Annotated in this window: 52 protein-coding genes, 1 tRNA gene, 6 rRNA genes and 1 riboswitch (2 of these 60 running past the window's edge); of the genes, 14 read left to right on the top strand and 45 right to left on the bottom strand. The window is 34.3% G+C overall.

What is annotated here, in order from left to right; all coding sequences use genetic code 11:
- Nucleotides 1-905 carry the beginning of an anaerobic ribonucleoside-triphosphate reductase gene (gene nrdD, locus ACSVC9_RS15255; protein ID WP_446898254.1) on the bottom strand. The gene continues 1201 nt to the left of window position 1, outside the view, so 905 of the gene's 2106 nt are visible here — the first part of the coding sequence; its start codon is at nucleotides 903-905; its stop codon lies beyond the left edge, outside the window.
- A gap of 278 nt (nucleotides 906-1183) precedes the next feature.
- On the opposite strand from nrdD, the gene ACSVC9_RS15250 reads away from it, so the two are divergent.
- On the top strand, nucleotides 1184-1375 hold the full coding sequence (locus tag ACSVC9_RS15250; protein ID WP_446898253.1) for a hypothetical protein: 192 nt from the start codon (nucleotides 1184-1186) through the stop codon (nucleotides 1373-1375).
- 27 nt (nucleotides 1376-1402) lie between these two features.
- A riboswitch (TPP riboswitch) is annotated at nucleotides 1403-1500 on the top strand.
- An 82-nt stretch (nucleotides 1501-1582) separates the two neighbouring features.
- On the top strand, nucleotides 1583-2227 hold the full coding sequence (gene thiT / locus ACSVC9_RS15245) for an energy-coupled thiamine transporter ThiT (RefSeq protein ID WP_446898252.1): 645 nt from the start codon (nucleotides 1583-1585) through the stop codon (nucleotides 2225-2227).
- 52 nt (nucleotides 2228-2279) lie between these two features.
- Here the strand turns inward: thiT and ACSVC9_RS15240 are convergent, their stop codons facing one another.
- The 8 genes from ACSVC9_RS15240 to ACSVC9_RS15205 all read right to left on the bottom strand — a co-directional run bounded on the left by ACSVC9_RS15240 (nucleotide 2280) and on the right by ACSVC9_RS15205 (nucleotide 9039).
- Nucleotides 2280-2471: a ferredoxin gene (locus ACSVC9_RS15240; protein ID WP_446898251.1), complete on the bottom strand. Its 192-nt coding sequence runs from the start codon at nucleotides 2469-2471 to the stop codon at nucleotides 2280-2282.
- 86 nt (nucleotides 2472-2557) lie between these two features.
- A complete protein-coding gene (locus tag ACSVC9_RS15235) occupies nucleotides 2558-3409 on the bottom strand; it encodes an Mrp/NBP35 family ATP-binding protein (protein WP_446898250.1) in 852 nt (283 codons plus the stop codon).
- A gap of 117 nt (nucleotides 3410-3526) precedes the next feature.
- Nucleotides 3527-4111, bottom strand: coding sequence for a PsbP-related protein (locus ACSVC9_RS15230; RefSeq protein WP_446898249.1), 585 nt, complete (start codon nucleotides 4109-4111; stop codon nucleotides 3527-3529).
- Nucleotides 4102-5421, bottom strand: coding sequence for a DUF7922 domain-containing protein (locus ACSVC9_RS15225; RefSeq protein WP_446899878.1), 1320 nt, complete (start codon nucleotides 5419-5421; stop codon nucleotides 4102-4104). The genes ACSVC9_RS15230 and ACSVC9_RS15225 overlap by 10 nt, the downstream gene beginning before the upstream one ends.
- Before the next feature lie 89 nt (nucleotides 5422-5510).
- Entirely contained in the window at nucleotides 5511-6347 is an 837-nt protein-coding gene (gene rsmA / locus ACSVC9_RS15220) for a 16S rRNA (adenine(1518)-N(6)/adenine(1519)-N(6))-dimethyltransferase RsmA (RefSeq protein WP_446898248.1), read from the bottom strand.
- A 1-nt stretch (nucleotide 6348) separates the two neighbouring features.
- Nucleotides 6349-6897 carry a ribonuclease M5 gene (gene rnmV, locus ACSVC9_RS15215; protein ID WP_446898247.1) on the bottom strand — a complete coding sequence of 183 codons (549 nt, stop codon included), beginning with the start codon at nucleotides 6895-6897 and terminating at the stop codon, nucleotides 6349-6351.
- A gap of 54 nt (nucleotides 6898-6951) precedes the next feature.
- Nucleotides 6952-7992: a 3D domain-containing protein gene (locus ACSVC9_RS15210; RefSeq protein ID WP_446898246.1), complete on the bottom strand. Its 1041-nt coding sequence runs from the start codon at nucleotides 7990-7992 to the stop codon at nucleotides 6952-6954.
- Nucleotides 7993-8262: 270 nt separating this feature from the next.
- On the bottom strand, nucleotides 8263-9039 hold the full coding sequence (locus ACSVC9_RS15205) for a TatD family hydrolase (protein ID WP_446898245.1): 777 nt from the start codon (nucleotides 9037-9039) through the stop codon (nucleotides 8263-8265).
- Between the two features lie 179 nt (nucleotides 9040-9218).
- Between ACSVC9_RS15205 and ACSVC9_RS15200 the strand changes: the two genes are divergently transcribed.
- Nucleotides 9219-10850 (top strand): NAD-dependent malic enzyme, encoded by a 1632-nt coding sequence (locus ACSVC9_RS15200; protein ID WP_446898244.1) that lies wholly within the window; start codon nucleotides 9219-9221, stop codon nucleotides 10848-10850.
- A 64-nt stretch (nucleotides 10851-10914) separates the two neighbouring features.
- Here ACSVC9_RS15200 and metG read toward each other — a convergent pair whose 3' ends face one another.
- The 4 genes from metG to ACSVC9_RS15180 all read right to left on the bottom strand — a co-directional run bounded on the left by metG (nucleotide 10915) and on the right by ACSVC9_RS15180 (nucleotide 16298).
- Nucleotides 10915-12852 (bottom strand): methionine--tRNA ligase, encoded by a 1938-nt coding sequence (gene metG / locus ACSVC9_RS15195; RefSeq protein ID WP_446898243.1) that lies wholly within the window; start codon nucleotides 12850-12852, stop codon nucleotides 10915-10917.
- A gap of 344 nt (nucleotides 12853-13196) precedes the next feature.
- A complete protein-coding gene (locus tag ACSVC9_RS15190; protein WP_446898242.1) occupies nucleotides 13197-13757 on the bottom strand; it encodes a uracil-DNA glycosylase in 561 nt (186 codons plus the stop codon).
- A 98-nt stretch (nucleotides 13758-13855) separates the two neighbouring features.
- Nucleotides 13856-15358 carry a glucosaminidase domain-containing protein gene (locus tag ACSVC9_RS15185; protein WP_446898241.1) on the bottom strand — a complete coding sequence of 501 codons (1503 nt, stop codon included), beginning with the start codon at nucleotides 15356-15358 and terminating at the stop codon, nucleotides 13856-13858.
- 40 nt (nucleotides 15359-15398) lie between these two features.
- Nucleotides 15399-16298, bottom strand: a complete 900-nt coding sequence (locus ACSVC9_RS15180; protein ID WP_446899877.1) for a polysaccharide deacetylase family protein — start codon at nucleotides 16296-16298, stop codon at nucleotides 15399-15401.
- A 598-nt stretch (nucleotides 16299-16896) separates the two neighbouring features.
- Between ACSVC9_RS15180 and ACSVC9_RS15175 the strand changes: the two genes are divergently transcribed.
- Both ACSVC9_RS15175 and ispF read left to right on the top strand, forming a co-directional pair.
- Entirely contained in the window at nucleotides 16897-17079 is a 183-nt protein-coding gene (locus tag ACSVC9_RS15175; protein ID WP_446898240.1) for a hypothetical protein, read from the top strand.
- Between the two features lie 51 nt (nucleotides 17080-17130).
- Nucleotides 17131-17610: a 2-C-methyl-D-erythritol 2,4-cyclodiphosphate synthase gene (ispF, locus tag ACSVC9_RS15170; RefSeq protein WP_446898239.1), complete on the top strand. Its 480-nt coding sequence runs from the start codon at nucleotides 17131-17133 to the stop codon at nucleotides 17608-17610.
- A gap of 6 nt (nucleotides 17611-17616) precedes the next feature.
- Here ispF and ACSVC9_RS15165 read toward each other — a convergent pair whose 3' ends face one another.
- Nucleotides 17617-18195: a DUF1836 domain-containing protein gene (locus ACSVC9_RS15165; protein ID WP_446899876.1), complete on the bottom strand. Its 579-nt coding sequence runs from the start codon at nucleotides 18193-18195 to the stop codon at nucleotides 17617-17619.
- Between the two features lie 298 nt (nucleotides 18196-18493).
- Between ACSVC9_RS15165 and ACSVC9_RS15160 the strand changes: the two genes are divergently transcribed.
- Genes ACSVC9_RS15160 through ACSVC9_RS15150 form a run of 3 tightly spaced genes read left to right on the top strand, consistent with a single transcriptional unit; the run spans nucleotide 18494 to nucleotide 20365 of the window.
- Nucleotides 18494-19039 carry a hypothetical protein gene (locus ACSVC9_RS15160; RefSeq protein ID WP_446898238.1) on the top strand — a complete coding sequence of 182 codons (546 nt, stop codon included), beginning with the start codon at nucleotides 18494-18496 and terminating at the stop codon, nucleotides 19037-19039.
- Nucleotides 19040-19052: 13 nt separating this feature from the next.
- A complete protein-coding gene (locus ACSVC9_RS15155; protein ID WP_446898237.1) occupies nucleotides 19053-19697 on the top strand; it encodes a PspA/IM30 family protein in 645 nt (214 codons plus the stop codon).
- Between the two features lie 14 nt (nucleotides 19698-19711).
- Nucleotides 19712-20365 (top strand): DUF1292 domain-containing protein, encoded by a 654-nt coding sequence (locus ACSVC9_RS15150; protein ID WP_446898236.1) that lies wholly within the window; start codon nucleotides 19712-19714, stop codon nucleotides 20363-20365.
- Nucleotides 20366-20496: 131 nt separating this feature from the next.
- Here ACSVC9_RS15150 and ACSVC9_RS15145 read toward each other — a convergent pair whose 3' ends face one another.
- A complete protein-coding gene (locus ACSVC9_RS15145) occupies nucleotides 20497-21906 on the bottom strand; it encodes an HDIG domain-containing metalloprotein (protein WP_446898235.1) in 1410 nt (469 codons plus the stop codon).
- A gap of 209 nt (nucleotides 21907-22115) precedes the next feature.
- Between ACSVC9_RS15145 and ACSVC9_RS15140 the strand changes: the two genes are divergently transcribed.
- On the top strand, nucleotides 22116-22361 hold the full coding sequence (locus ACSVC9_RS15140) for an AbrB/MazE/SpoVT family DNA-binding domain-containing protein (RefSeq protein WP_029161170.1): 246 nt from the start codon (nucleotides 22116-22118) through the stop codon (nucleotides 22359-22361).
- Nucleotides 22362-22495: 134 nt separating this feature from the next.
- Here ACSVC9_RS15140 and ACSVC9_RS15135 read toward each other — a convergent pair whose 3' ends face one another.
- The 13 genes from ACSVC9_RS15135 to ACSVC9_RS15075 form a co-directional block, all read right to left on the bottom strand.
- Nucleotides 22496-23560 (bottom strand): C40 family peptidase, encoded by a 1065-nt coding sequence (locus tag ACSVC9_RS15135; RefSeq protein ID WP_446899875.1) that lies wholly within the window; start codon nucleotides 23558-23560, stop codon nucleotides 22496-22498.
- Between the two features lie 465 nt (nucleotides 23561-24025).
- Nucleotides 24026-24871 (bottom strand): 16S rRNA (cytidine(1402)-2'-O)-methyltransferase, encoded by an 846-nt coding sequence (gene rsmI, locus ACSVC9_RS15130; protein WP_446899874.1) that lies wholly within the window; start codon nucleotides 24869-24871, stop codon nucleotides 24026-24028.
- Entirely contained in the window at nucleotides 24858-25619 is a 762-nt protein-coding gene (locus ACSVC9_RS15125) for a tRNA1(Val) (adenine(37)-N6)-methyltransferase (RefSeq protein ID WP_446899873.1), read from the bottom strand. Before ACSVC9_RS15125 ends, rsmI begins: the two co-directional genes overlap by 14 nt.
- Before the next feature lie 163 nt (nucleotides 25620-25782).
- A complete protein-coding gene (locus tag ACSVC9_RS15120; protein ID WP_446898234.1) occupies nucleotides 25783-26568 on the bottom strand; it encodes an OmpA/MotB family protein in 786 nt (261 codons plus the stop codon).
- Nucleotides 26565-27359: a flagellar motor protein gene (locus ACSVC9_RS15115; RefSeq protein WP_446898233.1), complete on the bottom strand. Its 795-nt coding sequence runs from the start codon at nucleotides 27357-27359 to the stop codon at nucleotides 26565-26567. The genes ACSVC9_RS15120 and ACSVC9_RS15115 overlap by 4 nt, the downstream gene beginning before the upstream one ends.
- 217 nt (nucleotides 27360-27576) lie before the next feature.
- The gene (locus tag ACSVC9_RS15110) at nucleotides 27577-27750 is read right to left on the bottom strand and encodes a DUF362 domain-containing protein (RefSeq protein WP_446898232.1); all 174 of its coding nucleotides are present in this window, start codon (nucleotides 27748-27750) and stop codon (nucleotides 27577-27579) included.
- An 85-nt stretch (nucleotides 27751-27835) separates the two neighbouring features.
- Nucleotides 27836-28039 (bottom strand): heavy-metal-associated domain-containing protein, encoded by a 204-nt coding sequence (locus ACSVC9_RS15105; protein WP_446898231.1) that lies wholly within the window; start codon nucleotides 28037-28039, stop codon nucleotides 27836-27838.
- Nucleotides 28040-28052: 13 nt separating this feature from the next.
- Nucleotides 28053-28967 carry a PSP1 domain-containing protein gene (locus ACSVC9_RS15100; RefSeq protein WP_446898230.1) on the bottom strand — a complete coding sequence of 305 codons (915 nt, stop codon included), beginning with the start codon at nucleotides 28965-28967 and terminating at the stop codon, nucleotides 28053-28055.
- Between the two features lie 7 nt (nucleotides 28968-28974).
- Nucleotides 28975-29919 carry a DNA polymerase III subunit delta' gene (locus tag ACSVC9_RS15095; RefSeq protein WP_446898229.1) on the bottom strand — a complete coding sequence of 315 codons (945 nt, stop codon included), beginning with the start codon at nucleotides 29917-29919 and terminating at the stop codon, nucleotides 28975-28977.
- 16 nt (nucleotides 29920-29935) lie between these two features.
- Nucleotides 29936-30265 (bottom strand): cyclic-di-AMP receptor, encoded by a 330-nt coding sequence (locus tag ACSVC9_RS15090; RefSeq protein WP_446898228.1) that lies wholly within the window; start codon nucleotides 30263-30265, stop codon nucleotides 29936-29938.
- Between the two features lie 64 nt (nucleotides 30266-30329).
- Complete coding sequence (locus ACSVC9_RS15085) at nucleotides 30330-31019, bottom strand: dTMP kinase (protein ID WP_446898227.1); 690 nt, start codon at nucleotides 31017-31019, stop codon at nucleotides 30330-30332.
- Nucleotides 31020-31035: 16 nt separating this feature from the next.
- Entirely contained in the window at nucleotides 31036-32460 is a 1425-nt protein-coding gene (locus ACSVC9_RS15080; protein WP_446898226.1) for an aminotransferase class I/II-fold pyridoxal phosphate-dependent enzyme, read from the bottom strand.
- Nucleotides 32439-32651 (bottom strand): sigma factor G inhibitor Gin, encoded by a 213-nt coding sequence (locus ACSVC9_RS15075; protein WP_446898225.1) that lies wholly within the window; start codon nucleotides 32649-32651, stop codon nucleotides 32439-32441. The genes ACSVC9_RS15080 and ACSVC9_RS15075 overlap by 22 nt, the downstream gene beginning before the upstream one ends.
- Before the next feature lie 262 nt (nucleotides 32652-32913).
- On the opposite strand from ACSVC9_RS15075, the gene ACSVC9_RS15070 reads away from it, so the two are divergent.
- Genes ACSVC9_RS15070 through ACSVC9_RS15060 form a run of 3 tightly spaced genes read left to right on the top strand, consistent with a single transcriptional unit; the run spans nucleotide 32914 to nucleotide 35587 of the window.
- Nucleotides 32914-33855: a magnesium transporter CorA family protein gene (locus tag ACSVC9_RS15070; RefSeq protein ID WP_446898224.1), complete on the top strand. Its 942-nt coding sequence runs from the start codon at nucleotides 32914-32916 to the stop codon at nucleotides 33853-33855.
- 14 nt (nucleotides 33856-33869) lie between these two features.
- The gene (locus ACSVC9_RS15065) at nucleotides 33870-34805 is read left to right on the top strand and encodes a S66 peptidase family protein (protein WP_446898223.1); all 936 of its coding nucleotides are present in this window, start codon (nucleotides 33870-33872) and stop codon (nucleotides 34803-34805) included.
- A 59-nt stretch (nucleotides 34806-34864) separates the two neighbouring features.
- On the top strand, nucleotides 34865-35587 hold the full coding sequence (locus tag ACSVC9_RS15060; protein ID WP_446898222.1) for an NAD-dependent protein deacylase: 723 nt from the start codon (nucleotides 34865-34867) through the stop codon (nucleotides 35585-35587).
- Between the two features lie 62 nt (nucleotides 35588-35649).
- Here the strand turns inward: ACSVC9_RS15060 and ACSVC9_RS15055 are convergent, their stop codons facing one another.
- The 10 genes from ACSVC9_RS15055 to ACSVC9_RS15010 form a co-directional block, all read right to left on the bottom strand.
- Nucleotides 35650-37017, bottom strand: a complete 1368-nt coding sequence (locus tag ACSVC9_RS15055; protein WP_446898221.1) for a sodium-dependent transporter — start codon at nucleotides 37015-37017, stop codon at nucleotides 35650-35652.
- 76 nt (nucleotides 37018-37093) lie between these two features.
- A 5S ribosomal RNA gene (gene rrf, locus ACSVC9_RS15050) occupies nucleotides 37094-37210 on the bottom strand.
- A gap of 88 nt (nucleotides 37211-37298) precedes the next feature.
- Nucleotides 37299-40187: ribosomal RNA gene (locus tag ACSVC9_RS15045) — 23S ribosomal RNA — on the bottom strand.
- A gap of 493 nt (nucleotides 40188-40680) precedes the next feature.
- Nucleotides 40681-42189 (bottom strand): 16S ribosomal RNA (locus ACSVC9_RS15040).
- Nucleotides 42190-42682: 493 nt separating this feature from the next.
- Nucleotides 42683-43426, bottom strand: coding sequence for a peptidylprolyl isomerase (locus ACSVC9_RS15035; RefSeq protein WP_446898220.1), 744 nt, complete (start codon nucleotides 43424-43426; stop codon nucleotides 42683-42685).
- 116 nt (nucleotides 43427-43542) lie between these two features.
- A tRNA-Phe gene (locus tag ACSVC9_RS15030) sits at nucleotides 43543-43618 on the bottom strand.
- Nucleotides 43619-43627: 9 nt separating this feature from the next.
- Nucleotides 43628-43744 (bottom strand): 5S ribosomal RNA (rrf, locus tag ACSVC9_RS15025).
- Between the two features lie 88 nt (nucleotides 43745-43832).
- Nucleotides 43833-46721 (bottom strand): 23S ribosomal RNA (locus tag ACSVC9_RS15020).
- A 493-nt stretch (nucleotides 46722-47214) separates the two neighbouring features.
- Nucleotides 47215-48723: ribosomal RNA gene (locus ACSVC9_RS15015) — 16S ribosomal RNA — on the bottom strand.
- Together the 16S, 23S and 5S rRNA genes with 1 tRNA gene alongside form the textbook arrangement of a ribosomal RNA operon.
- A gap of 346 nt (nucleotides 48724-49069) precedes the next feature.
- A complete protein-coding gene (locus ACSVC9_RS15010) occupies nucleotides 49070-50203 on the bottom strand; it encodes a pyridoxal-phosphate-dependent aminotransferase family protein (protein WP_446898219.1) in 1134 nt (377 codons plus the stop codon).
- A 174-nt stretch (nucleotides 50204-50377) separates the two neighbouring features.
- Between ACSVC9_RS15010 and ACSVC9_RS15005 the strand changes: the two genes are divergently transcribed.
- On the top strand, nucleotides 50378-50974 hold the full coding sequence (locus ACSVC9_RS15005) for a uracil-DNA glycosylase (protein WP_446898218.1): 597 nt from the start codon (nucleotides 50378-50380) through the stop codon (nucleotides 50972-50974).
- Here ACSVC9_RS15005 and ACSVC9_RS15000 read toward each other — a convergent pair.
- The 7 genes from ACSVC9_RS15000 to ACSVC9_RS14970 all read right to left on the bottom strand — a co-directional run bounded on the left by ACSVC9_RS15000 (nucleotide 50971) and on the right by ACSVC9_RS14970 (nucleotide 56115).
- Nucleotides 50971-51801 (bottom strand): alpha/beta fold hydrolase, encoded by an 831-nt coding sequence (locus ACSVC9_RS15000; RefSeq protein ID WP_446898217.1) that lies wholly within the window; start codon nucleotides 51799-51801, stop codon nucleotides 50971-50973. The two genes, ACSVC9_RS15005 and ACSVC9_RS15000, sit on opposite strands and share 4 nt — an antisense overlap.
- On the bottom strand, nucleotides 51798-52238 hold the full coding sequence (locus tag ACSVC9_RS14995) for a VanZ family protein (protein WP_446898216.1): 441 nt from the start codon (nucleotides 52236-52238) through the stop codon (nucleotides 51798-51800). The genes ACSVC9_RS15000 and ACSVC9_RS14995 overlap by 4 nt, the downstream gene beginning before the upstream one ends.
- A 12-nt stretch (nucleotides 52239-52250) precedes the next feature.
- Complete coding sequence (locus ACSVC9_RS14990; protein ID WP_446898215.1) at nucleotides 52251-53189, bottom strand: M42 family peptidase; 939 nt, start codon at nucleotides 53187-53189, stop codon at nucleotides 52251-52253.
- Nucleotides 53190-53243: 54 nt separating this feature from the next.
- Nucleotides 53244-54233 carry a M42 family metallopeptidase gene (locus tag ACSVC9_RS14985; protein ID WP_446898214.1) on the bottom strand — a complete coding sequence of 330 codons (990 nt, stop codon included), beginning with the start codon at nucleotides 54231-54233 and terminating at the stop codon, nucleotides 53244-53246.
- Nucleotides 54224-55255 (bottom strand): M42 family peptidase, encoded by a 1032-nt coding sequence (locus ACSVC9_RS14980; protein ID WP_446898213.1) that lies wholly within the window; start codon nucleotides 55253-55255, stop codon nucleotides 54224-54226. The genes ACSVC9_RS14985 and ACSVC9_RS14980 overlap by 10 nt, the downstream gene beginning before the upstream one ends.
- A gap of 82 nt (nucleotides 55256-55337) precedes the next feature.
- Nucleotides 55338-55484, bottom strand: coding sequence for a hypothetical protein (locus ACSVC9_RS14975; protein WP_446898212.1), 147 nt, complete (start codon nucleotides 55482-55484; stop codon nucleotides 55338-55340).
- Nucleotides 55485-55506: 22 nt separating this feature from the next.
- The gene (locus ACSVC9_RS14970) at nucleotides 55507-56115 is read right to left on the bottom strand and encodes a TetR/AcrR family transcriptional regulator (protein WP_446898211.1); all 609 of its coding nucleotides are present in this window, start codon (nucleotides 56113-56115) and stop codon (nucleotides 55507-55509) included.
- 158 nt (nucleotides 56116-56273) lie between these two features.
- Here ACSVC9_RS14970 and ACSVC9_RS14965 point away from each other — a divergent pair, with 158 nt between their 5' ends.
- On the top strand, nucleotides 56274-57671 hold the 5' portion of the coding sequence (locus ACSVC9_RS14965; protein ID WP_446898210.1) for an MDR family MFS transporter. It continues 57 nt past the right edge of the window; the window shows 1398 of its 1455 coding nt (coding positions 1-1398); its start codon is at nucleotides 56274-56276; the stop codon falls past the right edge of the window.

Genomic DNA, 57671 nt, shown 5'->3' with positions numbered 1-57671 from the left:
AGTGCTGAATCTTTAGTCCTAGGTATACCTAAATTAATAGAACTAAATGGAACCTGAGATCCTGCCCTGGAGTGCATGGTATTTAAGTTATAAATTATACCCTGCATAGCTTGCTCTATGCTTCTTCTAAGCTTTTTTTCGGATATTTCACCTATTTTATCTTCTCCCACTTCCAGCTCTCTTAAATCTTTTATTATTTCCTGTCTAGTGGGCTCAATAAAAATGGACATATCATTATCAAAATCCGGATGAGATTGTCCCCCAAACATATCATTTTGTGATGATTGAAGTAATATACATGAAAGTTCAGCCGCCGATTCTATCCTCTTAGGATATCTAATATATCCATAACCAGTATTAAATCCTTTCAAAAGTATCTCTTTAGTAGGTATATGCAGACAATTAACACTTAAATTATAAGAATCAAGATCATGATAATATATATCTCCATTTTCATGTGCTTTTGCTAAATATTTCGGCATTTTAGCCAAATTGTGCCATTTATTTGATTCGCTTGCTATTCTTAGAAGTTTAGAACTATAATTATTTCCAACATTTGCATTGTCTCTATCTGTTTCTATTCCTATTTTATCAATAGCTTTCATAAGTTCTGACTTTATTTCCCTTATATTGTTTCTATCCCTTCTATAATTGGAATATGCAAACCCTATTTCAGTATATCCTCTTCTCATAAGGACTTCTTCAACTATATTTTGTATATCCTCTACATTTATTTCTTGTAAATTTAAATTTTCTATGTGCCTTATAACCTTCTGAGTTAGATCAATGAATTCACTTTCTTTTAGATCATAACCTATTTCATCAGAAGATCCCTTTATGGCATTAGTTATTTTAATAGAATTAAATTCTACTTTTCTTCCATCTCTTTTTACAACATGTAGCATACAATGCTCCTCCTAAATACTATATATTGTGTAACAATGTAATTATACTATTCAATTACTGGAATATCAATTTATATAAAATGCCACATACATCAATTAACAAATCTAAGTTAAACCTGCCTTCAAATATCTTATTTTAATTACGAAATTATACTTTTTAGAATAATTAACTATATATTTCACAAAATAATTATATCCAAAGATTTTTAAACATGCTAAATTATTATACTACATTAATCAATTAATTAAAAATATCTTTTATTATGAGGAGAGAAACAATGAAAGGTAAAATAATAGAAGCAACCTCTACAGAAGCTGTTATAGCTTTAATAGATGGAACAACACTAAGTATTGCGATATCACAATTACCTTACAACTGCAAAATAGGCGATAAAATAGATATAGAACCATCTCAAATGAAAATGACAGGAAAAAGTTTTATAAATATATCAACACCTCCTATTTGTTGAATTATATGTATTTATATACTATAATTATATTAATGCTAGGGGTGCTTTTTAAAGCTGAGAAATATTTTATTAACCCTTTACCTGATCTGGATAATACCAGCGTAGGGAAGCTAATTTATATTTAATATATTCTTATTATATTTTATAAAAGTTGGATTTTACTTTTTAGGTACCTCAAAGCATATGTTTAAGGAGGTATCTTTTATTATGTTTCTATTAAAAAATCTTACAGAAATAAGTTCACATCCAAGTTCTCTATTTGCACTTATAGCTCTAATTGCCATTATTATATTTATTGCTAAAGTGAAAAAGATATGTTTTTCAACCCAACTTATAACCCAGATAGGTATTGCTTTGGCTCTCGCTACTATACTTAAAATATTTAGAATATATCATTTCCCCCAGGGAGGAAGTATAACCCTTGGTAGCATGGTGCCTATATTGCTTATGGCATTTCTATATGGACCTGAAGTAGGCTTTTTAACGGGGTTCCTATATGGAATTATAACTTTAATTCTTGATCCTTACATACTTCAGCCCGTACAAGTTTTATTTGATTATCCACTTCCTTTTATGGCACTTGGCATAGCCGGTTATTTTAGTAATCACAAACTGCTAGGTACAGCAGCCGCGATATTTATGCGGTTCATATGTCATTTTATATCCGGAGTTTTATTTTTTGGAAGCTTTGCTCCAAAAGGAATGTCTCCTGTAATATATTCAATATCATTAAACGGAAGCTTTATGCTAATAGAAGGAATTATATGTATAGTCATAATAGCTGCACTTCCCTTTAGACAGCTGGAATCTATTTTAAAGAAGAAAACTTTTCATAATTCTATTAATAAATAGAATTTTAAAAGCTGTGCAAATTTTGCACAGCTTTTAAAACTACTCTATAAAATTATTCTTCTATGGATATTGCACTTACAGGACATCCATCTCTTGCATCCTCTGCTGAATCCTCTGAAGTACCGGGCACTTCACTTACCAAAGTTCCAGCTTTTCCATCGTCTTCCATTGTGAAGACCTCTGGGCATGCACTAGGGCACATACCACAACCTATACAGAGATCTTTATCCACTACTGCCTTCATAACATTCACCGCTTTCTTAATAAAATTAACAATATAATTGTTTGTTAATTTTATTAAGAATATACATATATTCACAAAATTTAATTCTATATTTTCAATCTGGTCATAAAATTATCAACTAAATTATTATAATCTGGAGATTTAGATATGTACTGTTCAACTTTTCCTTCTTCCATTTTACTTACAAGTTCTAAATCCATGGGTATTTCATCAAGAAGTGGTAATCCCAAATATGCAGCCTGTTCACTAGCAGATTTTTCACTAAATAGTCTTATTTTTTCATTACAGTTTCTGCATTTTACATATGACATATTTTCCACCGCTCCAATTATATTTATATTCATCTTTTCAGCCATTATAACAACCTTTTTAACTATCATTGACACCATATCCTGTGGAGTTGATACAATTACAATTCCATCCAAAGGTATATCCTGCATTATAGTAAGTGCTACATCTCCTGTTCCCGGCGGCATATCTATAAGAAGATAATCTAGATCGCCCCATTCTGTGTCAGAATACATCTGCGTTAATACACCTGTAATTACAGGTCCCCTCCATATAACCGGCTGTTCTTCTTTTTCAGTTAAGAGATTTAATGATATGACCTCAATTCCCAAATGTGTATTCACAGTAGAAAACTTTACATCCTGGCTATTATTTGTAGTAATTATCTTTGCCCTTTCCTCATTTATTCCAAAAAATCGCGGCATGGATGGTCCTGTTATATCCCCATCCAGAACGCCTACCTTATATCCCTTGTATCTCAACTTTATCGCAAGTGATCCTGTAACAGTTGATTTTCCGACTCCTCCTTTTCCACTCATAATTCCTATTATATGCTTGATATGACCAAACTTTGGGACCATCTTCGAACATTTATTTTTATTATCTACATTGCAATTTGAATTGCCTGGACAATCATCACAATTACTCATTTTCCTACTACTTCCCTTCATGAATATATTATACCTTAAAAATCCTAATAAACATTATAGCATATTCTAAAATAAAAAAAGTTCCCTTTCAATAAATAAACTTGAAAGGAAGGCAGTTTAATTGTATTTTAAAGTCTTCACCACAGTTTTAAAAATATCAGACATATTTTCCTTAAAATCTTCTTCTTTCACAAAGAAAGAAAACCTATAAAACTCATCACCGTTTTTTATAAAATATTCTTCTCCTATATAACTGCCCCCAACTGATTTTGTAATATCATATTTAAGTAGATACCCTTTTCTTTTATCTAAATCTATATTTTTTAAGGAGTAATATTTATATAGATTTTGTTTATCAGATATTATTTTACTGTTTTTTAAAAATGTCTTTAAATCTCCATTTAACTTCCATACTTGGAAAAATCCTCTTATTTTATCATCCTTACTTTCAAAGTCAGTATGGCATAATATCTCATCTCCAAACATATTCTGTTTTCTAACCTGCCATTCAGATGGGAGCTTATATTTTATCCTACCATTTAATTCTGTATATTCAGATAGAGAATTCACATCATTTTGAATTAAGGATGTAAACTTCAATCTGCTCTCAAAACCCTTTGCAAACCCCAGAATTAAAATCATAATTCCTATTAAAATAATTGTAATTCCTAATTTTTTTCTATTTATTGTTACTATCTGCATATACTGTCATCTTTTACTGGGATATCAACAGTTCCTGTTCTAAAGTCATAAAACATAAGCCAGTATCCCAACTTATTTTTACCTTTTTGAGGAATCCATGTTACAAAGCCAGATCTACCCCCATAAGGTTGCTCTTCCTTATTTTTTGTACCCGGTATTCCATAAATTATATATTTTACATTTTTATTTTTATCATACTTATATCCAATCAAGAAATGATAATAATTTTCTATATAATTATAATAGGCTGTCATAGGATAATAAACAAATGTATACTTATTATAATTAGTCACATCCTGCATATCTTGTATAGACCTTGCAGGTACCTTATACCATTTGCATCTTTTTAACTCCTTACTTATATTCGAGGTTTCTTTAAATCCTTCTATCAGATCCTCAAAAAAATTGTCTTTAGCTTCTTTTCCATGTACTCTATAATTTTTCTGAAATTCCATAGATGAATTATCTACATATATTTCATCTTCATCCTCAAATTCTTTAGCCTCATTAACATCTATATCTTTATTGCTGTGTTCATTCCTAATTCTTTTTAATTCTTCTTTGTCTTTATTTTCTACAAGATCAGATATCTTATTTGTCAGCTGTTCTGACTTTTGTTTTAGACCATTACTATTATTATCTTTATTAGTGTCCTGAGCCTTTTTTTCTTTATTTAATTCATTTTTCTTTTCAGCATCTTTTGTATTGTCCGGTTCAGTATTACTTTTAGGTTCTTTATCCTTGCTCTTTTTAGCTTCTATATTCTCTTCGTACTTATCAAATATGCTCTTGTTTTCAGATTCTTTTCCCTTCTTATCATCTTTTTTATCTGTAATGGATTGATTCTGTTTAGATTTTGGTTTACTGTTAATCTTAGCTTTATCCTTTATGATATCAAAAGATTTCCATTCAGGAACTTCCATACTTGCAAAACCACTCATGACAGATATTATATTATTATCCAAGATTCTGGCAACTGCCGCTCCAGATACTTTATCTATAGATATATCACTATTAGATATATTATTTACTGGATATTCATAACTTATATCCGCTCTGCCATAATCGTCTATGTTCATTTCACCGATATTGATCATTTTTTTTGTATCTTTTTTATTACATATAAGTATCATGTAGTAAGGGGTTTTATCCTTTTTTAAATTCTGTACATAATAGGATATCTTACATTTATCATTTTTAGTTTCCAATTTGGCATATCCCGAGGCTATTTTATCAGAAGCTAAAGAGTATCCCTTTTCGTCTTCCTGCAATATTATAAAGTATCTACTATAACTCTTTTTTTGTGCCAATTTTTCCATACCTCCATATATTTTATTCATTATAATATATGAGGTAACTTTCAAAAAGTGAACAATTACTTTTTATTTAGTATAATTAATTACGATAATTCATATATACAATCAGATAATTTCCCAAATTCTTCAAGTGAAAGTGTCTCTCCTCTGCGCTTTTGATCAATACCTGAAATCTTAAATACAGATTCCATATCTACCTTTGAAATTTTCATCGGCTTTAAAGCATTCCATAGAGTTTTTCTCCTCATATTAAAAGATAATCTTACTACTTTAAAAAATAAAGTCCTGTCTTTTACTTTTATTTTTGATTCATGGAGCTTCTTTAATTTTATTACAACAGAATCAACCTTTGGCCTTGGAATAAAAGAAGCAGGGCTCACTTTCCTAATAATATGTACATCACAATAATACTGTACCAAAACAGATATGGCTCCATATTCCTTACAGTTTGGTTTTGCTGCTATCCTTTCTCCAACTTCTTTTTGAATCATCACTGTCAGAGAATCAAACTCAATATTATTATTTAAAATTTTTGATATAATAGGTGTAGTAATATAATAAGGTAAATTAGCTACGAATTTTACGTTACTATGATTTTCTATTAATTTGGAGTAGTCTATTTTTAGGGCATCTCCATGTATTAATTCAAAATTGGGAAAATCCTTTAGTTCTTCTTTTAAAATTGGAATTAACTTTGAATCCAGTTCTATAGCACATACTTTATCTGCTATTTTTAATAGTCTCCTTGTAAGTGTACCTACTCCAGGTCCTATCTCTATAATCAGATCTCTACTTGATACTTCCGAACTATTCAATATATCATCCAACACTGAATCATCTATTAAGAAATTTTGTCCTAAGTTCTTTGAAAATCTAAATCCATATTTATTAACAATGTCTTTTGCAGAAAAATTCTCCATATCATATCTCCCTACGTTTGTTCATCCTATTTATAGCCTCTCTAAATTCATCCTTTGTAATTCCATAATTATTTAATCTCTTTAAGAACTGTGAAGTATTGGCATATCCTATGCCAAGTTCCTTACCAAGTATATTCCTCTTTTCTTTTGATCTTCTACCCCCTGTAAGTCCAAAAAAAATCATATCATCTATATTAAATTCATTTCTTTGTTCTTTTTCTTCATATTTAGCATTCTTAAGTGCCCTTCTTATAATCTCGGGTGAAGCATTCTCCACACCTATGTCTCCATCTTTAGTACCATCTTTTTGTGATATATAGGCATGTTTTATATTCTTTACCCTTTTTGAAATGATTTTTCTAATTTTTTCCCCGGCAAAATCAGGATCTGTCAATATTATTACACCTTGTCTCTTTTGTGCCTCTTTTATTTTATCAATAATTCCTTTATTTATTCCAAAACCACCTACTGCTATCAATTCAGCATCAACTGCCTTCTTTACAGCAGTTATATCATCTCTACCCTCAACTACTATAACTTCCTTAATCATATCAAAAAAATCCTCCATAAAAATTAGAATGAAAAAAATAGGAGCAAAAAGCTCCTACTCAGCGACATACACATTAACCCATTTTACTCCCCAGTTATTTGCCTCCGAGTTAGAATTAAAGAACAAATCTATCCTATTTCCCTTAATGGCACCACCGGTATCCTCTGCTATAGCATATCCATATCCATCTATATAAAGTTTTGTACCTAATGGTATTACTCTAGGATCAACTGCTACTGAACTACTATAACTAGTTCTTCTTGCCATAGTGCCTGTAGCTGTTATGCCAAATCCTGGATCTCCAGGTCTTTTACCTGTACTAATATAATCTGCAGTATATGCAGTAGCTCTCATTTTAAATGATCTGGCATAAGAAAAGTTTCCACCTCTTGAAAGAGCATAATTTGACATTGTTCCAATAGCAACAACTTTCTGCACTGGATGTCTTTTAACTATTTGACTTACTATCCTCCTAGAGATTTCTTTCCCATTTTCATATATAATTCTAGTCACAGTCTCATTTTCACCATTTTGTCCTTCTTGCAGAATTTTCTTACTTCCTCTCTTCATACTTTGATCATTTCTAATAATCGTCTCATATTTTATTGGGTTAATTTCTTTTATGTCTTTACTTTCAACCCTAGTCACAACCACTTTTAATCCATTTTTTAATTTAGTATCCCCAATTGGAGAAACTCTATCCAAATTATTTAACTTAACTTTTTCTGATCTTAGCATGTCAAATATATTATCTTCGGCAGAATTCAATGTGAGTTTCTTTCCATCAACCTGAACATCCACCTTAACTGCTTTTTTAATGGACAGCTTTCCATTATCATAAATTTTACTATTTAGACTAGGTGTTACCTTATCCTTAGGTCCTACTTTAATTTTATTATCATTCAATACCTCTACATAAGTATTACTAAATGTGGCTATCTTTTTATCACTACCGTCTACTGAAATTATTACTGTTTTTCTCATACTAAAAACCACTGCAATCAAAATTACCGCTAATACAGTTATAATAACTGATGCTGTTCTAGGACCATTGGAAAAATATTTGTTTACGTATGACTTTAACTTTTCCACCATAAAAAATACCTCCTCTGGGTAGAGCGACATACAACATTATAAACATAACATTTATTTATGTCAAATAATCACTCAAACTTAACTGCTAAATGCATCCTATGCATAATAAAAATAATAAGATAATTATTTATGATTCCAAAATTATTGCATAGCAGATACCCATAGATATTTAACAAGTGAAAACTAGCATAGATTATAAAATTATTCTATTATAAGACTATGCTTTAAGTTTGTATTTATTACTAAATAAATTTTTCTTACCATTTTACACTATTTTTTTAAATTAAGCAAGTTTTTAATATTTGAAATAGTTATATTACTCAATTTCTTACTGTCTATATTTTTTATCTCAGCTATTTTTTTTATAATAAATTCTATATACTCCGATCTATTTCTACTGCCTCTAAGTGGAACTGGTGCCATATATGGACAATCTGTTTCCACAAGTATTCTATCCAATGGAACTTCTTTTGCCACTTCAATTATCTTTCTTGCATTTTTAAAGGTAACAACACCTGTAAATCCTATATAATATCCTAGTTTAAGACATTCTTTTGCAAATTCAACACTTCCAGAGAAACAATGTATTTCCCCCTTTACATCATTAAAACTTTTTATTATATCTAACGTATCTCCATGGGCTTCTCTATCATGTATAATTACAGGTAGCTTCAACTTTTGTGCGATTTCCATTTGTTTTACAAAAACTTTCTTCTGTACATCTACAGGAGGGTTTTCTTTATAGTAATAATCCAGTCCAATTTCTCCAATTGCCATGACCTTTGGATTTTCAGCTAAATTTATAATTTCATTTGAAACAGATTCCGAAAATTCATTTGAAAACTCTGGATGTATTCCTACTGCCGCATAAAAAATATCATATTTATTGGCAAGATCTACAGAATATTTTGCCCCTATTATTGATGAACCACAATTCAGCACTCCTACAATTCCATTTTCTTTAAGCTGTTTTATAATTTCATCTCTATCCCCGTCAAATTCCCCATCATCATAATGAGCATGTGCATCAAATATGTTAAATTCCATATCAAACTCTCCTTCCATAAATAATTGTTTAATAATATAAATATCATTATAGCTTAATACAGTTTTAATTTCATTCATAAATATAGTATACTTGTTTATATACTTTAAAGCAGGTTTCTTGAGTTTATCAAAAATTATATTATAGTATTAATTCAAAATACAAAGGAGTGTTTTTACAAATGACTAGTCTAAAAGGCCAGGCACTATTAAGAAATCCATTTTTAAACAAGGGAACTGCCTTTACAATGGAGGATAGGACTAAATATGAACTTACTGGACTTATACCAAATTCATTCAGGACAATAGATGAGCAGGAAAACTTGGCCTATAACAGATCTAAAAATTTTGACAATAATCTTGAAAAACATCTTTATCTCATGAATATATATGACACAAATCGAACTTTATTTTATTATCTGATTGGAAAGCACATTGCTGAATTCCTACCAATAATCTACACTCCAACCATAGGAGATGCCGTAATAAATTATTCTAAAAATTATAATACTCCCAAGGATGCAGTATTTCTCTCTGTAGACCATCCGGAAAATATAAAAAAATCCATTATATCATCTTTAAATGACTTAGATGAAATAAAATTGATTGTTGTAACCGATGGAGAAGGAGTTCTTGGAATAGGTGACTGGGGCATACAAGGAGTAGATATCTCAATTGGGAAACTGGCCGTTTATACTGTTGCAGCAGGTATCAATCCTCAAAATGTTTTGCCTGTAGTAATAGATGCCGGAACCAATAATGAAAAACTTTTAAATGATTCAGTGTATCTTGGAGCAAGACATAAAAGAATTCAGGGAGAAAAATACTACAATTTTATAGATAAATTTGTAAAAATATGTATTGAACTTTTCCCTGAAGTTCTTATACACTGGGAAGACTTTGGACGCAAAAATGCCAGAAAAATACTTGAAAAATACAGATCAAATATATGCACTTTCAATGATGATATCCAAGGCACTGGAGTAATGATGGTATCGGCAATGAATGCCATAGCTAAAATTACTAAAATACCCGTAAAAGATCATAAAATATTGGTATTTGGGGGCGGTACAGCTGGTGTAGGTGTATCCGATCAAATATTAATTGAAAAAGTTCGATCCGGTTTGTCAGAAGAAGAAGCTAAAAAACATTTTTATCTTGTAGATCGTCAGGGATTGTTAATTGAAGATATGAACAATCTTACAGAAGGCCAGAAAAGATATGCCAGATCAAAAAATGAATTCAAAGAATCATTAACTGACCTGGTTGAAATAGTTAAAAAAATTAAACCTACTGTAATAATTGGAACTTCAGGAGTACACGGAGCATTTACTGAACAGGTTGTAAATGCTATGGCTAAAATCAATGAAAGTCCTGCCATTATGCCTATTTCAAATCCTACAAAGCTCTGTGAGGCAACTGCAGAGGACATGATAAAATGGAGTAATGGCAGGGCATTGGTGGTTACAGGAAGTCCATCTGATCCTGTAAAATACAGAGGAATTACTTATACAATAGGTCAGGCCAACAACGCACTGCTTTATCCTGGACTTGGTCTTGGAATAATAGTTGCCAAATCAAAAATAGTTACAGACGGTATGTTGTCTGCTGCTGCACATGGAATTGCTTCTCTTCAAGATCTTTCCAAACCCGGTTCTCCTATTCTACCGCCTGTAGAAAAGCTCAGAGAAGCTTCAAAACTTGTAGCAATTGCCGTTGTAGAAGAAGCTGTCAAAGAAGGCATAAACCGTAATCCAATAAATGATGCCAGAGAAGCGGTAGAAAAAGAAATCTGGGAACCTATGTATGAATAAAATTTAGTTTTATAAGTGTAAAAAGGGTTCTTAGCTGAACCCTTTTTACATGAATTTGATACTTTTATCTTACAACACTTCCTGTATCCAGCTCTCCGGATATAGTAGCAGTAAATAATTTACTTTCATCATCAGATGCAGCTGAAAGAATCATACCCTGTGAAATTTCACCCTTTAGCTTTATAGGTTTTAAATTTGCAACTACTATAACAAATTTTCCTACAAGATCCTGCGGTTTATAATATTTGGCAACTCCAGAAACTATCTGCCTCTCTTCACCACCCAAATCAACCTTAAATTTAAGAAGTTTATTTGAACCTTTTATAGAATCACACTTGATGACTTTAGCTATTCTTAAATCCAGTTTGTCAAAGTCATCTATACTTATTTCATCCTTTATTGGAATTGTATTGACATCTCTACATGTTTTTTTCTGATGTTTCTTCAACCTATTTAATTCTTCTATCTTTTTATCTACATCTATCCTAGGAAATAGTGGATTCCCTCTATTTATCTTTGTTCCAGATTTTGTTTCTCCAAAATGCTTTATACTATCCCAGGATACAGATCCGATATTCAATTGTTCATTTATATTCTTACTAGTATATGGCAAGAACGAAGAAATACAGACAGAAACTATCCTTATACTTTCCGCAAGATTATAAAGCACTGTTCCAAGCCTTTTTCTCTTGTTTTCATCTCTTGCCAGTATCCATGGCATAGTTTCATCAATATATTTATTTGATCTTCCTATAAGTTCCCATATACTGTCCAAAGCCTCTGGTATTCTAAGCAAATTCATGTTATTTTCTACCTTTTCAGGAACCTTCACTGCCAGGTTTTTAAGCTCCTTATCTACAGGATTTTCTTCAAGAGGCTCTGGTATTATACCCTGAAAATATTTTTCTATCATGGCACATGTCCTGGAGAGAAGATTTCCAAGATCATTGGCAAGATCAGAATTTATTTTGTTTATGAATATTTCGTTGTTGAATAACCCATCAGCTCCAAATGGTATTTCCCTGAGAAGATAATATCGTACAGGATCAGTTCCAAAATTATTTACTAAAACTACGGGATCTACTACATTTCCTTTGGATTTTGACATTTTCCCACCATCTACCAGAAGCCATCCGTGTCCAAATACCTGTTTGGGAATTGGTAATCCGAGAGCCATAAGCATTATAGGCCAATATATAGTATGGAACCTGAGTATATCTTTTCCAACCAGATGTAAATCTGCTGGCCAGTATTTTTCAAACTCTTCCGTATTATTGCTTCCATATCCAAGTGCAGTTATATAATTCGCAAGTGCATCTATCCATACATATACAACATGCTTATCATCAAAAGTAACTGGAATTCCCCAATCAAATGAAGTTCTTGATACACATAGGTCCTGAAGTCCCGGCTTTAAAAAATTATTTATCATTTCATTCTTTCTGGATTCAGGCTGTATAAATTCAGGATGTTCTTCAATATATTTTATGAGTTTTGGAGCATATTTAGACATTTTAAAAAAGTATGCTTCCTCCTTTGCCTTCTCAACAGGCCTCCCACAATCCGGACAATTTCCATCAACCAACTGTGTTTCCGTCCAGAAAGACTCACAAGGCGTACAATACCAGCCTTCATATTCACTTTTATATATATCTCCTTGATCATATAATTTCTTGAATATTTTTTGAACCGCTTGAACATGATAACTGTCAGTAGTCCTTATAAACTTGTCATAACTTATATTCATCATTTTCCAGAGTTCTTTTATTCCACTCACTATTTCATCTACATACTCTTTTGGAGTAACACCCTTAGCTTCTGCCAGTCTCTGGATTTTCTGTCCATGTTCATCGGTTCCAGTTAAAAGCATAACATCATAACCCGTCAATCTCTTAAATCTTGCAAGTGCGTCTGCTGCTACTGTTGTATAGGTATTTCCTATATGAAGTTTTGCTGATGGATAGTAAATAGGTGTTGTAATATAATAAGTTTTTCTCTTCATTTTGTTCTTCCTTTCCATTGAATACTATTAAAATTAAAAATGCCTCTATATAAAATCAAATTTTATATAGAGGCATAACTAAACACTTTACCACTCTATTTTATTTTTACCTCACGGTAAAAACCTCACTAAGTAACTATCATTACCTTACAGTATAACGTCTGTAATACCGAATCACCTTAGTAAGTTTTCAGGCAATCTGCTCCAGAGCCATATTCATAAAACAACCCAGCCGCCAGCTTTCACCTATATACTGACTCTCTTTCGACTTGTTGATTCATTACTCTTTCCTTCATAACATTTAATAATATAATAGATTATATTATTTACCTTGTCAACATAATCTATGCAGAAATTTCTCTGTATTTTTTTTCTATATTCTTTAAGTCTTCCAAAAATAACTCATTTTTATTCGCATCCCTCAAAATAGCTGAAGGATGAAAGGTGGCTGTCATATAAAATCCTTTTCTTTCCACCCATTTGCCCCTGTCTCTTGTAATCCTCCAATCCACACCAAGTACATATCTCATGGCAGTAGCACCCAAACACACTATAATTTTTGGTTTTACAAGTGCTACCTGATTTCTTACATAGGGCAGACACATTTTTGCCTCGTCCTCATATGGTGTCCTATTTTTTTCAGGCCTGCATTTACATATATTACATATATAGTAATCCCTTTTTCTATAAAGATTAAGTTCTTCGAGATATTTTGTCAAAAGCTGTCCTGCCCTTCCTACAAAAGGGAGTCCAATCCTATCCTCATCGGCGCCTGGGGCTTCACCTATAAATATGATATTTGCTTTAGGATTGCCATCTCCAAAAACCATATTAACCCTATTATTACTTAATATGCATTTATGACAGCCTGCACATTCTTCATAAAGTTCTTTCCACTTAAGCAATTTTATTCACTCCATCAAATATAATATATGAATTTATATATATTATACATCCATGTATTAAAATATACAATTTATGCTGCAGTTACACAAAATTTTTACTATTTGTACTCAGGTATTTCAAAATCCAGAATTTCATTGGAAGAAGACATCATTTCTACCGACTTCATTATATTGCTGATTTGCTTATAAGCCCATGCAATATCAGTTGCATACTGATGACTTGGATTTTCAACATTCCACCTCATCTTATAAATAGTATTTTGTTTATATTGCGGGTTATCTATATATCCTTGAGCTATCCATTTTGCTCCACCCCTTATGCCATCCTCGACAGTGAACCATTTCTCATCATATGCCTTTTTAGTCCCATTGCCAATTGGATCATCGTCCGTCGCACCAATACCGAAAAAATTATACACAGGAGTTCCATATATGTAATGTCCATTGATATCTTTTTTGCCTCCATTTGCAAGATCTGACTTCCCGTTGTCTGTTTCAAGCATGGCATGGGATACAAGATAACTTACACTTATGTCATTTTCTTTAGCTGCCTCTATAAACGTCTGTCCATACCCTTTAAAAATATTTTTATCTTCAAGAAATTTGTTCAGATCACTGGCGTTTATACCTTCTGAATAACTCAATTCCAAAAATTGGTATTTACCATATCCATCCACAAAATTATCTGGATTCATGTAGTATTTTATTTGATTAAAAGATGCTGCATTATTAAAAACACTAGTTTCAACAAAAACAGGAGATAATTTCAATTCCATATTTACTGCATCAATTAATGAAATATCATAATCTTTATAATATCTATCATCCTGAAGCTGCGGATCCGTGGAATCTACACACCTAAAATAATCCACTGCATAGTTATCATAGTCAGTATTCAGGTCTACATGTGCACCTGAAGTCGCCCCTGATCTTCTAACATAGATAATAGCTTTGTATTTTTGTCCATTCGTACCTGCACTCAAAGACTTGACTGCAGTTATTTTTCCATCTACAGGAGTTGTATAACCATTTGTTATTTCTTCAAATGGTCCTTGATTATAAGTATTATCTTTAGCTACAAATATCCTATACTGCACACTTTGTCCATTATTAGAATTTAGCATAAATACTTGTTTTTGTGATGAAAGAAGTGGTAAATACTGAAATTCAATTGAGTCAATACTTGGTAATCCAGAATAGCTTGTACCATTTGAATAGGTTCTTGCTATTTCAAAATCCATTTTAACCGAATCAGCCATTGACGTTTGTGACGATGATTTTATATTTTTATCTATAACAAGTGTATATTTTTTACCAGGATCATATCCTGAGGTTTTAGGGCTTATAAATACTGTCTGTTTATCCTGGCCTAAAGTCACACTTACAGGTATCTTTTCATTTTTATCTGAATCTAAAACTATAATACTGCTATTATTCACCGTTTTAGGATCCAATGTCTTGTTAAACTTTACTTTCCATTCCTTATTGGAATCAATATTCACTCTTGAAGTATCAAGTAAACCAGCTGCTCCTACATTACCTTGAGTAAGAGTAAAAGAAAATACTAACACCGAAATTAATATTTTTATTCTTTTGTTCAAAATGTTCTCCCCCCCCATAATATGCAATAAAATATCTTTACTAATTAGACGTATCATAATTAGAATTAGTTAATCTTCTTTGAAACTCATTCATGTCATGATTATTACTCATGTAGACTCTATGTAGTTTATATATACCCTGATTTTTATTTGCCCATCCACTTTCCGTAGTAAATGCTAATTTGTATCCTGCTGTTTCAGCAGCTTTTATAGTACTACTATTCCAATGTCCAAAAGGATACGCTGTATAACTTACTTCTTCATTCAAAACCTTTTCTAAGAAATTTTTAGAATCCTTCAATGTTTTAAGTTGAGCATTATAGTCCAATTTACTGAGATCATCATGATTAACAGTATGTCCTTCAATGTCTATACCATTTTTGCTCATTTCCTTCAATTGAGAAGAATTTAAATAACTACTATCTTTATTTACAGTTGAGGTAATAATAAATATGGTAGCATTAAACCCAAATTTTTTTAATACCGGATATGCATTTTTATAATTATCTTCATATCCATCATCAAAAGTTATAAGGACGGATTTTCTGGGAACTGGTTTATTCTTAACTACAAAATTATAAAATTCATTCATAGTAAGAGTAGTGTATCCATCATTTTTTAAATATTCCATATGATTTTCAAACTTATCCTTTGGTATTCTTAATTCATTGCCTTCTTCATAACCTATTGAATGGTACATAAGAACAGGTACAAAACTGTTATTATAGATAACATCACCAGTAAATTCCCTATTTTTAGCAATACTTATCCGTGTATTTTTTGTTGAGCTCTTGTTTTTATTACTATTTTTACCTATTTCAGAACTTACTTTTTTATTATTATCTACAGCTTTAAAAAAATTGCACTTAATAATATTATATGTGCTGAACAATATTATAAATATTATTATAAATACAATTAACATCTTTTTATTCATAATTTCACTCTTTTCATATAATATCATTATAATTACAACTTCAAACTAAATATTATTATAATATATAATGCCCTTCAATAACAATTACATTCCAGTTATTTAATAAATTTTATAATAGAAAATATCATCATTATAAAGTTATACACATTATCCACAAATATCTTGTTGATATCTTGTGAAACATAGATTAATTTGTAAACTTTATATAATTCCAATAAAATTAATATACACATTATCAACAGTTGTGTGTACAACGTGTGGATAAAATAAATTAATAGTAACAAATATAGTTTATTCGTCATAAACTAATATTACCTTAATGTAATGCAGAGTTTATTTAATATAACTATCATTTTCTTATATTTTATTATATAAAATATACCTTTTTATCCTTACAGCACAATATTTATAAAGCTAAATTTTGTGCTGTTATATCCTTCAATCAAATATTAAATTTTTAGTATAAATCTATCAAAAATAGATATACTAAATTTATTATATTAACATGTTTTTACCCTAATATTTCACACTATTTTGTTAACAATTAAGGCAAGATATGCTATGATTTAATTAGATACTATTATGAGAGGTGGGGCTAGCTATGAAAGATAACGTTATCAAAGTCAATTTTGTAAAATATAAAAATAGGAAAACAAAAAAATTCAATATTTTCACTCTAATAAAAACTTTATTTACTAGCAAATTTAGCTCTACGGATAAAAATACATTAAACAATACCGATAATGACAAAAAAATAATAAATTATTCAAAGTATATCTCTTAAGGTGCTTGTAAAGTGCACCTTTTTATTATATAAAATAATTGGAGGGTAAAAATGCGTATAGGAATAGGTTATGATGTACACAAACTAATAGAAAACAGAGCTCTTATAATAGGAGGTGTAAAAATACCTTATGAAAAAGGACTTCTAGGGCATTCCGATGCAGACGTACTTATACATGCAATAATAGACAGCATACTTGGTGCTTTATCATTAGGAGATATAGGGAAATTTTTTCCAGACACTGATTTAAAGTATAAAAATATATCTAGTTTAAAACTGCTGTCTTATGTAAATAATTTTATTTTTGAAAGAGGATATACTATAGGAAATATAGATTCTATAATAATCGCAGAAAGTCCTAAGTTTTCCTCATATATACAAAAAATGAGGAAAACTATATCACAAACACTAAAAATTAATATTAATTTAGTAAACATTAAAGCCACCACTGAAGAAGGTCTCGGATTTACGGGGAAAAAAGAGGGCATAGCAGCTCAAAGCGTATGCTTGTTAAATGAAATATCTAAATAAAAACTTTTATATATTTTTATTATAATTGCCCACTATACTTTGAACCAATTTTTTAACAGAACTAGCCTGGCAGATTAAAGATATAACTACAAAGAATACCATTATCCTTTCCTCTTCTTCGCCAGATTTTAATTTCATATCTTTTATCATGTCTTTTAACTTTTTTTCATCAAAAAGATTCTGTGCTATCAAATTATGAAAACTATTCTTCTGTATATCTGAAAATATCTTGTAAGTTTTTTCCCAGGATATTATATCGTCCTTATCATCATTTATTTCATTAAAGGCCAACCTAAATACTTTCTTTATTTCCTCTGTAGACAATATTGGTCTCATGTAACTTAATAAAACCAATTGAGCTAAATGGACTTTTGTGTATCCTCTCTTTTTACTATGTTCAGGCTTTGATATAACTTCATTTTTAACATAATTTTGGACTATATTATTCGTATATTTTTCCTCTGAGAACTTGTCATTTAAATAATCTATTACCTGAGATAAAAACAAATCATATCTTGGCAGATCTTCATAAGGTACAATCGTACTCTTAGATATTTCTTCAGCTGTTTTTTTTACATACTCCATATCAAATTTATTTTCTTTCAAGATTATTTCCTCCAAAAATAAGATTATTCATTTACTTTGCCTATAATATTATTATAAGTTACTTATAACTACTTTACAAGGTATAAATATTAACACTATTCTAAAAAAGTTATAAAAATATCAGAAACTTATATCCTTGACAATCTATACAAAGTTCTTTACCTAAATTGCCATTAAATAGTTTATATTATTCTAAAATAAGATAATATAATACTTGTAATATAGTATAATATACTGTATAATACTACTATAAGTCAGTGATATAATCAGCTTTTTTATGGGGGTGACTGGAATAAACAGAAAAAATAATTTTTTAATTTTATTTCTTATTTTTATATTTCTGTCAATAAATATTCCTGCATTAAGTTCATCTAGCAGCAATATCGTATATGCTAAAACTTCAGTTTCGACAGTTGTTAAGACTAGTTCTTTTCATATAGCGAAATCTGAGGGAGGGAGTTTTAAATCCGGGAGTTTTTCAACTCCTAAATCCAATTACAAAAGTAACTATAACAAAAATAGCAGCAGTTCTGGAGGAGATTTTAAATCTGGAAACTTTTCAAATTCACCAAAATCTAATTCAAACTCTTCCCAGAAACAAACCTATGACAATAAGAAATATAGCAACGATAACAGCAAACGTTCATTTTTTCCATTACCTATTCCAATTCCATGGGGAAATGGTTATGGATCTGGTTATAATAATTATGGACAAGTCAGTCTTCTCTCAAGATTTTTTTGGGGATTCGTTAAATTTATAATTATTGTATTACTAATAATATTTATTATCAATAAAATAAATAAATTTAGAAAAAAATATTAAAGGAGGCCCTCAAATGGGAATAATTAAACGAGTATCAAATATTTTTAGAGCAAAAGTCAACAACAATTTAGACGAAATTGAAAATCCAATAGAACTCTTAGATCAAAAATTAAGAGATATGGAAACTAGTCTAAATAGAGCCAAATTATCATCTGCACAAATACTAGGCAATGTCCATGAAATTAAAAAAAAGATGGAGATTGCGAAAAAAACTTCTTCTGAATTTGATGACAAGGTAAAATTAGCCCTTAGTAAAAACAATGAAGAGCTGGCAAAAAAAGCACTGGAAAGAAAATTGGAAGCAGACAAAACTTATACAAATTTAGAAGCAAGTTATAAAGATGCCTGCGTTAAAGCTGAAACCTTAAAGAAAAAACTTAAAGAACTAGAAAATGAAATTGAAAAAACTAGAACCTATAGAGATGAAGCTGCTGCCAGGTATAATAATGCAGAGGCAAGTAAAAAGATAAATGAAATTCTAGTAAATATAGATTCAAAAAATAATACTATAGATTTAGATGATATCGAAAGAAATATCCAAAAAAAGGAAGCTATATCCCAGGGACTTGAAGATTTAAAGGAGTCCAATTCATTGGATAAAGAATTTGAAAAATTAAATGAAATTGATTTGGATGAAGAATTAAAAAAATATAAATAGAATATGGTGTTATTATGAGTAAAATCAGTGAATTTATAAACAGTGAAAAAGAACATTATGGAAAAATATTTGTAGAAATAAATTATGCTATAGACAACATTGCCCCCTTCATAGATAAAAAAATATTGATTAGACGGAAATATTCAACAAAAATTAATGCTTTAAAAAAATATATAGACCTAATTGAATCCACTGAATCTGAAATTAATCATGGTAGCTTCTTTAATAAATTCAAAGGGGATAAATATATATCCCTACTAAAAGGCTACAAACATGATAATTTAGAATCCCTCAACCAATTAGAAAAATGCAGCAAGTGCCAATGTTTAAATTGTACATCTGATTGTAAATTCGACAGTTGTCTTGCATGTAAAGAAAACTCTAATATTATTTCTTGTGACAGGGAAAAAATTAATGTCACAGTCCATGATAATTTTACCTTGGAACTTACTAATAACAAAACCAACAAAAATGATAAATATTACGTAATTGCAGTCCTTCAAAACATAGAATTAAATAGAAAGTATATAATAATACAGAATATCTTAACAAAAGAAAAATTTATATTATATTATTATCCGGGAATTTCAGAAGATAATTATGGAGAAATAACCGATGCAGATGAATTTGATTTTATAGTATCTACCTTTCAAAGTGTGGATAATTAGACAGCTATCCATACTTATGCACAGAATATACTAAGTTATTAACAATTTCTGTGCATAACTTAGTATATTGATATTATTAGAATCATAATACCAACACATATACTTATGCACAATGTGCATAAGTATATGTGTTAATAATTAGAGTTATCTATATTTAAAGCTTTTATTTTTTTAATGTAATTTATAACTTCTTCCCTAGTATTTATTTCTTTTAAATATCTAAGCTTATCTATATTATCAATTATGCTGCCAACCGCTTCCCCTTTAATTCCTAAGACATCCATAATATAATTACCATCTATAAATTTTTCCCTTTTTACATCTAAATAAACTGAGTATTCATAAAGCATTCTTTCAATAAAAACCTTATAGTATTCCTTTTCATTTTCTCTATCCAATAGTATTCTCGTGGCATAATTATCACAGAAAGATACTATAATTATGTACTGTGACAATTTACCGCATCTATAAAAAAAATTGTAAAACTCCTCTCTTTTATTATTTTTAAATCCATTCTTGAAAAGTATAAGTGGATACATATGTTCTTTCACAATAGCTTCTATAAATTCTAATACTTTTTTTGGTACCCTATAACTAATGCATAATTTTCTACATATGTCTGCCCCTCTTTTTTCATGCTCCCTAAAGCTTATTTTATTATCTTTCTTTTTATATGCTTCATATTTACCTATATCATGTAAAAAACATGAAAATGCAGTATATTCTCTTAAACTAAAGCCACCAATTTTATAATCAAATATTTTAAAGTTTAAATTCTTTACTTTTATTCTATTATTTAAAATGTCCTTAAAAATTCTATAAGTTAAATTTATATGAGTAAACACATCTTCTATATGATATTTACATTTTCCTATAGTTTTCAATTCCTCTACATATGGGATTAAAAATTTCAATATAGAAAATGTATCTAGTATTTCAAAAGCAATTCCTTCCTTATCATTTTCTATTATGGACATCAATTCAGAAAACACTCTTTCTCCTGGTACATCTTTCAACTTATATGCATACTTTATAATCATATTTTCAGTATCCACATTAAAGTGCATGCCAAAACTTATATATAGTCTTATAGCACGCAAGATTCTTACAGGATCACTTTTAAGACTATCTCTATTTACAACTCTTATTATTCTATTTTTTAATGCTTTTCTACCTTCAAAAGGATCTATTATTTTATTCTCACCAAGTTTAATGCATATTGCATTCACAGTAAAATCCCTCATGTTCAAATCCTCAATTATATTATTTCCTTTCATCTTAGAGATATCTATAATAGTATCCTTAAATATACATCTATATATATTTTTTTCTCTCTTTATCTGGAAAAATTTATACCCTGATTCTTTCAATCTTTCTAAAAGACTATCAATATTACCATCATATATAAAATCTACATCTCTGGGCTCAATTTTAGAACTAGCTAATTTATCTCTTATATATCCTCCTACCAGGTATACATTTTCTTTTCTTTTCTTTGATTCTTCACTCAAATATTTAATAAACTGTTTTGCATAGCTCATATTTATCACCTACTCTATAATTATTTTATCATAATATAGACGTATTTTAAATTATCTAAGATATATTCTATTGCATTCTTTTAACACTATATGCCATTTAACATTAAATTTGTAAATTATTTTTCAAAATTTGTATTGACTTTTAATGTAATTTTTGCTATTATTTAATTGTGGTTATGTCGAATTATGGAATTAAGGGAGGAAAACAAATGAAATCAACTGGTGTTGTAAGAAGAGTAGACGAGCTAGGAAGAATTGTAATTCCTATAGAGCTAAGAAGAACTTTGGACATCGCTGAAAAAGATGCTTTAGAAATATACGTAGATGGTGAGCAGATCATATTAAAAAAATATGAACCTGCATGTATTTTCTGTGGCGATGCAAGAGACGTAGTAAATTACAAAGGTAAAAACATTTGCAAAAATTGTTTAAATGAATTAAAAGAAGGAAAATAAATCTACAACAAAAATGAACTCAATAATTTTTATAATGAGTTCATTTTTTATTGTAATAATTTAATTTGAATATGCATAATTTATAATATACATGATTTATAAAAAACCATGTATATTATTCATATACCATAAAATTAGTTAAGAATTCTTCTTCCACCGCTAAAATCAGATCTGCTAATTGTAGCTATCTTAACTACATCACCTGTCTTAGGTGCATTAATATATGATCCATTTCCAACATATATTCCTACGTGATATGCAGGTGATCCAAAAAATACAAGATCGCCAGGTTGAAGATTTTCTCTCGATACAGGTGTCCCTACTCCTTGTTGGGCCTGTGAAGTCCTTGGAAGTGAAACCCCAAAATGAGCATAGACATACTGAACTAATCCTGAACAGTCAAAACCTGATGGTGATGTTCCTCCCCAGACATAAGGAACTCCTAGAAAATTAGATGCATATGCTACTATCGCACTTGAGGATGCTGCTGCTGCTGAACCACCTCTAGATATCCTAGGAGCTGACTCTCTTACTTTCTGAACATTATTTGCTGCTACAGCTACTAAAGAATTATTCTCAGAATTTGCAGAAGCCACTTCAAGAGTTTGTTCTTTTTTATTCAAGTCCGCTATTAATTTATTTTGAGTTGATTTATCACTATTAAGCTTGGCCAACTTATTTTCATTATCAGATTTAAGAGCTAAAAATTTACTATTTTCATTATTCAATTTTTCCTTTTCTGCAGCCAATTGTTCCTTTTTTTCTTTTAAATCACCTATGATTTTCTTATCCGAGCCCATTACCCTTTTAACTGTATCTATTCTGGATATAAAATCATTTAAACTGGTAGCATTTAATATTACGCCTAAATAACTATCCACTCCATTTATGTACATTGCCCTTGCTCTCTGATTAAACAATTGCTGCTGAACACTTATATCTGTTTCTGCTTTGTTTAAATTTTGTTTATTTTTTTCTATACTACTGCTTATCTTTTTAATATCTTTTTTGTTAGTTTCAATTTGATCTATTACTTGCGATATTTGATTATCTAATTTCTCGACCTTAATTTGTAGTTCCTGTTTCTGCTGTTTCACTTCATTTAAAGAGCTTGTACTACTTGGTGATGCTAAAACATTTCCACAAGTAGACAACGCCAATGTCAAAGCAATTACAACAGATATGGTTTTTCTATTCAATATTCCCATACCTCCCTATTGTTTACATAAAATAATTTAGTTGTTTGCAAAATCAAACAATTATTGATTTCAAGATTCGAAAACACGAATACCTGTATTTTCTCCCTTACTTTCAACGAAGCTCATTTTATTTTCGTGCAATACATACAAATCTTGAAATTGCAAATTATTATTCTACAATTATCTAATAAATATTAAATTATATTAGACCTACATTTATAAATTCAAGTGTAAAACTACAAGTATAATCATATATAATATATTTCTAAGTTAGTAATTTAGGCTAAAATTAAACCTGCTTTTTTCATTATACCATTAAAATTGATAATTTAACAACTTTTATGGCATATTTTTTTTAAAATATTATAATTTCTAATTATATATATCTTTCTATTAATAGATTAAAATTTTTATTATGTGTATTTTTTGAATAAGTCAATTTATAACAATTATTAGCAAATAAAACTATAAATTTATTGAATATTTATATACTTTTGATTTGGGTAAATGTCTAGTCCTGGAAACTTCTCTAATTGATTCTTTTTTAGTTAATCCTTTTTTCATATACATTTTTATATGATCCTCGATAGTTATATTTTCCCATATATGTTCATTATCTTTTAAAATCTCTTCTTCAGACTTACCACTAACTACCAGAACAAATTCTCCCTTTGCAGCATTAGTACTATAATATTTTATAGCTCCATCTATGGTAAATCTCAATATTTCTTCATGAACTTTCGTGAGTTCTCTGCATACTGCTATCTTTCTATTTCCAAGATTTTCTTTCAAGAATAAAAGAGTATTTTGAAGTCTATGTGGTGATTCATAAAATATCAAGGTATCCCTTCTATTTTTCAAAGCTTCTACAATATTTCTTTTATTTTTATTATCTCTTGGTAGAAAACCTACAAATGTAAACATAGACGTATCTAATCCAGAATAAACAAGTGCTGTAGTAACAGCAGTTGATCCTGTAAGAACTTCAAAACTTATTCCTTCCTGTATACACATTTTGACTACAACACTACCTGGATCTGAAATACCAGGAGTTCCTGCATCACTCACAATTGCTATATTTTTACCATCCTTAAGCTTTTCTATTAGTTCTCTACCCTTACTTTTTTCATTAAATTTATGATAACTTATAAGAGTCTTCTTTATATTAAAATGATTTAATAGTTTTAAACTTTGTCTTGTATCTTCCGCTGCTATTAAGTCAACCTTTTTTAACATTTCAAGTGCCCTTATAGTTATATCCTGCAAATTACCTATAGGTGTTGGTACTAAAAAAAGTTTACCTGCTTCCATTGTAAGTACCTCTATCTCTCCCATATATTTTATTTATCTCGTCGGTATATCCTCCATCTTTAGTATGAATATATAATGGTCTTTCCCACTTAAGAAACTTACCTCCATTGTTCCGTCCTTCGATAAGAACCATATTAGGAGCTTTGTTAGCTTCTGGATGAACCATTCTTATAAGTTTTGGCTCAATTTCATATTTTCTCATACAGCACATTATATCCACAAGTCTATCCGGCCTGTGAATCATAAATAATGTTCCATTATCTTTTAATAAAACTTTAGATGCTCTTATAACATCTTCTAGCGTACAAAATATTTCATGCCTTGCTATTGCATTTTTGTCATTTTTATTTATAATTCCAGAATTTTTTAATTTATATGGTGGATTTACCGTTATGACATCAACCCTTGACAGTTTTTTTAAAAATTTCAAATCTACTATATCCCTCTGTATAAAACTAACGCTTTGTTCCATTTTATTAAAAGCTATCGAACGCTTTGCCATATCAACCATATCTTTTTGAATTTCTATACCTGTTATATGTTCCACAGATGTTTTCCCTGCTATTATAAAAGGAATTATCCCGGTACCACTGCACAAATCAATTACTCTCATTTGTGACTTTATCTTTACAAAATTTGCAAGCAACACTGAATCCACACCAAATCTAAAGGCATATTTTTTCTGTATAATATGTATTCCTTTAAGTTGAAGATCATCCAGTGTTTCATTTTCTTTAAGAAATTCCAATTCCACTTAAATATCCTCTTTTCATTTCAGCTACATAAATTAATATAACTATAATTGTAAATTAAGTGTTATAGGTTGTCAAACAATAAAGACCTCTAATCTAAATCAGAGATCTTACAAATACATTCGATTTAATAAAATAACTTAATAAAATATTGAAACTTTAATTAGATTTTTGGACATTAGATGTTTTTGATTTATCTGTAGAATTATTTCCATCATGTTCAATTTCATTAAATTTGCTATTTACTATTATTATATCGACTCTTCTATTTTTTGCTCTACCCGCTTCTGTAGAATTATCAATTATTGGCTTATATTCTCCATATCCCGCAGCTGAAAGTTTCGTCGGACTAATTCCAACTTTAGATTGCAAAAATTGAGTAACATTTGCTGCTCTAATACACGATAATTGCCAATTCGAAGAATACTGATTGTTGCTAATAGGAACATTATCAGTATGACCTTCTACTCTTATTAAATTTCCTAATTTATTTACGATTTTACCTATTCCTATCAACTTAGTTTGAATTCCTGGTTTTATTTCAGCTTTTCCAGTATCAAAAAACAAAGTATCATTTATACTTACTATCAGTCCCCGCTCATCTACTTGCGTACTTACACTATTGCTCAATCCATTTTGTTTAAGATACTTGTCAACTTCCTTTTTTAATTGTTCCAATTTTTTCTCTTCACTCACACTTGCATTTGCAGTGTCCATCTCTTTGACCCTATCCTCAACACTTGATGTATTCTCTGAACCTACTATACTTTTTCCTCCACCCATAGCTATACTAAGTGATTCTGAAATTTGCTTGTACTTGTTTTGATCCACCTGACTCATAGAATACATAACAATAAAGAATATCATAAGTAAGGTTATCAAATCAGAATAAGTAAGCATCCATCTCAAGCCATCTGCTTTCTTCCCCTCTTTTTTTTTCTTCATAGTTCAGCCTTCCCATCCATTCTTTCAAATTTCGATAATTCTTCCTTGTTTAGAAAACTTTTTAACTTTTCTGCTATAGTATTTGGATTTATGCCCTCCTGAATATAGAGTATCGCCTCAACAATAAGTGTCTTTTCTTTTACCTCTTTTTCATCAGCTTGCCTTAATCTGTTTGCTATTGGCAACCATAAAAGATTAGCTGATCCTATACCATATAGCGTAGCCAAAAATGCAGTCGCTATTTTAGGTCCTAATGTTGCCGTGTCTTCAAGATTGCCTAAGACATGTACTAATCCCATAACTGTACCTACTATGCCCATGGTAGGTGAATATCCACCTGCACTCTCAAATATAGATGAACCTTCCAAATGCCTTTCAGATGTGGATTCAAGTTCTAGTTCCAATATACTTCTTACCGCTTGAGGGTCTACTCCATCTACTACAAGCTGAAGGCCTTTTTTTATAAACGGGTCCAAATTTGGATCATTAGATATTTCACCTTCCAAACTTAACAATCCATTCTTTCTAGTTTTATAGGATACATCTTTAAAATAAGAAATTAAAGCTGGTAAATCTGCTTTTCTAGGACTAAAAAGTACTTTAAACATTTTAGGAAGCCTTTTTAGTACATTCATAGGAAATGATAACCCCGTAGCACCAATTGTACCTCCAAAAACTATTATTGCTGCAGTAAGTCCTATAAGTGCTCCTGCCGATCCACCTTCTAACATATAACCAGCTACCACAGATAAGATTCCAAAAACCATAAATATAATAACAGATATATCCATTTTTCTCCTCCATCTAGTTAATTTAATTCTCGCTTTTAATCTAATTCATCATCTCTATAATAGATATTCGTATAAAATTTATTACTCTTTAACACAATATCCAATCTAAATACAATTTATTTATAATTATAAATTAAATTTTTAACACACTTAGATGGGGGACTACTTGGACAAATTAAAAAGACCACCTTCTGGCAGCCTTTTTAATTTGGTCAAATCAGTCTTTCTGGGATGGTGCTCCTACAGGACAGACATTGGCACAGTTTCCACAATCAATGCAAGTATTTTCATCTATCACAAACTGAGTATCTCCCTGACTTATTGCCTCAACTGGGCACTCTGAAGCACAGGCTCCACAACTTACACAAGCATCACTAATTTTATATGCCATATCGAAAACCCTCCTTAAAATTATAATCATAAAATGTCTTTCGTTGATATTCTATCATACTTATATAATTTTTAAAAGTCAATTTTTAAAATACAGCATATCCTAAATCTTCAAGTGATTGAATAAGTACATTATCATTTATAAAATAATCATCATATACTATACTAACTTCACCTTTTTCAATATTTATCTGGCAAGCTATAACCCCTTGATTATTCGCTATAGCACTTCTTATATTATTTACATCTTCAGTAGTATGCATATTGGAAACTTTAAATATTGATTTCATATGAGATTGCCCCCTATTCTTCCTTAAATAATTGTTTTATTATATCTGAATCCTTTATATCATCATTTTCTATATCAACTTTAATTTCATCTTCACTTATATTTCCCTCATAACTACCTGAAATCAATTCTACATCATTTATATTGATCTGCTTTATTACATCCTCTCCATCATGATTTTTTATCTTCACCTTAACATTCCCTCCCACTACGGAATTACTTACTACCTCGCCATTTCCGTAAGGAGTACTTACAATGGATTTCACTTTAGGCATTCTCTTTCTTATATCTTCATAAATATATTGCTCATAATTCAAACAACACATAAGCCTTCCGCATATTCCTGAAATTTTCGTAGGATTAAGTGATAGGTTCTGTTCTTTTGCCATTTTTATAGAAACTGGTACAAAATCACCTAAGAACGTTGAACAACACATGGTTCTGCCGCAAGGTCCCAAGCCTCCTATCATTTTAGCTTCATCTCTTACCCCTATCTGCCTAAGCTCTATTCTTGTTCTAAATATAGATGCCAGATCTTTTACAAGCTCTCTAAAGTCTATCCTTCCATCTGCTGTAAAGTAGAAAATTACTTTATTATTATCAAAAGTATACTCTACATCTATGAGCTTCATTTTTAAATTGTGCTGCTCTATTTTATTCATACATATAGAAAAAGCCTCTTTTTCCTTTTTCTTATTTTCATTATGCTTTTTTATATCTTCATCTGTAGCAATTCTAAGTACATTTTTCAGTGGAGATACAATATCCTCTTCTTCTATCTGCTTTGGCTGTATGACACATTTACCAAATTCTACTCCTCTAGCTGTTTCTACTATGACATTACTATATTCCTTTATATCTAAATTTCCCGGTGAAAAATAATATATTTTCCCAGCCTTTTTGAAACGCACTCCTATAACAGTTACCATATTTCATTTATACCTCCTGCATCTTCAGCAACATAGAATCAAAAACTAGATTTGAATTTACATTACCTGAAAGCATGTTTCTCGCATTTTTTATAATATCTATAATGTAATATAATTTATTGAATGATAACATCTCACCTATAGATTTTATTCCATCAAATTTATCAATATTTATAAGTATTTCTTGATCTCCTGTTTCTTTATAAATAAGTACATCTCTTACATAGGACAATATACAAGTAAATATTTCCTGCCAGTTCTCCTTATATTTAAACAGGAAATAATGATATCTGTGCACAACTTCCAATTCTCCTTTTGGCAATTCTTTTAACAATCCTAAAGTATTATTTCTTATTTGATGGAAATCCTTATCTTCTATAAATTTTTCTGCCCTTCCAGGTATACCATCACTAAATGCTATAATAGGCTTCTTTTCATTATACTGTAAATTAGGATATTTTCTATTTAGAAATTCAGCTATCTCATCATCCTTGAGCCTATTTAATTTATATACTTCACATCTTGACTGTATTGTATCCAAAATGTTATCCAGTTTCTCACACAATAAAATTAAATATATACAAGTAGGCGGTTCTTCTATTGTCTTCAAAAATGCATTTTGTGCAGCTTCCGTCATCAAATCCGCATTATATACTATAATTACTTTATTATCACACTCATAAGGCCTTTTATTAGTTTCCTCTATTATACTCTTTACATCATCTATACCTATAGATTTCTTATTATTCTTAAGTTTATATTCCACAATATCAGCATACTGCTTTGCTTCCTTTTTGCCTAGTATTTTTCTTGCCGTTTCCCGGGCAATAATACTTTTCCCTATTCCATCTTCACCTGCAATAACATGCGCATGAGAAAATCTATTCAATTCTACAGTTTTAATTATCTGTTCTATTATTTTATTATGACCTATTATTTTATCAAAATACAACAAAAAGTTCCTCCCGTTAAATCTTAATAAACCTATCTACATCTACTACAAATATAGTTGCACCTCCTACTTCCACTTCTACTGGATAAGGCATATAGATCCCAGTAGTCCCTGCAACTGTCGAAGGAGTTGTTATAATTTGATCTCTAGTCTTACAAACTTCTTCTATATTTCCTATTACCCTATCCACATCTTTTTCTTCCACACCTATCATCAGAGTAGTATTACCAGACTTTAGAAATCCTCCAGTAGTAGCTAATTTTGTAACTCTGAATTTATCTTCAGTTAATTTTTCTATCAAATTACCAGCATCATCATCCTGAACAACAGCTATAACCAATTTCATAAAAATCCCCTCCTCTTTAATATAATGTAGTTGTATTAATATAATATTATCATAACTCCATATCTTATGATACAAAATTCAATTGCTCTATAACTAAATTATATATATAACTATGTATTTTTTCTATACTCAAAATTTTATTGTTTTCTATACAACGTATCTTATTCCAACTATATTTATCTGCTACATATAATGAATTGTCATAACATTTTCTTAAATATTCATAGTTGTTTTCATGAATATCCTTCTTTTCATTTCCAGTAAACTTATTGCATCTGTTTTTCATAAGTTTATTACTATATTGAGGTGGCATATCTAAAAAAATTACACAATCAGGTTCCGGAAGTTCATATAACTTATATTCCAGATTCCAAAGCCAATCCAGGAATTCATCTCTTTTACTATCATCATCTATTTTAATGGACTGATGTACCATATTCGAGGTAGTATACCTGTCTGCTATAACAATACCTCCACTTTTATAAAATTTCTCCCATTTCATCTTGTAGGAAGCAAATCTATCTACTGCATAAAATGTAGACGCTGCATAGGCATTTACTTCTTCGGCATTATTTCCAAAATCTCCATTCAAATACATTTTAACAAGAGCAGAAGAATTACTTTTATAATCAGGAAACTCTACCTTTTTTACTCTATAACCTTCCTTAAATAACCTGTCAAATAATATTCTAGATTGAGTTGCCTTACCGCTTCCATCAGATCCACTTTCTATTACAATTAACTTTCCTTTCATGCTTTCCCTCCCATATTTAGCATATAACTTCCATTACATTTTCATGCATACCAATCAATTCTATATTATTGGATTTATAATAATTTATAGTTTTTATAACATCTGAATCTACTAACTCACCTGGACATATTATAGGTACACCTGGAGGATATGGTATTATACTTTTCCCACAAATTCTATCAATAGCATTTTTTATATCTATAGTCTCCTTTTTCTTTAAAACTGCCTCCCAGGGAGCAAGTTCCATTTCAGGGATTTTATAATACACAATATTAAAATTTCTGTTTTTTATTTCTTTTAGTGTACAATTTTTTAATACTTCATATAGTTTTTCAAATTCATATTTATTATTAAAGGGCGATAAAATTAATACAATATTTGAAACATCACTCATCTCTACCTGTATTTTATTCTTTCTCAAATAATGGGCCAAATAGTTTCCGCTGTACATTTTATCTAAATTTATAACATATCTGGTTAAATCTATATCCCATATAAAATTCAAATCACTAATATACTCTTTATCTATTACATTCATTCCATCTATATAATTTATTTTATCTCTATATAAATTAGCCATAGACATAAGTTTTTTATAATCAACCTGTCCATAATTCTCGAGATAAAACCTTGCATAATCCATAGAACACAGTGCCATATAGGAAGGGCTTGTACTTGTAAAGATGTCAAAATAAAGATCTGCTCTATAAATGTCACTTGCTCTATTTACATGTAAATATGCAGTTTGAGTAAAACTCGATAGAGTTTTATGACAACTCATAACTACCATATCTGCACCTAACTTTACTGCACTTTCTGGAATATCACTACAAACTCCAAAATGAGCACCATGTGCCGAATCCACAAGCACTTTCATATTGTATTTTTTTGAAAAATCTATTATAAATTTTAAATTACTACATATACCATAATAATTCGGATAAGTAACTATTACAGCTTTGGCATCTCTATTATCTATTACTGTTTGTAAAAAATGCTCCAGATTTATAGCACCAGGAGCATTCAATTTATTACTTACACTATTTTCCACATATACGGGAATAAGTTTTCTCATAATTATGGCATTCAATATAGACCTATGACAATTTCTCTCTACAATTACTTTATCACCTTCATTGAGGCTCGCAAATACCATTATCATATTACCAGACGTACTTCCATTAACTAAAAAATAAGACTTTTTAGCTCCATAAAAACTCGAAAGTCGTTTACTTGCTTCTAAAATTATACCATTTTGATTATGAAGATTATCTACCCCATCTACTTCTGTAATATCACATTTTATTATATTCTTCAAAAATTCTCTTCCTATGGAGGTATTATAAAATCCCCTCCCCATTCTATGTCCTGGCATACAAAAGGATATATTATTTTCCTTGACATATTTTAAAACCCCTTCTAAAAGTGGTAATTCTGACAATTCAATTCCTCTCCTCTTATGATTAAAGGTACTATTGACTTTTTTATACACCTTTTATAATGTCTATAAAAATCAGTACCAAATTCTAAATTCATCATTCTTTCTTCACAGCATTTACATATTCCCCTATTATATATTATTATACCATCATTTATAGCTTTCCCACATATAATGCAATGTATTTTATTCATAATGTCCCCCCAATAATTAATTTTAGTATCAAACAACTTATCTTTATTAAGATTATTTCCATTAATATAAATAATATTCAAGTTCACTATATTTTTTTAATTAGTGCAATAGTATTTAATCCATGGGGTGGTTTTCAATTATCACATATATTCGTATATATAATAATTATATTCACAAATATACTATATAAGTTATAATATAACTATAATTTATAATATTAATTGGATTATGGGTGAAATTATCTACCTAGGAGGAAATTATATGATTTCAATTTATAAAACCATAGATGAATCAGGCACACTTAAACCTTTGGATACAATAGAACACGGATGTTGGATAAATATTATAGCACCTTCTGATGAGGACTTATTATTAATATCCAAAAAATCCGGTGTATCTATGGAATTTCTGAAAGCCGCACTGGATGAAGAAGAAACATCCCGTATAGATACAGAAGATAATAACTTGCTAGTAATAGTAGATATTCCATTTACAGAAATGGAGGATAACTCTTTGACTTATGATTCCTATCCTTTGGCCATAATTCATACTGAATCCACTATAATAACTATATGCTTAAAAAACAGTAAAATATTAATAGATTTTATAGACAAAAAAATTAAATCATTTTATACTTTTAAGCGTTCAAGATTTATACTTCAAGTATTATACAGAATATCAAGTTATTATCTATTATATTTAAGACAAATAGATAAAAAAAGTGTTATGATAGAACAAAAATTACAAAAATCCATGAGAAATAAGGAATTTATTCAACTTCTTTCCCTGGAAAAATCCTTAGTCTACTTTTCTACTTCATTGAAGGCAAATGAAATAACTCTAGAAAAAATGTTAAAATTGGAATTACTGCAGAAATATCCTGAAGATCAAGACATTCTAGAAGATGTTATAATTGAAAATAAACAGGCCATAGAAATGACCAACATATATAATAATATATTAACTGGAACTATGGATGCTTTTGGTTCAGTGATATCTAATAATTTAAATATTGTAATGAAACTTTTAGCCTCCATAACAATTGTATTATCAATACCAAATATTATATTTGGTTCATTCGGAATGAATCTTACAGGTATTCCTTTTAGCAAACATCCAAACGGTTTTTGGCTTGTATATGGAGTAACGGCTATTATATGTGTAATTTCAATAATTTTTCTTAAGAAAAAAAATTTATTTTAAGGATGGTGATATATTTGCTAGGTAAAAGATTGCAAAAGGGTGATACCATAGGTCTTGTATCGCCTTCTGGTCCTATGAAATCAGAAGATATAAAAGATAGCATAAACTTTTTAAAGCAACTTGGCTTTAATGTAAAAGAAGGTAAACATATATATGACAAGTGGGGATATCTAGCTGGAAAGGACAAAGACAGAGCACAAGATCTCATGGATATGTTTTCCGATAATAATATAGACATGATATTATGTATAAGGGGCGGCTATGGTGCCATGAGAATACTTCCTTTAATAGATTTTAATATAATAAAAAACAACCCAAAAATATTTTCTGGTTTTAGTGATATAACAATATTAATCAATAATATATATTCCAAATGCAATATTATAACCTTTCATTCTCCAATGTGCAATTCCAACTTTCAAGATAAAATAACCTTGGAAAGTTTTATAAACACGTTAACTTATGGGTATAAACCATTCAAAATACAAAATGCTGATGGTAAAACTGATGGATATCTCAATTCCTCAACTTATTTTAATGGAAATTCTGCCAGTGGAATACTTGTCGGTGGAAATTTGTCTCTTATTACAAGTACCATAGGTACACCATATGAACTAGATACCAAAAATAAAATACTTTTTATCGAAGACGTAGATGAACGACCTTATCAAATTGACAGAATGTTAACCCAGCTGATTTTAAGTGGAAAACTCCAAGAATGCAATGGAATCATACTCGGCCAATTTGAGAATTGCAAACTTCCAAATTACAGGTCAAGCTTAACATTGGATGAAGTGTTTAAAGATAGGCTTATAAATCTTGATAAACCTATAATTGTTAACTTCCAATGTGGACATTCCTATCCAAGATTGACTATACCAATAGGAGCTCATGTAAAAATAGACTGTAAGGAGCAGACTATCGATGTATTGGAACCTGTTGTAAAATAATAATTCTATTTATTACAATAATTCAGCTATGATATAATATCAACTAAAGAGGTGTTTTTATGAATTATGAAAATTTAAAATCAGCTATAAATTCCAGTAATAACATAGTATTCTTTGGAGGTGCAGGAGTTTCTACAGAATCAAATATACCTGATTTCAGATCTGAAGCAGGATTATATAAGACCAAGAACAACTTTTCCTATCGCCCTGAAGTTATGCTGAGTCACAGTTTCTTTATGTCACACCCTGAAGATTTTTTTGATTTTTACAGGGCTAAAATGGTATATAAAGAAGCTAAACCGAATGATGCACATTATTCTCTGGCAACACTTGAAAAGCAGGGAAAATTAAAAGCTGTTGTAACTCAAAACATAGATGGTCTTCATCAAATGGCAGGTTCAAAAAATGTACTAGAACTTCATGGATCCATTCATAGAAACCATTGCACAAGATGTGGAAAGTTTTTTAATTTGGACTATGTACTAAGCAACTCCGATATTCCAAAGTGTGACAGCTGCGGTGGCATTGTAAAACCAGATGTAGTTTTATATGAGGAAGGTTTAGACATGGATGTTGTCAACAAATCCGTTCAGTATATCAAAAATGCAGATATTTTAATTATAGGCGGTACATCACTTGTTGTATATCCAGCTGCAGGGTTAATTGATTACTTCAATGGAAGTCACCTTGTACTCATAAATAAATCTTCAACTCAATATGACAATAGAGCAGATATTGTAATCCATGACAGCATAGGAAAAGTACTCAAGTCTGTATTATAAATATTTTATAGCATACTTAAAAAGGAATGTCTTAAAAACACAGCCCTTTTTAAGTAGAACTATTATTTTATTATCCCTATAGAATTAAAGAATACAATTATAAGCAATATTGGAGACACAAATTTTAATATAAATCTATAAATAGATATATGCCATGTTATCTTTATGCTTCCATAATTAGTAAGCTCTTCTTCTATGTCTTCTTTCTTTGTAAACCAACCAACCAAAATAGCTACTAGGAGTCCTCCTATAGGCATAAATATATTCGATGATGCGAAGTCAAAGGCATCAAACAATGTTTTGCCAAAAATCGAAATTCCACCCAGTATACTCGTCTTGTCAGCAGATAATGTAGCCATTACTCCTATAAGCGCTATAACTATAATATTTACAGCAACAGCCTTCTCTCTTGACATTCCCCTTTCTTCAGTAAAATATGCTATTAACACTTCTACCATTGATATCATAGCAGTGGTGGCCGCTATAGCACAAAGGGCAAAAAATAAAACCAAAAGTATATTGCCAAAAGGTATTTTAGAAAAAACTATAGGTATAGTCATAAATAATAGTCCTGGTCCACTGCTTGGCTTCATATTAAAAGAAAACACAGCTGGAAATATTGCTATCCCAACAAGTAATGAAACTGCAATATCAGATACGGCAACTCTTATAGGAGTTGTCACTATATTATTATCATCGGTAAAATAACTACCATAGGTAACCATTGTACCCATACCTAATGACAGCTTAAAAAAAGCTAATCCTAATGCTATAAGTATGCCTTGTTTTGTCATAGTGCTAAAATTTATCTGAAATAAAAACTTCAATCCTTCTCCAGTCCCAGGAAGAGTTATCGCTCTTATATCACATATTATTATAAGTAAAAATAACAATGGCATCAAAGTCTTGGTAACCTTTTCTATACCTTTTTGTACCCCCATAATTAATATTATACCAACTACAAGCAAAACTACCAGCTGCCATAAAATAGGAGGCATAGGTCCCAAAATTGTACTAGTAAAAATATTCTCGGAGACTTTAGATGTAACTCCACTGAAATCGCCTTTTATCGATTTAAAAATATATGAATAAACCCATCCACCAACACAGCTATAGAAAAACATAATTAAATAAACCGTTATCATTCCAAATATAGGTATTACCTTCCAAAATGACTGATTGGGCTTAAGCTTTTTAATAGCACCCATAACATTTTTCTTTGTTCTTCTACCTATAAAAATCTCACTTATCATAACCGGAAGGCCAACAAACAAAACACACATTAAATATACAAACAGAAATGCCCCACCACCATTTGTACCTACCATATAGGGAAATTTCCATACATTGCCTAAACCAACTGCAGATCCCAATGTAGCGAAAAACACTGCTAGTCCAGAAGAAAATCCTTCTCGACGCTTTTTTTCCATTTCATGTTCCCCCTTAAAAAAATTTGTAAGCAAAAAAGGTAAGTAAGCAATCAATGCCTACTTACCTTTTTATAAAACCCGGCAGCTACCTACCCTGCCACAGGGCTACCCCTGCAGTACTCTCGGCACGATGAAGCTTAACCATCCTGTTCGGAATGGGAAGGGGTGTTACCTTCACGTCATAACCACCAGATATTTGACATAAATCATTAAATATGGAAAACATATGTATACCATATGGAATACTATTGTTCTCTGAAAATTGCACAGTAAGATATATTTTGATCAAGCCCTCGACCTATTAGTATCAGTCAGCTCAACATGTTGCCATGCTTACACCCCTGACCTATCAACCTCGTGTTCTCCGAGGGGTCTTACCAGCTTACGCTGTGGGAAATCTAATCTTGAGGTGGGCTTCACGCTTAGATGCTTTCAGCGTTTATCCCTTCCCGACATAGCTACCCAGCAATGCTCCTGGCGGAACAACTGGTGCACCAGAGGTCAGTCCATCCCGGTCCTCTCGTACTAAGGACAGCTCCTCTCAAATTTCCTGCGCCCGCGACGGATAGGGACCGAACTGTCTCACGACGTTCTGAACCCAGCTCGCGTGCCGCTTTAATGGGCGAACAGCCCAACCCTTGGGACCTACTTCAGCCCCAGGATGCGACGAGCCGACATCGAGGTGCCAAACCTCCCCGTCGATGTGAACTCTTGGGGGAGATCAGCCTGTTATCCCCGAGGTAGCTTTTATCCGTTGAGCGATGGCCCTCCCACGAGGTACCACCGGATCACTAAGCCCGACTTTCGTCCCTGCTCCACCTGTATGTGTCGCAGTCAGGCTCCCTTATGCCTTTGCACTCTAAGAAGGATTTCCGACCCTTCTGAGGGAACCTTTGGGCGCCTCCGTTACTTTTTAGGAGGCGACCGCCCCAGTCAAACTGCCTGCCTAACAATGTCCCGTGACCAGTTTCATGGCCGCCGGTTAGAATTCCAGTACTGTCAGGGTGGTATCCCAAGGGTGGCTCCGCCAGGGCTGGCGCCCCGGTTTCCATGCCTCCCACCTATCCTGTACAGACAATACCGAAACTCAATGCTAAACTGCAGTAAAGCTCTACGGGGTCTTTCCGTCCAATCGCGGGTAGCAAGCATCTTCACTTGCACTACAATTTCGCCGGATTTGTTGTCGAGACAGTGCTCAAATCATTACGCCATTCGTGCGGGTCGGAACTTACCCGACAAGGAATTTCGCTACCTTAGGACCGTTATAGTTACGGCCGCCGTTTACTGGGGCTTAAGTTCATACCTTCGCCTTACGGCTTAGTATTCCCCTTAACCTTCCAGCACCGGGCAGGCGTCAGCCCCTATACTTCAGCTTTCGCTTTAGCAGAGACCTGTGTTTTTGATAAACAGTTGCTTGAGCCTATTCTCTGCGGCCCCTTTCGGGGCACTCCTTATCCCTAAGTTACGGAGTTAATTTGCCTAGTTCCTTAACAACAATTCTTCCGATGGTCTTAGGATTCTCTCCTCACCTACCTGTGTCGGTTTGCGGTACGGGCACTAACCTGCTCCATAGAGACTTTTCTCGGCAGTGTGAAATCGGATACTTCTCCATAATTGGATCCCCATAACACCCCGGCATTGACCGGATGGATTTTCCTTTCCGGCCTGCTTCAGTGCTTAGACACACATCCAATAGTGTGCACATCCTATCCTTCTGCGTCATCCCTTCTGTCAAACGCAAGTTTGCGGTATCGGAATATCAACCGATTGTCCATCACCTACGCCTTTCGGCCTCGGCTTAGGTCCCGACTAACCCTGGGCGGACGAACCTTCCCCAGGAAACCTTAGGTCTTCGACCAATAAGATTCTCACTTATTTCTCGCTACTTATGCCAGCATACTCTCTCCTGTACAGTCCACAGCTCCTTCCGGTACTGCTTCTATCCGTACAGGATGCTCCTCTACCACTCTTTCGAGTCCATAGCTTCGGTGGTAAGTTTTAGCCCCGGACATCTTCGGCGCAGGATCTCTCGACTAGTGAGCTGTTACGCACTCTTTGAATGAGTGGCTGCTTCTGAGCCAACATCCTAGTTGTCTTCGAAATCCCACATCCTTTTCCACTTAACTTACACTTTGGGACCTTAGCTGATGATCTGGGCTGTTTCCCTTTTGACCGCGGATCTTATCATTCGCAGTCTGACTGCCGTCATTCAAGTATATGGCATTCGGAGTTTGATAGGGTTCAGTAACTGTTGTCAGCCCCTAGCCCATTCAGTGCTCTACCTCCATTACTCATTGGCGACGCTAGCCCTAAAGCTATTTCGAGGAGAACCAGCTATCTCCGAGTTCGATTGGAATTTCTCCGCTATCCACAGCTCATCCCATGGTTTTTCAACACCAACGTGGTTCGGTCCTCCACGGAATTTTACTTCCGCTTCAACCTGGCCATGGATAGGTCACCCGGTTTCGGGTCTACAGCATGCAACTAGCCGCCCTTTTAAGACTCGGTTTCCCTTCGGCTCCGCACCTTAAGTGCTTAACCTTGCTGCATACCGTAACTCGCTGGCTCGTTCTACAAAAAGCACATCGTCGCACGTAAAAGTGCTTCGATCGGTTGTGGACACACGGTTTCAGGTTCTATTTCACTCCCCTTCCGGGGTTCTTTTCACCTTTCCCTCACGGTACTTCTTCTCTATCGGTCACCAGGTAGTATTTAGCCTTAGGAGGTGGTCCTCCCTCTTTCCCACAAGGTTTCTCGTGTCTCGTGGTACTCTGGTACAGACTAGAACTTTTTCAGCTTTCACTTACAGGGCTTTTACCTTCTGTGGCGGAGCCTTCCAGCTCTCTTCAGTTAACCTATTGTTCACATTGTCTGTCCGAACCCCAGGAACAAGTTCCTGGTTTGGGCTCTTTCCCTTTCGCTCGCCGCTACTTAGAAAATCGATTTTTCTTTCTCTTCCTCCGGGTACTTAGATGTTTCAGTTCCCCGGGTTTACCTCCCCAACCCTATTTATTCAGCTTGGAGTACAGTGCTTCCACTGTGGGTTTCCCCATTCGGAAATCTTCGGTTCACAGACTATTTGCGTCTACCCGAAGCTTATCGCAGCTTATCACGTCCTTCTTCGGCTCCTGGTGCCAAGGCATTCACCATGCGCCCTTTGTAGCTTGACCTTTTAAAAAATTGCTACTGACTTCCTATGACTACGTCAAATACCTCTCTGCGGTGCTCATTTACATAAGTAAACTCCGCTCCTCATTTGGTCTTTTCCTTGTCATACTCGTCATTACCAATTTTTAATCACTTATGCTTGCCGGTAAATATAAAATGTATTATACAGACAAGTATAATCTACAAAGGTTATTTCTAACCTTAGCTTTACTTTAAATATGAAGTCTTTCGACTTCTATTTTTCTTACTGTGCAATTTTCAAAGAACAACAATTTTGAAGGATATAATCCTTCAAAATTAAACAGAATAAAAATTTCTATTAACTTCGCATCTTTTCGTCAAAACCACTCACTGCGGTGCTCATTTACACAGGTAAACTCTGCTCCTCATTCGCGTTTTTCCTCAATCTGCTCGTTACTATCAATTTTTACAAGTTACTAATTCAAACAAACTACCAACATTTTGAAACAGTATTACTGTTTCATTTCTCCTTAGAAAGGAGGTGATCCAGCCGCAGGTTCTCCTACGGCTACCTTGTTACGACTTCACCCCAATCACTAACCCCACCTTCGGCCGCGCCCTCCTAAGTTAGGCTACGGACTTCGGGTGTTGCCAGCTCTCATGGTGTGACGGGCGGTGTGTACAAGGCCCGGGAACGTATTCACCGCGACATGCTGATTCGCGATTACTAGCAACTCCAGCTTCATGCAGGCGGGTTTCAGCCTGCAATCCGAACTGGGAACAGTTTTTGAGTTTCGCTCCACCTCGCGGTATTGCTTCTCTTTGTTCTGCCCATTGTAGCACGTGTGTCGCCCTGGACATAAGGGGCATGATGATTTGACGTCATCCCCACCTTCCTCCGCGTTAACCGCGGCAGTCTCGTTAGAGTGCTCATCTTAATGTTAGCAACTAACAACAAGGGTTGCGCTCGTTGCAGGACTTAACCTAACATCTCACGACACGAGCTGACGACAACCATGCACCACCTGTCTCCCTGCCCCGAAGGGCTTCGCCTGTCTCCAGGCTATGCAGGGGATGTCAAGTCCAGGTAAGGTTCTTCGCGTTGCTTCGAATTAAACCACATGCTCCGCTGCTTGTGCGGGCCCCCGTCAATTCCTTTGAGTTTTAATCTTGCGATCGTACTTCCCAGGCGGAGTACTTATTGTGTTTACTGCGGCACAGAAGGGGTCGATACCTCCTACACCTAGTACTCATCGTTTACGGCGTGGACTACCAGGGTATCTAATCCTGTTTGCTACCCACGCTTTCGTGCCTCAGCGTCAGTTACAGTCCAGAGAACCGCCTTCGCCACTGGTGTTCTTCCTAATCTCTACGCATTTCACCGCTACACTAGGAATTCCGTTCTCCTCTCCTGCACTCCAGATATCCAGTTTGAAATGCAGCACCCAGGTTAAGCCCGGGTATTTCACATCTCACTTAAACATCCGCCTACGCACCCTTTACGCCCAGTAAATCCGGACAACGCTCGCCACCTACGTATTACCGCGGCTGCTGGCACGTAGTTAGCCGTGGCTTCCTCCTCTGGTACCGTCATTATCGTCCCAGAAGACAGGGCTTTACAATCCGAAGACCTTCATCACCCACGCGGCGTTGCTGCATCAGGCTTTCGCCCATTGTGCAATATTCCCCACTGCTGCCTCCCGTAGGAGTCTGGACCGTATCTCAGTTCCAATGTGGCCGATCACCCTCTCAGGTCGGCTACGCATCGTTGCCTTGGTAGGCTTCTACCCCACCAACTAGCTAATGCGCCGCGGGTCCATCTCAAAGCGGATTTCTCCTTTCATCCAGAATTCATGCGATTTCTGGTGTTATGCGGTATTAATCTCCCTTTCGGGAGGCTATCCCCCTCTTTGAGGCAGGTTACCCACGTGTTACTCACCCGTCCGCCGCTAAGTCGCCCCCGAAGGGGTTCCTTCGCTCGACTTGCATGTGTTAGGCACGCCGCCAGCGTTCGTCCTGAGCCAGGATCAAACTCTCAATTTAAAAGTTTGTCTCTACTCATTTACTTCATTGCTGCATCTCTGCAGCCCAAAAGAATTGCTGGTTTATTTCTTCAAGTTTTCACTTGTTTCTATTCTGTTTAATTTTCAAGGATCATTTCTCTTCTTCTGCCGCCCTTTTGGACAGCTTTTACATTGTATCATCTCATCTATTGTTTGTCAACATTTTTTAATACATTGCAACAACAGATTGAAATAACTAGCTTCTGTTGCCTTTTGTGGACAACGAATGTTATTATATCACAGGTTATTATTCTACAATTTATTCATTCTTCCATATTATAAGCTTATTTTGTCCTTATCTCTTTTTTTCTATTCATTTCTAACTTTTTTATATATAGATACACACGGTTATGTTTATATTAATAACTATAATATTTCAATTGAACAAATTTACAATTGAAATAGACTGCTTAACTCAGAGAAGGTTGTCATGATTATAATACCAAATAAAATAAATTAAAAATACTCTAAATTTATTTTATTTCAACTTTATATCTCTTCCTCAATTCTTTATCAAATTTAGAATATTGATATGCCTGACGTTCCTGTAACAATCCTCTTTTAATAGAATCCTTTACTTGATTATAAGATGCCCTAGAAGTCTTTATTTTTTCTTCAACTTTTATTAAATGATATCCGAACTGAGTTTTTACGGGTTTACTAATTACTCCTATATCTAACATAAATGCAACATTCTCAAACTCTGGAACCATTTGTCCTCTTGAAAATTCGCCTAAATCCCCACCTCGAGCTTTAGATGGACAAGAAGAATATTTTCTTGCAGCATTTTCAAAAGACATTCCATCTTGAATTTCTTTTAAAATTTTTTCAGCTTTTTCTTCACTATCTACCAGTATATGCTTTGCCTTTACTTTTTCAGGATTCTTATACATATCTTTATTTGCATTATAATAATCTTCAACTTCTTTATCATTAACATCAGCATTACTCATAACCTTAGATATAGCTACCTGTGTTAATATATCTTTTTTAGCCAATTCAATCATTCTTAAATATTCTTCATCATTTTCAAGATTCATATCTTTAGCATAATTATATGCTAATTCAAAAAATATCATTTCATTTAACAAATGTTTTTTACCTTCATCCGTATTCAACTGGTTCCTTTTATCTATAGGAAATCTATTAATAGAATCTTGAATATCACTTTCTTTAATTTCAGTCCCATTTACAATAGCTAATATATTATTACTCATAGATTATCTCCCTTCATTTTTACTTACATAAATAATTATGCCTCATTTATGATTAAATTTCCATATCAAAATTTATAGATATAATTAAAAGAGCCCTAGATAAATCCAGAGCTCTTTGGTGGCCAGACCAGGAATCGAACCAGGGACACGAGGATTTTCAGTCCTCTGCTCTACCGACTGAGCTATCTGGCCACATTCAAAACCCGGCAGCTACCTACCCTGCCACAGGGCTACCCCTGCAGTACTCTCGGCACGATGAAGCTTAACCATCCTGTTCGGAATGGGAAGGGGTGTTACCTTCACGTCATAACCACCAGATATTTGACATAAATCATTAAATATGGAAAACATATGTATACCATATGGAATACTATTGTTCTCTGAAAATTGCACAGTAAGATATATTTTGATCAAGCCCTCGACCTATTAGTATCAGTCAGCTCAACATGTTGCCATGCTTACACCCCTGACCTATCAACCTCGTGTTCTCCGAGGGGTCTTACCAGCTTACGCTGTGGGAAATCTAATCTTGAGGTGGGCTTCACGCTTAGATGCTTTCAGCGTTTATCCCTTCCCGACATAGCTACCCAGCAATGCTCCTGGCGGAACAACTGGTGCACCAGAGGTCAGTCCATCCCGGTCCTCTCGTACTAAGGACAGCTCCTCTCAAATTTCCTGCGCCCGCGACGGATAGGGACCGAACTGTCTCACGACGTTCTGAACCCAGCTCGCGTGCCGCTTTAATGGGCGAACAGCCCAACCCTTGGGACCTACTTCAGCCCCAGGATGCGACGAGCCGACATCGAGGTGCCAAACCTCCCCGTCGATGTGAACTCTTGGGGGAGATCAGCCTGTTATCCCCGAGGTAGCTTTTATCCGTTGAGCGATGGCCCTCCCACGAGGTACCACCGGATCACTAAGCCCGACTTTCGTCCCTGCTCCACCTGTATGTGTCGCAGTCAGGCTCCCTTATGCCTTTGCACTCTAAGAAGGATTTCCGACCCTTCTGAGGGAACCTTTGGGCGCCTCCGTTACTTTTTAGGAGGCGACCGCCCCAGTCAAACTGCCTGCCTAACAATGTCCCGTGACCAGTTTCATGGCCGCCGGTTAGAATTCCAGTACTGTCAGGGTGGTATCCCAAGGGTGGCTCCGCCAGGGCTGGCGCCCCGGTTTCCATGCCTCCCACCTATCCTGTACAGACAATACCGAAACTCAATGCTAAACTGCAGTAAAGCTCTACGGGGTCTTTCCGTCCAATCGCGGGTAGCAAGCATCTTCACTTGCACTACAATTTCGCCGGATTTGTTGTCGAGACAGTGCTCAAATCATTACGCCATTCGTGCGGGTCGGAACTTACCCGACAAGGAATTTCGCTACCTTAGGACCGTTATAGTTACGGCCGCCGTTTACTGGGGCTTAAGTTCATACCTTCGCCTTACGGCTTAGTATTCCCCTTAACCTTCCAGCACCGGGCAGGCGTCAGCCCCTATACTTCAGCTTTCGCTTTAGCAGAGACCTGTGTTTTTGATAAACAGTTGCTTGAGCCTATTCTCTGCGGCCCCTTTCGGGGCACTCCTTATCCCTAAGTTACGGAGTTAATTTGCCTAGTTCCTTAACAACAATTCTTCCGATGGTCTTAGGATTCTCTCCTCACCTACCTGTGTCGGTTTGCGGTACGGGCACTAACCTGCTCCATAGAGACTTTTCTCGGCAGTGTGAAATCGGATACTTCTCCATAATTGGATCCCCATAACACCCCGGCATTGACCGGATGGATTTTCCTTTCCGGCCTGCTTCAGTGCTTAGACACACATCCAATAGTGTGCACATCCTATCCTTCTGCGTCATCCCTTCTGTCAAACGCAAGTTTGCGGTATCGGAATATCAACCGATTGTCCATCACCTACGCCTTTCGGCCTCGGCTTAGGTCCCGACTAACCCTGGGCGGACGAACCTTCCCCAGGAAACCTTAGGTCTTCGACCAATAAGATTCTCACTTATTTCTCGCTACTTATGCCAGCATACTCTCTCCTGTACAGTCCACAGCTCCTTCCGGTACTGCTTCTATCCGTACAGGATGCTCCTCTACCACTCTTTCGAGTCCATAGCTTCGGTGGTAAGTTTTAGCCCCGGACATCTTCGGCGCAGGATCTCTCGACTAGTGAGCTGTTACGCACTCTTTGAATGAGTGGCTGCTTCTGAGCCAACATCCTAGTTGTCTTCGAAATCCCACATCCTTTTCCACTTAACTTACACTTTGGGACCTTAGCTGATGATCTGGGCTGTTTCCCTTTTGACCGCGGATCTTATCATTCGCAGTCTGACTGCCGTCATTCAAGTATATGGCATTCGGAGTTTGATAGGGTTCAGTAACTGTTGTCAGCCCCTAGCCCATTCAGTGCTCTACCTCCATTACTCATTGGCGACGCTAGCCCTAAAGCTATTTCGAGGAGAACCAGCTATCTCCGAGTTCGATTGGAATTTCTCCGCTATCCACAGCTCATCCCATGGTTTTTCAACACCAACGTGGTTCGGTCCTCCACGGAATTTTACTTCCGCTTCAACCTGGCCATGGATAGGTCACCCGGTTTCGGGTCTACAGCATGCAACTAGCCGCCCTTTTAAGACTCGGTTTCCCTTCGGCTCCGCACCTTAAGTGCTTAACCTTGCTGCATACCGTAACTCGCTGGCTCGTTCTACAAAAAGCACATCGTCGCACGTAAAAGTGCTTCGATCGGTTGTGGACACACGGTTTCAGGTTCTATTTCACTCCCCTTCCGGGGTTCTTTTCACCTTTCCCTCACGGTACTTCTTCTCTATCGGTCACCAGGTAGTATTTAGCCTTAGGAGGTGGTCCTCCCTCTTTCCCACAAGGTTTCTCGTGTCTCGTGGTACTCTGGTACAGACTAGAACTTTTTCAGCTTTCACTTACAGGGCTTTTACCTTCTGTGGCGGAGCCTTCCAGCTCTCTTCAGTTAACCTATTGTTCACATTGTCTGTCCGAACCCCAGGAACAAGTTCCTGGTTTGGGCTCTTTCCCTTTCGCTCGCCGCTACTTAGAAAATCGATTTTTCTTTCTCTTCCTCCGGGTACTTAGATGTTTCAGTTCCCCGGGTTTACCTCCCCAACCCTATTTATTCAGCTTGGAGTACAGTGCTTCCACTGTGGGTTTCCCCATTCGGAAATCTTCGGTTCACAGACTATTTGCGTCTACCCGAAGCTTATCGCAGCTTATCACGTCCTTCTTCGGCTCCTGGTGCCAAGGCATTCACCATGCGCCCTTTGTAGCTTGACCTTTTAAAAAATTGCTACTGACTTCCTATGACTACGTCAAATACCTCTCTGCGGTGCTCATTTACATAAGTAAACTCCGCTCCTCATTTGGTCTTTTCCTTGTCATACTCGTCATTACCAATTTTTAATCACTTATGCTTGCCGGTAAATATAAAATGTATTATACAGACAAGTATAATCTACAAAGGTTATTTCTAACCTTAGCTTTACTTTAAATATGAAGTCTTTCGACTTCTATTTTTCTTACTGTGCAATTTTCAAAGAACAACAATTTTGAAGGATATAATCCTTCAAAATTAAACAGAATAAAAATTTCTATTAACTTCGCATCTTTTCGTCAAAACCACTCACTGCGGTGCTCATTTACACAGGTAAACTCTGCTCCTCATTCGCGTTTTTCCTCAATCTGCTCGTTACTATCAATTTTTACAAGTTACTAATTCAAACAAACTACCAACATTTTGAAACAGTATTACTGTTTCATTTCTCCTTAGAAAGGAGGTGATCCAGCCGCAGGTTCTCCTACGGCTACCTTGTTACGACTTCACCCCAATCACTAACCCCACCTTCGGCCGCGCCCTCCTAAGTTAGGCTACGGACTTCGGGTGTTGCCAGCTCTCATGGTGTGACGGGCGGTGTGTACAAGGCCCGGGAACGTATTCACCGCGACATGCTGATTCGCGATTACTAGCAACTCCAGCTTCATGCAGGCGGGTTTCAGCCTGCAATCCGAACTGGGAACAGTTTTTGAGTTTCGCTCCACCTCGCGGTATTGCTTCTCTTTGTTCTGCCCATTGTAGCACGTGTGTCGCCCTGGACATAAGGGGCATGATGATTTGACGTCATCCCCACCTTCCTCCGCGTTAACCGCGGCAGTCTCGTTAGAGTGCTCATCTTAATGTTAGCAACTAACAACAAGGGTTGCGCTCGTTGCAGGACTTAACCTAACATCTCACGACACGAGCTGACGACAACCATGCACCACCTGTCTCCCTGCCCCGAAGGGCTTCGCCTGTCTCCAGGCTATGCAGGGGATGTCAAGTCCAGGTAAGGTTCTTCGCGTTGCTTCGAATTAAACCACATGCTCCGCTGCTTGTGCGGGCCCCCGTCAATTCCTTTGAGTTTTAATCTTGCGATCGTACTTCCCAGGCGGAGTACTTATTGTGTTTACTGCGGCACAGAAGGGGTCGATACCTCCTACACCTAGTACTCATCGTTTACGGCGTGGACTACCAGGGTATCTAATCCTGTTTGCTACCCACGCTTTCGTGCCTCAGCGTCAGTTACAGTCCAGAGAACCGCCTTCGCCACTGGTGTTCTTCCTAATCTCTACGCATTTCACCGCTACACTAGGAATTCCGTTCTCCTCTCCTGCACTCCAGATATCCAGTTTGAAATGCAGCACCCAGGTTAAGCCCGGGTATTTCACATCTCACTTAAACATCCGCCTACGCACCCTTTACGCCCAGTAAATCCGGACAACGCTCGCCACCTACGTATTACCGCGGCTGCTGGCACGTAGTTAGCCGTGGCTTCCTCCTCTGGTACCGTCATTATCGTCCCAGAAGACAGGGCTTTACAATCCGAAGACCTTCATCACCCACGCGGCGTTGCTGCATCAGGCTTTCGCCCATTGTGCAATATTCCCCACTGCTGCCTCCCGTAGGAGTCTGGACCGTATCTCAGTTCCAATGTGGCCGATCACCCTCTCAGGTCGGCTACGCATCGTTGCCTTGGTAGGCTTCTACCCCACCAACTAGCTAATGCGCCGCGGGTCCATCTCAAAGCGGATTTCTCCTTTCATCCAGAATTCATGCGATTTCTGGTGTTATGCGGTATTAATCTCCCTTTCGGGAGGCTATCCCCCTCTTTGAGGCAGGTTACCCACGTGTTACTCACCCGTCCGCCGCTAAGTCGCCCCCGAAGGGGTTCCTTCGCTCGACTTGCATGTGTTAGGCACGCCGCCAGCGTTCGTCCTGAGCCAGGATCAAACTCTCAATTTAAAAGTTTGTCTCTACTCATTTACTTCATTGCTGCATCTCTGCAGCCCAAAAGAATTGCTGGTTTATTTCTTCAAGTTTTCACTTGTTTCTATTCTGTTTAATTTTCAAGGATCATTTCTCTTCTTCTGCCGCCCTTTTGGACAGCTTTTACATTGTATCATCTCATCTATTGTTTGTCAACATTTTTTTGTCACAAGTCGACACAACGTATGTTATTATAACACATACCTTACCACCTTCTACAATAAATATATTCATTATACCAATTTACCATTCTTTATTTATATTATTTACACATTTTCTTCAATATACTTATATTGATACACAAGGTAATGTTGACTTAACACTACAATTCACTAAGAAAGCAGGATGACATATCACATTTACACTGGAATCCAAAATGTTCCAATGATTTTTGAAGTGCATACAATGTATAGCTCACTCTATCTTCTCTCGCATTTTCACCCATATGCCCTATCCTTATAACTTTCCCTTCCAAATATCCAAAGGATCCTGCTATCATTACATTGTACTTATTTCCCATGTATTTTCTAATATCCCCATCTTTCATTCCCTCCGGAACCTGAATTACTGTTACTGTATTGGAATATCCATTTATTGTATATAAATCCAATCCTGCTTCTCTTACTGCACTTCTTGTAGCTGCAGCAATTTTACTATGTCTATCTATTATATCTTTATCTTCCAATATATTGTCTATTGCTTTTCTAAAACCCAATATATCACTTATAGGTGGTGTATAAGGAAACCATTTATTCTTATAATAATCCTTCCATACAAGCAAATTACAATAAAAAGAAGCTATTGGACTTTTCCTGCTTTCCATATAGTTAAAAGCATCCTTACTTATACTTAAAAATGTAATACCCGGAGGTGCTGAAACACATTTCTGAGATGCACCTACTACTATATCTATATCCCATTTATCCACGTCCAGTTCTTCTCCTCCCATAGCTGCAACACTATCAACCACAGTAAGTATACCCCTCTCTTTAAGCAATGGACAAATTTTGGATATATCATTTAAAACTCCGGATGGAGTATCACAATGCACTACAGTGGCGTATTTAAAATTACTGTCCTTTTGCAGAAAATCCGTTAACTCTTCCACATCTATCTGCTTTTTTCTATCACCTTTAAAAAATACAACTTCTCCACCATATAAGTTGATAAAATCACTAAATCCTTCTCCAAATATTCCATTATCAATTACAAGAATTCTATCTCCTTTTTCAGTAAGAGAGGCACAAGCTGCTTCAAGTCCAAGTATTCCTTCACCACCCAGTATTCTTACCTCATTGCCAGTATTCAAAAATTGTGCTGTTTTTTCACAAGTTTCTTTATAAAAATCATAAAATTCCAGGTCTAGATCTGGATTGGTAAATCTTTTGCTTCTGGATAATCTAACATTTTCACTAACTTCAGTAGGTCCTGGAGTCATTATATAAAAATTTTTCATAAATTTCACCTCTTAATATGCTATTTATAATTGTTTGAAGTTGATTATATCATTATTCAAGTTAATATTAAAATGTATGGGTACGTTTAATTCTATATAAACTTTGTTATAATTCTATTAGAATATTTTTTATGACTTCATCAAAAAATATAAAAAACTGAAAGGAATTTTTCTATGGATATTAACAATTATTTAAAAGAAAAAATCAGGCTCATATGTGAAGATTACACTGATTCCCCTATTGGCGGATACATTACAGGTGATGGCCCTATACCTTGTGATATATTATTTATTGGAGAAGCTCCCGGAAAGATGGAAATAATAGAGGGCAGACCTTTTGTTGGAATGGCTGGAAAGAATTTTGAAAAGTATCTAACTTCTATAGGTCTCATACGTAACAAAGTAAGGATAACAAATACCTGCTTCTTCAGGCCCATAAAGATAACCCGAGGTAAAAATGGCAGAAATAGTGTGAAAAACAGAACTCCGAAAGTTTCTGAAATAAATTTATTCAAGGATATCCTTAAAGAAGAAATTAATTTTGTTAACCCCAAAATAATAATAACTCTCGGAAACGTACCTCTGAAAAGCTTGACAGAATTCAAATCTATTGGAGAATGTCACGGTAAACTATTCTTTAACATAGAATTAAAAATGCATATTTTTCCCATGTACCATCCATCTTCCCTAACTTATAATAGAAATGAAGATTTTAAAAACATGTATAATGGCGACTGGCTGAAATTAAAAGAAACTCTAACGAAGATTTAGAGTTTCCCAATTTCTTTTTCAGTTCTTTTTATCCAATTGCCTACCATATAATTAAACATATCTTCCTGTTCTATTTGTAAATTATGACCAGCATTGTCAATTACAGAAAAAGTTGCTCTAGGGTAATTATTTAAAATAGACCATGCATCCTTATAACCCACGCAGGAATCTTGATGTCCTAAAAGTATAAGTGTTGGCTTTTCAAACTTTCCATTTATTTTATCAACATCAAAAGAAAATTTATATCCATTCTTCTTGAAATATCGCAAAAACTCATGTTTTCCTATTTCTATACCTGAAAGTACTTCATCTTTATACCTTTTATAGATTTTTTCGCTCTGAAGTACGGATATTAAATTGAAGTTTTCAATTTCATCCTTATTTAATTGTGAAAGTAATTCTTTATCTTTTACCAGAATAATGTGTTCTGGCAGATCTCTCTCTTTAAAATTAGGTATTATAACCGGACATATCAACAGAAGTCCATCTACTTTTTCAGGCATTTTATAAATTATTCCTCTTGACAGATATCCCCCATAGGATTCACCTGCCAGAAGAAAATTTTCATCTGGAATAATCTCTTCAATAAAATGTACTATAACATCCAACATATCATCTGCATTTGTAATCTGTTTTGAGGTGCTGCTTTCTCCCATACCTGGAAGATCCATGTATATTCTCTTATAACCCTTCTTATTGAAAAAAACAGGTTCCATACACCCTATCATCAACCTACAATCTGCAGCATAACCATGAAGCATAACAATCGCTTTTCCATTTCCTTTTATATGATAGTTTATTGATATACCATCTATTTTACATTTCATTTTTGAACTATTCTCCTTTTTTTGTACAAATAATAAAAACTCGTAAGAAGTCCTGCAAAACCTCCTGCTGTATCTATAATAATATCTCTTATTCTAGATGATCTCCCAGGTATAAACAATTGATGAACTTCATCCAGACACGCATACAGAAATACTATTATTATTGATATTAAAAGAGCTCTTTTAACTTTAGATTTTTCATACAATGCATTCAATAATAATATATAGAGTATAAGATACTCCATAAAATGAGAGATCTTTCTAATTGCAAAGTTTGCCATATTACCAAATAGATTATTGAGATTTACTCCAATTGCATTAAACAATCCAACTACAAATTTACTTTTCTCATCCGATACATTCCCCGGTTGATTTGAAAATATGAATATTATTATTATCCATAAAATAACGAGCAGCCATCTAATATTTTTATTCATTTTAAAACCTTCCTAAATCAATTCTCTCAACAATTTTATAGTATTGTTGATATCACATACAGATATCATTTCAGAAGTCGAGTACTTATATCTACAAGGGACATCAATTTCCCCAGTCCTTATTCCTGAAAGTTCTTTATGAACAAGTCCTCCTTCAGACCCACCACTACTTATACTATATTGAACATCTACATCTGATTTACGCGATGCTTCCTCCAACATATTCTTTATATCCTCATGCATTATCAACAATTTATCCATTATTCTTAAGACAGGACCTTTTCCTATGTTTATACTGTTTCCTGTTTTATCAGATAGTGATGTACTTTCAGTACCGACTACTATAACATAATCAGGTTTTATACTATTAACTGCCGCTGCAGCACCAATTCCACCCGTCTCCCCTTTTGAAGAAAATACGAAATATATTTGCTGGTTCTCTCTACTTACCTTATCCATAAGCTTTAGAAGTATATAACATCCTACTTTATTGTGAAGAAGGGGACTTATTATATTATTCCCTGTGACTAAATATGGACCAACAAGTGAAGCTGTATCTCCCTCTTTTATTCTTTCCAGTACATCATTTCTACTATCCACTCCTATATCTACCAATATATCAGATTCATATAAAAATATCTTTCCCAATGTACCATTTTCAAATCTTATAAAACTGTGGTTCACATTCTGTTTTTCAAAGTATCCAATGCTATCTACCTTTATTATTCCATCTTCATCTATGTTCTTCACCATAAAACCTGTCGAATCCATATGGGTACATATCATTATCCTATTTTTGCCAAGGCCTTTTTTCGAAATAACATTTCCACAAGCATCTTCATATATTTTATGATTACTATCGCATAGATATTTCTTTATTAAATTTCTTATATTCGATTCATTCCCACTTGTTCCATAAGAATTGATCAAATTCTTTAGAAGATCATCCATAAAATTTACTGTCTTTTAAAATAGACAGTATTCAACTCCCTTCCGAAATTTATATTAAAAGCTTTCCAGATAAATTTTTAGTATCGCTACCATACTTTTATAATCCTCCATATTGCACATAGAAACAGCTGAGTTCATATATCTACATGGCATTAAAATTGAACACAATTTAGAATTTAATGACATAGTCTGAACAGATGTCACCTTCCTCTCCCTTTTAATACATGCAATATTCTGGTAGGGTATATGTAATCTGCTGGCTGTATCTCTAATAAATTTCACAACTTCCCTGTCGAATATACAAATTCCATCTTTAAATGGAATAATCGGACCCTTTCCAAGCTCTACATGCTCTAATTTGCTTGTACAAATTGCATCAACTGATATGAAAATATCTGGTTTGACATTATATATAGAAATAGATGCACCTCTTTCTCCAATATTTTCCTGTATATTAAATGATATATACAGATCACAGCTATAATTTTCTTTTAATATCTCAAGTAATGCAAGACATCCTATTCTATCATTCAGTGCCTTTGCTTTTATAATATTATCAGGAAATTTTTCAAATTTTACATCAAATACAGCAGAATCTCCCAGATTTACAATGCTTCTAGCTTCTTCTGCAGACACTGCTCCTATATCCATACAAATATCTTTTAAAGATACCTCACAATTTTTCTCTTCTCTGCTTTGAAGATGAATTGGTTTTAAACCTATTACTCCTTTTATTCTGTTCTTTCCGATAAGAACAACCTTACATGGAAGTGAATTCTTATCTATATTTCCTAATGTTGAAAATCTTAAAGTTCCATCATTATTGTAGCCCGTAATTACGAGTCCTGCCTCATCCATATGTGCAGCTAGCATTACTTTTAAAACTTTTTCCTTACTTTTATTTTGCTTATGTACTAGAATATTACCCATTTTATCAATTGAAAAATTCAGATTCAATCTATTGAGTTCAGATTGTATCACTTTTCTCACTTCACCCTCATAGCCAGAAGGTGCTATTGAATTGCACAATTCCTCTAAAAGCAAAACAATTCCCCCAATTCACTATAACTTAAATCCTGAATAAATCTTGCAAGCAGTACTCCCGTATTTCTTATATCTTTCATATTGACAATCTCAACTGATGTATGCATGTATTTTATTGGTATGGATATTAATAATGTAGGTATCCCTCCCTCAGCAGTCTGAATATCCCACGCATCCGTTCCTGTATTACCAGGCTCTATTTCGATTTGATAAGGTATATTGTATTTTTTTGCAGTATAAATTATCCTTTCTCTAAGCCCTGGGTGAATATTAGGACCTATACATATTACAGGTCCTTTTCCTAAGACATTATCCCTAAGATTATCACCCATCGGTCCCCCATCAAAAGTTACATCTACAGCTATTCCAATATCAGGTTTTATATCATAACTCGCCATCTTCGCTCCCCTATGCCCAACTTCCTCCTGACAGGAACATACAAAATAAATATCAAGATCTGGGGTGACATTTTTAAGCTCTTCTGCACATATATACATGGCTAAAATACTTGACCTATTATCTATGGCCTTGCCGCATATATTCTCATTTAAAAGCTGAATCATATTTCTTTTTAAGGTAACATAATTCCCTATATTGACTAAATCAATTAATTTCTCAAAATTATATCCGGTGTCTATATACAGATTTTCCATTTTTATATTATCTTTGTCTTTATCCTCATATTCAGGTTTTAAAGCTATAATTCCTTTTATTTTCTTCCTCCCATGAATGATAACCTCCTGTGATATAAGGCTTTTAGGATCTATTCCCACAGCTTTAAATGTTAAAAATCCCTCTTTTGAAATTCCACTTATCATCAGAAACACCTCATCTGCATGAGCCATTATCATTATTTTACTGGAATTTTTTCCTTTTTTATGTATGTAAATATTATTTAATTCACTCATGGTTATATTGCCAAATTTCTTAAAACCATCTTCTATAATAGAGTACAGCCAATCTTCCCTTCCACTAGGAGCATCAGCCTCACAAATTCTTTTTAAAAAGCTCAATTCCTGCATCTTTTACCTCCAGCCAAATACATTGGTAGTTTAATTATAGCATAATTACTACGAATCTATACATTTACACTTCTTCCCTTAGCTACTTTAAAACTAAGTCAAGCATACTTATAAAGGTTTCAGTTAAAGTCACTTTCCCAATAAAAATTCTCTGAGGTAAATGCATTAAAGCCATTAAAATAGAAGCAATCATCCATCCTTTGTTTTTTCCCATCGCTTTCCCAATCATACATTTGTGAAAAATCCTGCTATTACTGTTTTGCATGTACAAGCGGCATAAAAATGTCATCTACAATCTCCGCTATGGCTTCATCGGATACGGGTTCCAGCTTTGTAATCAGCTCATACTGCAGCAAGTCAAGTGGCAATGAGATGATCCTGTGAGACAATTTTTCAAGGCAGACTTCACCGCGAAGTTCCGCGTTTTTTAAAATCTCCATCATAGCCGCCGTCATCTTGCTCTCTGATCTCCGCTCGATGATTTTCGGCATAGATGCGATGATCCTGCGCCATACCACTGGCTCCATAATAAGCCCCCTGATTGTCTCTGATCCAATTGTTTTCAACGGTTCAACACGCCCATGCAGATAAGTATACACATCATCGCGCAGGTTTCCTGTATCCGGTATCTCATTTGTAATTTTCGGAAAATAATATTTACGCAGGGTAGCCATCACAAGCTCAGACTTATCGGGCCAGCGGCGGTAAAGTACAGATTTATTTGTCCCCGCCCGTGTTGCGACGCTCTCCATCGTCATATGCGTATAGCCGGTTTCTAAGAGTTCCCACCATGCAGCATGCAAGATCGCCTCTTCCAGAACTTCTCCGCGGCGGCGCGTACCCTTCTTTTGTTTATCCATGTTTTATTTCCCTCCGAACATCAACAATAAATAATCCTCTGCCGTAGAAATATTTATAAAAACTCCAAGTTTCCTATTGACAAAGGCCTGTATTTATTATAACATAATTTCAAAAGAAACTAAGCGTTTCTTATTATGACCATGAAAGGAATTTTCTCATGAATACAGAAAATGTAAAACCGACAAAAGAAAAACTTGATCCGATCGTGCTCAGAACTGCTATAGTTCTGGTTTTCGGTGCGCTTGCGCCGCTGTTTGATTCGACGATGATCAATGTAGCAATCCATACAATTGCAACTGATATGAAAGCAACCATTTCCACCGTACAGTGGGTCACGACAGGATACGTTCTTGCAATGGGACTGACCGTCCCGATTTCAGGCTGGGCCACTAAGCGATTTGGATGCAAACTATCCTATATCTTTTCATTGATACTCTTTTTAATCGGATCTGTATGTTCTATGCTGTCATGGAACATAGGAAGCATGATCCTTTTCCGTATCATTCAAGGTATTGGCGCTGGATTAATGATGCCTGTACTGCAAACGGAACTGGTACAGATCTCCGGGGGACACAATCTCGGACAGATCATGTCGATTGTCAGTATCCCCGCTTTACTCGGACCGATCCTTGGCCCGGTGTTGGGAGGAATTATCGTTAACAGTCTGAACTGGCGTGCCATCTTTTGGGTTAATATTCCAATCTGCATTGTGGCGGTTTCGTTAGCCCTATGGGGAATACCAGCCGACAAGCTCTCGGAAAAGAAAGCGTCTCTTGATCTGATCGGCTTGCTTTTGCTATCACCCGCGTTTACTCTTCTGATCTATGGTATTGCCCAGATTCCCATGCACGGTGGCTTAAATAGCAGTGCAGTCTATGTTCCACTGATCATGGGCATTATTTTGATGGTATCCTATATTGTCTATGCTCTGAATACGAAACGGGAGCCAGTTCTGAATCTGAAACTATTCAAATCTGTCAATTTTTCCGCTTCCAATATACTGCTGATTTTCAGCGGCATCATTACAAACGGGACTTTGCTGATGCTGCCGCTCTATTATCAGGAGGTGCGCGGTGAAAGTGCCCTGTCAGCCGGTTTGTGGCTGCTTCCTCAGGGCCTAGGCATGCTGCTCACCAGAAGCTTGGCTGGAAAGGCAGCCGACCGTGACGGCTCACGCAATATTGTGCTAATGAGCCTTACTGCAATTGCAATCGGTACGTTGCCATTTGCTTTTGCGGGTACGAACACAAATATGATTCTTTTGGCTGTTGCCCTTTTGATCAGAGGGTCGGGGCTTGGCGGTTTGTTTATTGCAATCATGGCATCCGCCCTCATTGGACTTCAAAGAGATCAGATTCCTCATGCAAGTATAGCTACAAGGATCTTTCAAACCATCGGCGGGGCTTTCGGGTCGGCTATTCTTGCTACCGTCGCCCAACAGCAGATGGTGGGCCGGGCTGCCTCCGATCTTCATGCGTTTGCTCATTCCTTCGACGTCTCGTTCTGGTGGGCCATCGGCTTCACCGTGGCGGCTGTGATTCCAACGCTGTTTTTG

It is taken from the genome of Clostridium sp. LBM24168 (assembly GCF_052953915.1).
Note: the sequence above shows the minus strand (reverse complement) of the source record. Positions and strands in the feature narration are given on the sequence as shown.

Excerpts from the sequence above, each read along its gene's own strand:
- ACSVC9_RS15250 (WP_446898253.1), top strand. The coding sequence starts at position 1,184 with ATGAAAGGTAAAATAATAGAAGCAACCTCTACAGAAGCTGTTATAGCT.
- ACSVC9_RS15075 (WP_446898225.1), bottom strand. The coding sequence starts at position 32,651 with ATGAATAAAATACATTGCATTATATGTGGGAAAGCTATAAATGATGGT.
- ACSVC9_RS14970 (WP_446898211.1), bottom strand. The coding sequence starts at position 56,115 with ATGGATAAACAAAAGAAGGGTACGCGCCGCCGCGGAGAAGTTCTGGAA.
- ACSVC9_RS15230 (WP_446898249.1), bottom strand. The coding sequence starts at position 4,111 with ATGCAGATAGTAACAATAAATAGAAAAAAATTAGGAATTACAATTATT.
- ACSVC9_RS14975 (WP_446898212.1), bottom strand. The coding sequence starts at position 55,484 with ATGATTGGGAAAGCGATGGGAAAAAACAAAGGATGGATGATTGCTTCT.
- ACSVC9_RS15035 (WP_446898220.1), bottom strand. The coding sequence starts at position 43,426 with ATGAGTAATAATATATTAGCTATTGTAAATGGGACTGAAATTAAAGAA.
- ACSVC9_RS15010 (WP_446898219.1), bottom strand. The coding sequence starts at position 50,203 with ATGAAAAATTTTTATATAATGACTCCAGGACCTACTGAAGTTAGTGAA.
- ACSVC9_RS15070 (WP_446898224.1), top strand. The coding sequence starts at position 32,914 with ATGATTTCAATTTATAAAACCATAGATGAATCAGGCACACTTAAACCT.
- ACSVC9_RS15085 (WP_446898227.1), bottom strand. The coding sequence starts at position 31,019 with ATGAAAGGAAAGTTAATTGTAATAGAAAGTGGATCTGATGGAAGCGGT.
- thiT (WP_446898252.1), top strand. The coding sequence starts at position 1,583 with ATGTTTCTATTAAAAAATCTTACAGAAATAAGTTCACATCCAAGTTCT.
- ACSVC9_RS15110 (WP_446898232.1), bottom strand. The coding sequence starts at position 27,750 with ATGGCATATAAAATTAGTGATGCTTGTGTAAGTTGTGGAGCCTGTGCT.
- ACSVC9_RS15205 (WP_446898245.1), bottom strand. The coding sequence starts at position 9,039 with ATGGAATTTAACATATTTGATGCACATGCTCATTATGATGATGGGGAA.
- metG (WP_446898243.1), bottom strand. The coding sequence starts at position 12,852 with ATGAAGAGAAAAACTTATTATATTACAACACCTATTTACTATCCATCA.
- ACSVC9_RS15240 (WP_446898251.1), bottom strand. The coding sequence starts at position 2,471 with ATGAAGGCAGTAGTGGATAAAGATCTCTGTATAGGTTGTGGTATGTGC.
- rnmV (WP_446898247.1), bottom strand. The coding sequence starts at position 6,897 with ATGATTAAGGAAGTTATAGTAGTTGAGGGTAGAGATGATATAACTGCT.
- ACSVC9_RS14990 (WP_446898215.1), bottom strand. The coding sequence starts at position 53,189 with ATGGATGATCTTCTAAAGAATTTGATCAATTCTTATGGAACAAGTGGG.
- ACSVC9_RS14980 (WP_446898213.1), bottom strand. The coding sequence starts at position 55,255 with ATGCAGGAATTGAGCTTTTTAAAAAGAATTTGTGAGGCTGATGCTCCT.
- ACSVC9_RS15150 (WP_446898236.1), top strand. The coding sequence starts at position 19,712 with ATGAGTAAAATCAGTGAATTTATAAACAGTGAAAAAGAACATTATGGA.
- ACSVC9_RS15160 (WP_446898238.1), top strand. The coding sequence starts at position 18,494 with ATGGGGGTGACTGGAATAAACAGAAAAAATAATTTTTTAATTTTATTT.
- ACSVC9_RS15200 (WP_446898244.1), top strand. The coding sequence starts at position 9,219 with ATGACTAGTCTAAAAGGCCAGGCACTATTAAGAAATCCATTTTTAAAC.
- rsmI (WP_446899874.1), bottom strand. The coding sequence starts at position 24,871 with ATGGAAGCAGGTAAACTTTTTTTAGTACCAACACCTATAGGTAATTTG.
- rsmA (WP_446898248.1), bottom strand. The coding sequence starts at position 6,347 with ATGGAGAATTTTTCTGCAAAAGACATTGTTAATAAATATGGATTTAGA.
- ACSVC9_RS15105 (WP_446898231.1), bottom strand. The coding sequence starts at position 28,039 with ATGAAATCAATATTTAAAGTTTCCAATATGCATACTACTGAAGATGTA.
- ACSVC9_RS15060 (WP_446898222.1), top strand. The coding sequence starts at position 34,865 with ATGAATTATGAAAATTTAAAATCAGCTATAAATTCCAGTAATAACATA.
- ACSVC9_RS15175 (WP_446898240.1), top strand. The coding sequence starts at position 16,897 with ATGAAAGATAACGTTATCAAAGTCAATTTTGTAAAATATAAAAATAGG.
- ACSVC9_RS15090 (WP_446898228.1), bottom strand. The coding sequence starts at position 30,265 with ATGAAATTGGTTATAGCTGTTGTTCAGGATGATGATGCTGGTAATTTG.
- ACSVC9_RS15055 (WP_446898221.1), bottom strand. The coding sequence starts at position 37,017 with ATGGAAAAAAAGCGTCGAGAAGGATTTTCTTCTGGACTAGCAGTGTTT.
- ACSVC9_RS15005 (WP_446898218.1), top strand. The coding sequence starts at position 50,378 with ATGGATATTAACAATTATTTAAAAGAAAAAATCAGGCTCATATGTGAA.
- ACSVC9_RS14995 (WP_446898216.1), bottom strand. The coding sequence starts at position 52,238 with ATGAATAAAAATATTAGATGGCTGCTCGTTATTTTATGGATAATAATA.
- ACSVC9_RS15155 (WP_446898237.1), top strand. The coding sequence starts at position 19,053 with ATGGGAATAATTAAACGAGTATCAAATATTTTTAGAGCAAAAGTCAAC.
- ACSVC9_RS15100 (WP_446898230.1), bottom strand. The coding sequence starts at position 28,967 with ATGGTAACTGTTATAGGAGTGCGTTTCAAAAAGGCTGGGAAAATATAT.
- ACSVC9_RS15115 (WP_446898233.1), bottom strand. The coding sequence starts at position 27,359 with ATGGATATATCTGTTATTATATTTATGGTTTTTGGAATCTTATCTGTG.
- ACSVC9_RS15140 (WP_029161170.1), top strand. The coding sequence starts at position 22,116 with ATGAAATCAACTGGTGTTGTAAGAAGAGTAGACGAGCTAGGAAGAATT.
- ACSVC9_RS15235 (WP_446898250.1), bottom strand. The coding sequence starts at position 3,409 with ATGAGTAATTGTGATGATTGTCCAGGCAATTCAAATTGCAATGTAGAT.
- ACSVC9_RS15120 (WP_446898234.1), bottom strand. The coding sequence starts at position 26,568 with ATGAAGAAAAAAAAAGAGGGGAAGAAAGCAGATGGCTTGAGATGGATG.
- ACSVC9_RS15000 (WP_446898217.1), bottom strand. The coding sequence starts at position 51,801 with ATGAAATGTAAAATAGATGGTATATCAATAAACTATCATATAAAAGGA.
- ACSVC9_RS15145 (WP_446898235.1), bottom strand. The coding sequence starts at position 21,906 with ATGAGCTATGCAAAACAGTTTATTAAATATTTGAGTGAAGAATCAAAG.
- ispF (WP_446898239.1), top strand. The coding sequence starts at position 17,131 with ATGCGTATAGGAATAGGTTATGATGTACACAAACTAATAGAAAACAGA.
- ACSVC9_RS15165 (WP_446899876.1), bottom strand. The coding sequence starts at position 18,195 with ATGGAGTATGTAAAAAAAACAGCTGAAGAAATATCTAAGAGTACGATT.
- ACSVC9_RS15210 (WP_446898246.1), bottom strand. The coding sequence starts at position 7,992 with ATGGTGGAAAAGTTAAAGTCATACGTAAACAAATATTTTTCCAATGGT.